Source organism: Nocardia sp. NPDC023733, from assembly GCF_040639775.1.
GTDB classification, from domain to species: domain Bacteria; phylum Actinomycetota; class Actinomycetes; order Mycobacteriales; family Mycobacteriaceae; genus Nocardia; species Nocardia rosealba.
Genome location: NZ_JBFAAN010000001.1, coordinates 1,606,202 through 1,663,872, shown reverse-complemented (window position 1 = coordinate 1,663,872; position 57,671 = coordinate 1,606,202). Strand labels below are relative to the sequence as shown.

At 68.4% G+C, this 57,671-nt stretch carries 28 protein-coding genes (2 of these 28 running past the window's edge); 15 read left to right on the top strand and 13 right to left on the bottom strand.

The window, feature by feature from the left end; all coding sequences use genetic code 11:
* On the bottom strand, positions 1 to 453 hold the 5' end (the start) of the coding sequence (gene dinB, locus AB0F86_RS07570) for a DNA polymerase IV (RefSeq protein WP_356982764.1). The gene continues 783 nt to the left of window position 1, outside the view; the window shows 453 of its 1,236 coding nt (coding positions 1–453); its start codon is at positions 451 to 453; the stop codon falls past the left edge of the window.
* 623 nt (positions 454 to 1,076) lie between these two features.
* Here dinB and AB0F86_RS07565 point away from each other — a divergent pair.
* The 5 genes from AB0F86_RS07565 (at position 1,077) to AB0F86_RS07545 (ending at position 4,769) form a co-directional block, all read left to right on the top strand.
* Positions 1,077 to 2,180 carry a winged helix DNA-binding domain-containing protein gene (locus AB0F86_RS07565; RefSeq protein ID WP_356982762.1) on the top strand — a complete coding sequence of 368 codons (1,104 nt, stop codon included), beginning with the start codon at positions 1,077 to 1,079 and terminating at the stop codon, positions 2,178 to 2,180.
* Between the two features lie 86 nt (positions 2,181 to 2,266).
* Positions 2,267 to 3,346 carry a dihydrodipicolinate reductase gene (locus AB0F86_RS07560; protein WP_356982761.1) on the top strand — a complete coding sequence of 360 codons (1,080 nt, stop codon included), beginning with the start codon at positions 2,267 to 2,269 and terminating at the stop codon, positions 3,344 to 3,346.
* Positions 3,343 to 3,822, top strand: coding sequence for a carboxymuconolactone decarboxylase family protein (locus AB0F86_RS07555; RefSeq protein WP_181700719.1), 480 nt, complete (start codon positions 3,343 to 3,345; stop codon positions 3,820 to 3,822). The genes AB0F86_RS07560 and AB0F86_RS07555 overlap by 4 nt, the downstream gene beginning before the upstream one ends.
* A gap of 48 nt (positions 3,823 to 3,870) precedes the next feature.
* Complete coding sequence (locus AB0F86_RS07550; RefSeq protein WP_356982759.1) at positions 3,871 to 4,281, top strand: NUDIX domain-containing protein; 411 nt, start codon at positions 3,871 to 3,873, stop codon at positions 4,279 to 4,281.
* The gene (locus AB0F86_RS07545) at positions 4,278 to 4,769 is read left to right on the top strand and encodes a hypothetical protein (RefSeq protein WP_356982757.1); all 492 of its coding nucleotides are present in this window, start codon (positions 4,278 to 4,280) and stop codon (positions 4,767 to 4,769) included. The genes AB0F86_RS07550 and AB0F86_RS07545 overlap by 4 nt, the downstream gene beginning before the upstream one ends.
* Positions 4,770 to 4,773: 4 nt before the next feature.
* Here AB0F86_RS07545 and AB0F86_RS07540 read toward each other — a convergent pair whose 3' ends face one another.
* Positions 4,774 to 5,184: a helix-turn-helix domain-containing protein gene (locus AB0F86_RS07540; RefSeq protein ID WP_181700723.1), complete on the bottom strand. Its 411-nt coding sequence runs from the start codon at positions 5,182 to 5,184 to the stop codon at positions 4,774 to 4,776.
* A gap of 76 nt (positions 5,185 to 5,260) precedes the next feature.
* Here AB0F86_RS07540 and AB0F86_RS07535 point away from each other — a divergent pair, with 76 nt between their 5' ends.
* Positions 5,261 to 6,196, top strand: coding sequence for an NADP-dependent oxidoreductase (locus tag AB0F86_RS07535; protein ID WP_356982755.1), 936 nt, complete (start codon positions 5,261 to 5,263; stop codon positions 6,194 to 6,196).
* A 3-nt stretch (positions 6,197 to 6,199) separates the two neighbouring features.
* On the opposite strand, the gene AB0F86_RS07530 is transcribed toward AB0F86_RS07535, so the two are convergent.
* A complete protein-coding gene (locus tag AB0F86_RS07530) occupies positions 6,200 to 22,624 on the bottom strand; it encodes an amino acid adenylation domain-containing protein (RefSeq protein ID WP_356982753.1) in 16,425 nt (5,474 codons plus the stop codon).
* A 237-nt stretch (positions 22,625 to 22,861) separates the two neighbouring features.
* Here AB0F86_RS07530 and AB0F86_RS07525 point away from each other — a divergent pair, with 237 nt between their 5' ends.
* From AB0F86_RS07525 to AB0F86_RS07515, 3 genes are all read left to right on the top strand, one after another.
* Positions 22,862 to 24,094 (top strand): helix-turn-helix domain-containing protein, encoded by a 1,233-nt coding sequence (locus tag AB0F86_RS07525; protein ID WP_356982751.1) that lies wholly within the window; start codon positions 22,862 to 22,864, stop codon positions 24,092 to 24,094.
* 876 nt (positions 24,095 to 24,970) lie between these two features.
* Positions 24,971 to 43,021 (top strand): amino acid adenylation domain-containing protein, encoded by an 18,051-nt coding sequence (locus AB0F86_RS07520; protein WP_356982749.1) that lies wholly within the window; start codon positions 24,971 to 24,973, stop codon positions 43,019 to 43,021.
* Between the two features lie 25 nt (positions 43,022 to 43,046).
* Positions 43,047 to 44,204, top strand: coding sequence for an epoxide hydrolase family protein (locus AB0F86_RS07515; protein WP_356982748.1), 1,158 nt, complete (start codon positions 43,047 to 43,049; stop codon positions 44,202 to 44,204).
* A 44-nt stretch (positions 44,205 to 44,248) separates the two neighbouring features.
* Here AB0F86_RS07515 and AB0F86_RS07510 read toward each other — a convergent pair whose 3' ends face one another.
* On the bottom strand, positions 44,249 to 44,863 hold the full coding sequence (locus tag AB0F86_RS07510; RefSeq protein WP_356982746.1) for a TetR/AcrR family transcriptional regulator: 615 nt from the start codon (positions 44,861 to 44,863) through the stop codon (positions 44,249 to 44,251).
* Between AB0F86_RS07510 and AB0F86_RS07505 the strand changes: the two genes are divergently transcribed.
* From AB0F86_RS07505 to AB0F86_RS07495, 3 genes are read left to right on the top strand one after another with little or no spacing between them, the layout of a single operon-like run.
* The gene (locus AB0F86_RS07505; RefSeq protein WP_356982744.1) at positions 44,857 to 45,177 is read left to right on the top strand and encodes a DUF1272 domain-containing protein; all 321 of its coding nucleotides are present in this window, start codon (positions 44,857 to 44,859) and stop codon (positions 45,175 to 45,177) included. The genes AB0F86_RS07510 and AB0F86_RS07505 overlap by 7 nt on opposite strands.
* Positions 45,174 to 45,977 (top strand): alpha/beta fold hydrolase, encoded by an 804-nt coding sequence (locus tag AB0F86_RS07500; RefSeq protein ID WP_356982742.1) that lies wholly within the window; start codon positions 45,174 to 45,176, stop codon positions 45,975 to 45,977. Before AB0F86_RS07505 ends, AB0F86_RS07500 begins: the two co-directional genes overlap by 4 nt.
* 40 nt (positions 45,978 to 46,017) lie before the next feature.
* Positions 46,018 to 46,362 carry a hypothetical protein gene (locus AB0F86_RS07495; protein ID WP_356982740.1) on the top strand — a complete coding sequence of 115 codons (345 nt, stop codon included), beginning with the start codon at positions 46,018 to 46,020 and terminating at the stop codon, positions 46,360 to 46,362.
* Positions 46,363 to 46,774: 412 nt separating this feature from the next.
* On the opposite strand, the gene AB0F86_RS07490 is transcribed toward AB0F86_RS07495, so the two are convergent.
* The gene (locus AB0F86_RS07490; RefSeq protein ID WP_356982738.1) at positions 46,775 to 48,553 is read right to left on the bottom strand and encodes a long-chain fatty acid--CoA ligase; all 1,779 of its coding nucleotides are present in this window, start codon (positions 48,551 to 48,553) and stop codon (positions 46,775 to 46,777) included.
* Entirely contained in the window at positions 48,553 to 49,866 is a 1,314-nt protein-coding gene (locus AB0F86_RS07485; protein WP_356982736.1) for a DUF3533 domain-containing protein, read from the bottom strand. The genes AB0F86_RS07490 and AB0F86_RS07485 overlap by 1 nt, the downstream gene beginning before the upstream one ends.
* A 79-nt stretch (positions 49,867 to 49,945) precedes the next feature.
* On the opposite strand from AB0F86_RS07485, the gene AB0F86_RS07480 reads away from it, so the two are divergent.
* Both AB0F86_RS07480 and AB0F86_RS07475 read left to right on the top strand, forming a co-directional pair.
* Entirely contained in the window at positions 49,946 to 50,560 is a 615-nt protein-coding gene (locus AB0F86_RS07480; protein WP_225279913.1) for a TetR/AcrR family transcriptional regulator, read from the top strand.
* Between the two features lie 82 nt (positions 50,561 to 50,642).
* Positions 50,643 to 51,023 (top strand): DUF4234 domain-containing protein, encoded by a 381-nt coding sequence (locus AB0F86_RS07475; RefSeq protein WP_356982735.1) that lies wholly within the window; start codon positions 50,643 to 50,645, stop codon positions 51,021 to 51,023.
* Positions 51,024 to 51,076: 53 nt separating this feature from the next.
* Here the strand turns inward: AB0F86_RS07475 and AB0F86_RS07470 are convergent, their stop codons facing one another.
* Genes AB0F86_RS07470 through AB0F86_RS07445 form a run of 6 tightly spaced genes read right to left on the bottom strand, consistent with a single transcriptional unit; the run spans position 51,077 to position 56,148 of the window.
* Entirely contained in the window at positions 51,077 to 53,446 is a 2,370-nt protein-coding gene (locus tag AB0F86_RS07470) for an excinuclease ABC subunit UvrA (protein WP_356982733.1), read from the bottom strand.
* Positions 53,447 to 53,495: 49 nt separating this feature from the next.
* Positions 53,496 to 53,906 carry a VOC family protein gene (locus AB0F86_RS07465; RefSeq protein ID WP_181695952.1) on the bottom strand — a complete coding sequence of 137 codons (411 nt, stop codon included), beginning with the start codon at positions 53,904 to 53,906 and terminating at the stop codon, positions 53,496 to 53,498.
* 10 nt (positions 53,907 to 53,916) lie between these two features.
* Positions 53,917 to 54,351, bottom strand: coding sequence for an AraC family transcriptional regulator (locus AB0F86_RS07460; protein WP_181695953.1), 435 nt, complete (start codon positions 54,349 to 54,351; stop codon positions 53,917 to 53,919).
* A 23-nt stretch (positions 54,352 to 54,374) separates the two neighbouring features.
* Positions 54,375 to 54,764: a MerR family transcriptional regulator gene (locus AB0F86_RS07455; protein ID WP_356982730.1), complete on the bottom strand. Its 390-nt coding sequence runs from the start codon at positions 54,762 to 54,764 to the stop codon at positions 54,375 to 54,377.
* A 9-nt stretch (positions 54,765 to 54,773) separates the two neighbouring features.
* Complete coding sequence (locus tag AB0F86_RS07450) at positions 54,774 to 55,310, bottom strand: class I SAM-dependent methyltransferase (RefSeq protein WP_356982728.1); 537 nt, start codon at positions 55,308 to 55,310, stop codon at positions 54,774 to 54,776.
* A 43-nt stretch (positions 55,311 to 55,353) separates the two neighbouring features.
* Positions 55,354 to 56,148, bottom strand: a complete 795-nt coding sequence (locus AB0F86_RS07445; RefSeq protein WP_356982726.1) for an N-acetylmuramoyl-L-alanine amidase-like domain-containing protein — start codon at positions 56,146 to 56,148, stop codon at positions 55,354 to 55,356.
* Positions 56,149 to 56,350: 202 nt separating this feature from the next.
* On the opposite strand from AB0F86_RS07445, the gene AB0F86_RS07440 reads away from it, so the two are divergent.
* Positions 56,351 to 57,409 (top strand): glucose 1-dehydrogenase, encoded by a 1,059-nt coding sequence (locus AB0F86_RS07440; protein WP_356982725.1) that lies wholly within the window; start codon positions 56,351 to 56,353, stop codon positions 57,407 to 57,409.
* On the opposite strand, the gene AB0F86_RS07435 is transcribed toward AB0F86_RS07440, so the two are convergent.
* Positions 57,406 to 57,671, bottom strand: partial view of a DsbA family oxidoreductase gene (locus AB0F86_RS07435; protein WP_356982724.1) — the 3' end only. Its footprint extends 442 nt past the window's final position; 266 of the gene's 708 nt are visible here — the last part of the coding sequence; its start codon lies off the right edge, out of view; it ends in the stop codon at positions 57,406 to 57,408. The genes AB0F86_RS07440 and AB0F86_RS07435 overlap by 4 nt on opposite strands.

Here is a 57,671-nt window from a genome sequence, read left to right as displayed (position 1 = left end):
GATGGGCAACCCGACCTCGGTGCGAATACGTTCGCGCAACCTTCGGGCGATGTCGACCGGTTCCCCGCTGATCCGCCGCAATCCACCGACGTCGAGGAACGCCTCGTCGATGGAGATGCCCTCCACGATGGGGGTGGTGTCGTGAAAGATCGCGAACACCGCCTTGCTCGCCTCGGCATAGGCCGACATCCGCGGCGGCACCACCACCGCATGCGGGCACACCCGCAATGCCTGCCCCGCGTTCATCGGCGTCCGCACCCCGAACGCCTTGGCCTCATAACTGGCGGCCAGCACCACCCCACCACCGACGAGCACCGGCTTGCCCCGCAACCACGGCTGATCGCGCTGCTCGACCGAGGCATAGAACGAGTCCAGATCGGCATGCAGGATCGACGCCTCGTCGCGGGACTGGATGCGTGGGCGGCGCGGGACGGCGGGATCGGACACGAACATATGTTCGCATCGATGTCCGACAAGAACGAGACCCTCCAGGAGCCGTCCGCAAATGCTCGGCGAACACTAGACCTCGTGAAGTTTCCGGATACTCACGACCACTCCCGAAACTCGAAGCGGGCGCGCGACAGCTTCCATCTCAGCCCGCGTGCCCTCCAGCCCTGACCCGCGCAATTCTTCGGCCATCGCCCGCGCCTGCACCAGCGAGAGAGAACGCACGACACGCAATGTCCGCATCAAACTCGCGATGGGTACGCAGTCCCGGGTTCGGAGAACGACCGGACCGTTCGCGGCAAGGATCGCTTCGCGAAAATCAGCCTGCGGGGGATCGTCGCAGCTCGTCCAGACCGCCCCGCACGCCGAGCAGCATCCGTCCAGGTCCCACCGATGGTGTGTGCCTACCAGCGCCTCGGTCAGGGTGGCGACTGTTGTCGTGCCGCATTCGATGCAACGAGTCGGATAAGGCGCGGACTCGGTGACGATACCTGTTCCCGCATGGCTCATCCGTGTCCCCTATTCGTGTGCTGCACCGTCGCCTTCGACTGTATGTGGTGGGCCGACAGGTTGTCGGACCCCTCTGCTGAGATTGGGATCGGGACCGTAGATGAAAGAGGTTGGTGCGCATGGTGAGTGTCGGGTGGGATCAGGTCTTCGCGTGGCGGTTGGGGCGGCAGTTCGTGGCGCCTCGGGGTGGTGGGGGTGTCGAGGAGATCGTGGGGCGGCTGGTGGGGGTGCAGGCGCAGGTGGGGTCGGCGGCGGAGACTGCTGTCGCGGTGCGGGGCGCAGTGGGCGGCTCTGTGGGGGAAGCGCTTTCGGTGGGTGGGCTGATGAAGACGTGGGCGATGCGGGGGACATTGCACGCGATGGTGCCGGGGCACGCCGCTGCGGCGTTGGCGTTGATGGGGTCGGCTCGGACGTGGGAGAAGGCCTCGTGGGTGAAGACGTTCGGGGCCACTCCGGAGCAGGTGGCGGCGTTGGTGGAGGTGGTGTCGGGGGTGCTGGCGGAGCGGGTGCTCACGCGCGAGGAGTTGGTCGAGGCTGTGCTTGCCGAGCCGGGGTTCGGGCATCTGGGTGAGCAGTTGCGGTCGGGGTGGGGTGCGGTGCTCAAGCCGTTGGCGTGGCAGGGGGCGTTGTGTCACGGGCCGATGCGTGGCACGAAGATCACCTTCACTTCGCCGGGGAATCTGGTGGCGGACTGGTCCGGCCTACCCGAGCCGGACGTGGCGGCGCCCGGGTTGATCCGGGCATATCTGGGCGCGTACGGTCCGGCAACGCCGGAATCCTTCGATGCTTGGCTCAGCCGCAACAGCTTGCGTAAGACGGTGGTGCGCGGATGGTTCGCGGCACTGGGCGACGAGGTGACCGAGATCGAAGTGGAAGGCCGAAAAGGATGGCTGCTCACCGAATTCGTCGACGAACTCATGGCCGCGACCCCGGATGACGCGATCCATCTGCTCGGGCCGTTCGACCAGTACGTTCTCGGCCCCGGCACCGGCGACACCGCGCTCCTGGCGGCCGAGCATCGGGCGAAGGTCAGCAGGACGGCCGGTTGGATCTCACCGCTGGTGCTGGTGGGCGGCCGGATCGCGGGTACCTGGGAGCAGCAGGGTGCGCAGGTGGTGGTCACGCCGTTCGACGGCGTGCGGTTGCCGAAGCGGGCGTTGGGTGCGGCCGTGGAACGGCTCGCCACGGCGATCGGCAGTGACCTCACCGTGCGCGTCGAGTAATCGGCACACCATCACATCGGGGCGCTCGCTCGAATCCGGTTTCGTGATCCACCACGGGCGAACCAAGCGCTTGCTACGGTGAGGTGATGATCCCCACGATCGTCTGGGGCACCGGCAATGTCGGTCGCGCGGCCATCCGTTGCGTCACGGCTCATCCGGCGCTGGAACTCTCCGCGGTGCTCGTCCACGACCCCGCGAAGGTCGGCCGCGATGCCGGTGAACTCGCAGGTCTCGACACCGAACTCGGCGTGCGGGCGACCGACGACATCGACGCTGTGCTCGCGGCCCGGCCCCGTGCGGTGGTGTACGCGGCATCCGGCGATATCCGGCCCGACGACGCGCTCGCGGACATCGTGCGCGCGATCCGCGCCGGGGCCGTCGTCGTGACGCCCGCGCTCTACGCCCTCTACGACCCGCGCAACGCGCCGGCCGAGATCCGTGACCTGGTGCTGGCGGCGATCGAGGACGGCGGTGGTTCGCTGTTCGTGTCCGGCGTCGACCCAGGCTGGGGCAACGACGTACTGCCGGTGCTGATCAGCGGGCTCGCGGGCACCCTGGATGTGGTGCGCTGCCAGGAGATCTTCGACTACTCCACCTACGACCAACCCGACTCGGTGCGTTACCTGGTAGGGATGGGGCAACCGATGGACTATCAGCCACCGATGCTGTTGCCCTCGGTGCCGACGATGGTGTGGGGCGGGCAGATCCGGTTGCTGGCCAGGGCACTGGACGTGGAACTGGACGACATCCGCGAGACCGTCGAGCGGCGTGCACTCGATGCCACTGTGCAGACGGTGCGAATGGGTGAGTTCGCGGCGGGCACGCAGGGAGCGGTGCGCTTCGAGGTGCAGGGCATCGTCGAGGGCGAGGCGCGCATCGTCATCGAACACGTCACCCGTATCCACCCGGACTGCGCACCGGACTGGCCCTCGCCACCCGACGGCGAGGGCGCGCACCGGGTGATCATCGAGGGCAGCCCGTGCATCGAGGTGAATGTGACCGCCACCGACGAGGGCGGTAACCGGGCGGCGGGCGGAAACGCGACGGCGGTGGGCAGATTGGTCAACGCGATCGACTGGCTGGTTGCCGCCGAACCAGGTCTCTACGACGCGCTCGAGGTTCCGCTGCGCGCCGCGGTCGGCAAACTCGGAAGGAAGAACCCATGATCATCGACGTGCCGCAGGGCAAGGATCCCATCGGGTATGTGTGGGGCGAGATGGTGCCCGGTATCGGTGTCGCGGCCGCGGCGTTCTCGCTGTCGGTGTACGAGCACTCCACGCTCGGGCTGCGGGAGTTCGAGGCGGCCCGGTTGCGCATCGCCCAGATCAACGGGTGCCTGTTCTGTCAGGACTGGCGCACCGAACGCGACGGGGTGAAGGTCGAACCGGAGTTCGCCGACGCGGTCACCGAATGGCGCGACACCGACCGGTTCGACGAGCGAACCCGTTTGGCGGCCGAATACGCCGAGCGCTATGCCACCGACCACCACGGTCTCGACGACGACTTCTGGGCCCGCATGTTCGCCCACTACACCCAGCCCGAGGTGGTCGAGTTGAGCATGAGCATCGGTTCGTGGCTGGCTTTCGGCCGCCTCAACCGGGTCCTCGGCTTGGACACCGCCTGCGTACTGCCTGGGCATTGAGCCGCACGGACGCGCCCGGCGGGCCCGGGTGGGGTTAGGCTGCGGGCCGTGGAGTCTCCGATTCGGCAGCTGATCGACACCGTGGCCTGGGTCCTGATCGACAACGGGCGCATCCTGTGTGCCCGGCCGCGCGGCAAGGATGTCTTCTACATCCCCGGCGGCAAACGCGAGGGCGCGGAAACGGATCTCGAGACGCTGGTGCGTGAGGTGGCCGAGGAACTGACCGTGGAGTTGTCGGCCGAGACCGCGGTCCATGTGGGCACCTATGAGGCACATGTCTCCCACGACGAGAACACCGTGGTGCGGATGGCCTGTTACACCGCCGAGTATCGCGGTGTGCTGACGGCGAGCAGCGAGATCGAGGCGCTGGCCTGGTTCGGTTTCGGCGACCGGGATCTGGTTCCGCCGGTCGACCAGTTGCTCTTCGACGACCTCGCCGCCTCGGGGGCTCTGCGGTGATCGCCGCGGCGGCCCGCTCGGCGAGCTTCGAGCTGGTCGCGGTGCCGCTGGCTTTCACCCGGGTCCGTACCCGGGTGCGGGTGGCGCGACGGATGCTGCGGGAACCGGTGGGTGCTCACGGTGTGTCGCTGCCACGCTGCCTGGTGCATTCGGTGCTGTCGGCGGGGGTGGGTGTCGTCGGGTGGTTCCTGGTGCTGCTGAGCGTGCTGGTGCTCGTTCGCGGTCTGGCCTACCCGCTGTTGGTGGGTGACGGATACCGGAACGCCTGGGGTGGGCCGACTCTGGTCGGCGCGTGGGCGGTGCACGCGCTGCTCGCGGTGCTCCTCGCACCACTGTTCCTGGCCGTGGTCGCGGCGCTGGGGCGGTTACAGGTCAGGTTGATCCACACCGTGCTGGGCGGTCACCGGTCGTGGTGGCCGGTCCCGCTCGCCGTGCTGCTCACGGCGGCGGGCACGCTGTTCTTCATCGCCTGGTCACACCAGATCTGAGCGGTCACGCCTCGCCGGGAGTTCGGGCCTCGTAGGTGGAGCGCGCGTGCTCGACTTCGTCCATATGTTGTTCGGCCCAGGTTTTCACCGCCTGCATCACCGGCAGCAAGGAATGACCGAGCTCGGTGAGCTGGTAGTCGACGCGCACCGGGACGCTCGGTCGCACTGTGCGCGTGATCAAGCCGTCGCGTTCCAGGTTTCGCAGGGTCTGGGTGAGCATCTTCTGGCTCACGCTGGCCAATCGGCGTTGCAGGTCGCTGTAGCGCTGGGGGCCGTCGGCCAGCGCATTGACGGTCAGGCTCACCCATTTGTCCGAGATCCGGTCCAGCAGTTTGCGCGCGGGACATTCGGCGAGGTAGGCGTCGTAGGCGGCGCTGCGTTCGGCGCGCAGTTGTGCTGCGGTACGGGTGGGCATGGGGAACCTCCGCGTGCGGTGGGCACTTCGAAGTGCGTACTTCCCGGTGGAGTGTAGCTCTCCAATAGTGGTGTTCATGAACGATGTACAGACGATGCGGGCCGTTGTCGCTCACGGTTACGGTGGCCCCGAGGTGTTGCGGCTGGTCGAGGTGCCGGTTCCCGAACCCGGTGTCGGGCAGGTCCGGATCCGGGTGCGGGCGGCGACGGTGAATCCGGTCGACCTGGTCACGCGGGCGGGCGACCTGGTCGAGGCCGGGCTGATGGCGGTGCGGGAGGTCACCGGAATCGGATGGGACGTCGCGGGCGTGGTCGACCGGCTCGGTCCGGGAGTGCCGGAATTCTCGGAAGGGCAGCGGGTGATCGGTCTGCGTGACCTGCTGGATGTGTCCGTCGGTACCTATGCCGAGTACGTGGTTCTCGATGTGGGCGCGGTGGCGCCGACTCCATCCAGGCTCTCGGACGTCGAGGCGGCGACGCTGCCGCTCAACGGCCTGACCGCCACGCAGTCTCTCGATCTGCTCGGGTTGGCACCGGGCGACACCCTGTTGGTGACCGGCGCGAATGGCGCCGTCGGCGGGTTCGCCGTGGAAATCGCGGCGCAGCAGGGACTTCGGGTGGTCGCCCAGGGTTCCGATGCGGAGTTTCTCCGCTCGATCGGTGCGGAATGGACCGTCGCACGCGATGCCGATCTGATCGCGGAGGTTCGCCGCTCGGTTCCAGGAGGTGTGCACGGCGCCCTCGACACCGCCGGCCTGGGCGGCCGGGCCTTGGCCGCGGTACGCAATCGTGGCCGGTTCGTCACCGTGGTCGGTGGCGGCGATCCGATTCCGTTGCGTGGCATCACGGTTCAGCACGAATGGATCCACGCCGACGGGGCGGGGCTCGCGCGCCTCGCCGACCGCGAACTCACCACCCGTGTCGCCGCGACTCTGCCGCTCGACGCCGCCGCACAGGCCCATTCCCGCCTCGCCGCGGGCGGGCTCACCGGTCGTCTCGTGTTGATCCCGTGACGGCTATTCGTCGAGCCGACGCAGGGTCCGGGCGATTTCGGCGAGGGCGGCGGGTTCGGTCATTCGCCAGTGGGTGGCTGCGATCGGGTGGTTGTGCACCGTTCCGGTGACCGCGTCCGCCCACGACGTCGCGCCGGTGGCGCCGGTCGGGTCGTCGGTGGCTGTGAAGTAGGTGAGGGGGCCGTGGAAGAGGCGGGGGCGGTAGGCGGCGTCGAGTGCGATGGAGGTGGTCGCACCGTCGATGATCCGGTCGACGCGTGCTTCGTCGACGGGCACGTCGGGTGCCGACAGCGCGCACAGTTGGCGGGCCAGGGCCCGTGCGTCGACCTCGTCGCCGGCTGCGGCGAACCCGCCGAGCAGGTCGGCGGCGGTGGCTTCGCCGGCCGTCGCGGGTGAGGCGCTGGTGAGGCGGCTGTCGAGCATGCCGAGCAGCGCGATCTCTTCCCCGTCTTCCTGCAGTTGCACCGCCATGGCGTGGGCGATCACGCCACCCAGCGACCAGCCGAGCAGGTGGTAAGGCCCCTCGGGTTGGACCGCACGCAGGTGCTTGAGGTAGAGCAGTGCCCATTGTTCGATCGAATCCGGCAGCGGTTCCGTGGAACTCAGCGCCGGTGATTGCAGACCGTAGACGGGTCGGTCCAGGTGCGCGGTGAGACCACTGAACGACCAGGCCAGGCCGCTGACGGGGTGCACACAGAACAAGGGTTCGCCGGTGCCGGTGGTACGCAACGGGAGCAGGATGTCGAAGGCGGTGTCGGAGCCGGTTGAGTCCGTACCGGCCGCCCGCAGCGCCGTGAGGATCCCGGCGGGGGTGGGGGCGGTGAAGATCCAGGTGACGGGGACGGTCGCGGCGAGCGCGTCGCCGAGCTGGGCGGCCAGCCGGGTGGCCAGCAGTGAGGTGCCGCCGAGTTCGAAGAAGTGATCGTCCATGCCGACCCGGTCCAGGCGCAGTACGTCGGCGAAGACCGCGCACACCGCCTGCTCCACCGCACCGGCCGGAGCACGGTAGGTGCGGGTGGCGAACGTCGGTGCGGGCAGGGCATCGCGGTCGAGTTTGCCGTGTGCGGTGAGCGGAATCCGGTCCAGGACCACGATCGACGCGGGCATCATGTGGGCGGGCAGCTGGTGGGCGGCCCACTCGGTGAGCCGTTCGACGGTGACCGTCCTGCCTTGTGTGGCAACAACATAGGACACCAGCATGGTTTCGCCGGTCTGATTGGCGCGGCCGAGGGTGACGGCGGACGCCACCTCGGGATGCTCGGTGAGGACCGAGTCGATCTCGGTGAGCTCGATGCGGAAGCCGCGGATCTTGGTCTGGAAGTCGGTGCGGCCTCGGTAGTCGAGTTCGCCGTCGGCGGTCCAGGCCGCGAGGTCGCCGGTGCGGTACATGCGTTCTCCCGGGGTGAAGGGGTCGGCGACGAACCGTTCGGCGGTGAGGTCGGGGCGGGTCAGGTACCCGGTGGCCAATTGTGTTCCACCCAGGTACAACTCGCCGGTGACCCCGGCGGGAACGGGGTTCAGGTGTGCATCGAGAACGTAGACCCGGCTGTTGTGGACGGGTCGGCCGATCGGCACGGTGGTGGTGTCGCGGGGAGTCACGCGGTGACTGGTGATCGACACGGCGGCCTCGGTGGGTCCGTACACGTTGAACAGCGCAGCCTGTGGCGTCGCGGTCTGGATGCGGCGCGCCAGGGACACCGGCAATGCCTCGCCGATGGCGAGGATGCGGCGCAGCGAGGTGGGCAGTTCCCCTGTGAGCAGGGCATCGAGCATCGAGGGCACGGCGTGCAGAGTGGTGACGTTCTCGGTGCGCATCAACTCCGCCAGGTAGGCGGGATCGCGGTGTCCGCCCGCGGACGCGAGCACGATGCGCCCACCGCTCACCGCGGTGGACCAGAATTCCCACACCGACAGATCGAAGGTCGCGGCGGTCTTCAGCAACACGGCATCGTCGGCGCGGAGACCGAATTCGGCGGTCTTCCACCGCAACTGGTTGACGATCGCGGCGTGCGGCACGGCGACACCCTTGGGGCGGCCGGTCGATCCCGATGTGAAGATCACATAGGCGGTGTCGGTCGCCCGGACGGGGGCTACCCGTTCGGTGTCCACGAGCGGTTGCGGTGCGTAGCCGCCCAGATCCAGCTGCTCGACCGGCACGGCATCGTGCGAACCGGTCGCGGCGAGCCAGGTGTCGGCCTGGGTGAGGGTCAGCAGTGGAGCCGCGGTATCGAGGATGTAGCGGGTGCGTGCCTGCGGTTGGTCGGGGTCGACGGGTACGTACGCACCACCGGCGGCCGTGACCGCGTACATCGCGACGACCAGGTCCACCGAGCGGCGCATCGCGAGCGCGACCCGCGTTCCCGGCCCGACACCGGCGGCAACCAGATGGCGGGCCAACCGGTTGACCCGGGCGTCGAGTTCGGCGAAGGTCCACCGCGCACCGTCGGCGACCAGGGCGACCGCGTCCGGGGTGGACCGGACGGTGGCCGCACGCAGCGAGGCCAGGGTGGCGGCCGGATCACCGTGTCGCACAGTGTGATTCCAGGTGTGCAGGACACGGGTGCGTTCGGCGGGGTCGAGCAGGTCGACGGTGTGCAGGGGCCGGTTCGGGTCGGTCAGTACCGCCGAGAGCAGCCGGGTCAGCCGGTCGAGGAATCCCGCGACGGTGGCCGCGTCGAACAGGTCGGTGGCGTAGGTGCAGTACCCGCTGATACCGGCCGGGGCACCGTCGCCGCTGTAGCGGTCGGCGACGATCAGGTGCAGATCGAACTGGGACAGTTCGCGATCCAGCTCCACCGAGCTGACGCCGACACCGGGCAGCTCCATCCGGACCTGTCCGAGGTTCTGGAACGACAACCCGACCTGGAACAACGGATGCCGGGCGGTGGATCGGGCGGGGTTGAGGACCTCGACGAGCCGTTCGAAGGGGATGTCGGCGTGGGCGAAGGCCTGCAGGTCGATGTCGCGCTGGCGGGTGAGCAGGTCGGTGAAGCTGACGCGGTGGTCGACGTGGGTGCGGAAGACGAGGGTGTTGACGAACATGCCGATCAGGTCGTCGAGCACCGCGTCGCCGCGACCGGCGACGGGTGTGCCGATGGCGATGTCGGTGCTGCCCGACAGACGGGACAGCACCACGGCGAAGGCAGTGTGCACGGCCATGAACAGGGTCGCGCCGTGGGTGCGCGACAGTTCGGTCAGGGCGGTGTGGGTGGCGGCGTCGAGGGTGAACGGCACCCGGCCACCGGCATACGTCTGGACCGCGGGGCGCGGACGGTCACGGGGCAGCTCGAGCTGGTCGGGCAGATCCGCCAGCTCGCGCTGCCAGTAGGCGAGTTGGGTGGCGGCGGTGGAGGTGGGGTCGGTTTCGTCGCCGAGCAGGTTTTGCTGCCAGATGGCGTAGTCGGCGTACTGCACGGGCAGTGGCGTCCAGGTGGGGGCGTGACCGTCGACGCGGGCACCGTAGGCCAGGACCAGATCGCGGGTGAGCGGGCCACCGGAGAAACCGTCACCGGCGATGTGATGCACGGCGACGGCGAGAATGTGTTCTTCGCCGGTGTCGAACAGGGCGGCGCGCAACGGCACCTCGGTGGTCACGTCGAAGGGCGCCGAAACCAGTTCCGCGACAGTGCCATTCGGGTCCGTCGTGTCAGGTGCGAGCACCAACCGTGGCACGTCGGGATGGTCGGCGGGCAGCACGACCTGCGCCGGTGCCTGATCGAGCATCGGGTACACGGTGCGCAGGATCTCGTGGCGGGTGACGACATCGGTGAACGCGGCAACCAGTGCGGCGGTGTCGAGCGCGCCGGTCAGGCGCAAGACGACGGGAATGGTGTACGCGGCGGTCCCGGTGTCGAACCGGTTCAAAAACCACATGCGCTGCTGGGCGGGCGAGAGCGGAATGCGCTCCGGCCGTGCCTGGGCGCACAGCGCGGGCCGGTCCTGCGCCTGCGCCGAGGCGCTGATCGCCGCGGCGCATCCGGCGACAGTCGGTGCGGCGAACAGTGACCGCACCGGCACCCGGGTACCGACCGCGGCGCTCAGCCGTGCCGCCAGGCGGGTGGCGAGCAGGGAGTTGCCACCGAGGTCGAAGAAGTTGTCGTCGGCACCGACTCGTTCGATGCCGAGGACCTCGGCGAAGATCGCTGCGATCGTGCGCTCGGGCCCGGTGGACGGCTCCCGGTAGCGGCGGCTGACGAATTCGGGTGCGGGCAGCGCTGTCCGGTCGATCTTGCCGGTGGCCGACACCGGAACACGATCGAGCACGACCACCGCCGCGGGCACCATGTGCGCGGGCAACAGCGTCGCCGCCCATCGGGTCAGGGCACCGGCATCGGGGGCGCGACCGGTCACGTACGACACCAGGACCGTCTTTCCGGCCGGGTTCTCGGTGCCGAGGGTGAGGGCGAAACTCACCTGCGGGTGGCGCACCAGCACGGCATCGACCTCGCCGGGTTCGATGCGGAAGCCACGGATCTTGATCTGGAAGTCGCTGCGGCCCAGGTATTCCAGCTCGTAACGGTCCTTGTGCACCCAGCGCACCAGGTCACCGGTGCGGTACATGCGTGCACCGGTCTCGCTCCACGGGCAGGCCACGAAACGTTCGGCCGTGATCGCGCCGCGACCGCCGTAACCACGCGCCAGGCCGGGCCCGCTCAGGTACAGCTCCCCGGTGACACCGACTGGCACCGGCCGCAGCCGGGCGTCCAGGACGAGTGCCCGCATACCGGCTACGGGGCTGCCGATGGTGATGCGCTCCCCGGCGCGCAGGACGGTGTAGGTAGCACCGATGGTGGCCTCGGTCGGTCCGTATCCGTTGAGGAAGGTGCGTCCGGATGCCCACGCGGACAACAGTTCCGGTGCTACGGCCTCACCACCGGCCGACACGCACCGCAGGTCGGGTAGCCCGGCGGGGTCGAGGGTGCTGAGCAGTGCCGGGGTGATGATCGTGTGGGTGACGTGTTCGGTGCGTAGCAGCTCGTCGAGTTCGGTGCCGCCGAGGGTGTCGGGTGGTGCGATGACCAGGGTGGCGCCCCGGTGGAAGGCGGTGGCGATCTCCTCGATCGACTGATCGAAGCTGGGTGAACACACGTGCAGCATGCGGTCGTCGTGACGCAGGCGCATCAGGTTCGCCGAATGCGACACCAGGGCGGCCAGCCCGGTGTGGGTGACGCACACACCCTTCGGGGTGCCGGTGGAACCGGAGGTGTAGATCAGGTAGGCGGTGTTGTCGCGACGCAGGGGTCGGCGGCGGTGCCGGTCACGCACGGGAGTCGACGCGCACGCCGTCGTCCGGGCGCGCACGGCCGGGTCGTCGATGATCAAGGGTCGGACCGATTCCGGCAGAACACGGGCATGCGCGGTGACGGTGATCCCCACAGCGGCGCCGGAGTCGGCGAGCATGTGCCGGATGCGGTCGTCGGGGTAGTTCGGGTCGACGGGCAGATACACCCCGCCCGCTTTCGCGACCGCCCACAGCGCGAGAATCGCCTCGTAGGAGCGGGGGATCGCGCAGGCGACGACGATCTCGGGACCGACACCTTCGCTGATCAGGACCCGCGCCAAGCGGGAGGAATCGGCATCGAGCGTGCCGTAGGTGTAGTCGTTTCCGTTGTCGCGCACAGCGATTCGGCGTTGCCCGAAGCCGGTGCCGCGGACGAGGAGCTGGGCGAGGGTACGTGCGGCGCGGTGGCGTGGCCCGGTGCCGATGCGCGCGAGCAGGTGGTCCTCGCCCCGCACCCCGACCGACAGATCACCCACCGGGACACCCGGACGGCGGGCGATGTCGGTGAGCAGACCGACCAGGCGGTGCGCCAGCACCGTCGCCGAAGGCACCTCGACACCCGGGCCGTCGACGCCGACAGACATTCCGGTGCTCGATGCGGTCACCACCACCGTGAGATCGCGTGCCTCGGCCGACGGCACCGTCGAAGCACCGTCCGGGCGCACAGAATTGCGCAGTTCGAGGCGGAACTGTCCCAGCGAGCCGTGGTCGGCGCCGAGCAGATGGGTGAGGTCCTCGACCGGGATGCCGGAGTGGGCGAGCGCCCGGGTCTCGGCCCGGTGCACCCGGTCGAGCAGCGTGCCGAATGGTTCGGTGGCGTCGATGTGGGTGCGCAGCAGTAGGTCCGAGGTGTCGAGCACGATGTCGTCGGAGCCGGTGAGCCGTGCGATCAGGATCGACACCGCGGCGCTGATCGCACTGGACCAACCGGCGCCCGCACTGTCGGCCAGCCGCCGCAGATCTCGGTGCGTTGTCGCCGTACCGCGGGTGGTGGCGCGATGCGCTTCGATGCGCCGCACCGGTGTGGCCAGGTCAGCGGTGTGGACATGCTCGGTGGTGTGGAGATCGCCGCCGGTGTCGATCAACGCTTCGGTGGGCAGGGTGAGACGGCCCGGTAGGTCGGCGAGGGTGGTGCGCCAGAAGCGGGAGCGGGTGATCGGGTCGGTCGGGTTCGCGCCGAGCTTCGTCACGATATCGATCGCGCCCACCGACAGACCGGGATCGGCACCTCGATCAGACGCGATCGTCCCCGTGGCGGTCACCTCGGACAGGGCGGTGCGCAGGCGGTCGGTGACGGCGCGCGCCACTTCGTCCGACACGAGGTCGCGCCGGTATTTGACCTGCACCTGGGTGCGGGCGCCGAGGAAGACCAGGACGGTGATCGGGTAGTGGGTGTGGTCGGCGCCTTGCAGGTCGTCGATGCGCAGACCGTCGAGCGCTCCACCGGCCTGCTGCAGACCCTCGACATCGACGGGGTAGGACTCGAACGCCAGCATGGTGTCGAACAATTCGCCCCGGCCGGCGACCCTTTGGATGGCGCCGAGCCCGAGGTGATGGTGGTCGAGCAGGGTGGCCTGCTCGGTCTGCACCGCGCGGATCACCTCGCCGACATCGCCGTCGATGCGCACCCGCACCGGGACGGCGTCGACGAACAGGCCGATCATGTCGCCCACACCGTCGAGCTGCGGTGGGCGGCCGGACACGGTGGCGCCGAACACGATGTCGTCGCGACCGGTACTCGCGGCGACGACCAGCGCCCACGCGGTCTGGAACACCGTATTGGCGGTGACCTCGGTCGACGCGGCGAAGGTGGTGAGCGCGGCGGTCGCGGTGGCGTCGAGGTCGAACTCGCACAGCCCGTAACCGGTTCCGGTGGGCCGCGGCCAGGTCAGTTCCGGAGCGAGCATGGTCGGCTCGACTCCGTGTAGCAGCTCCGACCACGCCTGTTCGGCGACGGTCCGGTCCTGGCGGCTGAGCCAGTGCAGGTAGTCGCGGTAGGGACGCACCTCGGGCAGGACGCTCGCGTCACCACCGGTGGCGTAGAGGACGAGCAGTTCCTTCATCAGCAACGGCATGGACCAGCCGTCGAGCAGGATGTGGTGCCCGGTCAGCACCAGGCGGTTGCGTCCGGAACCGGTGCGGTACACCGTGAATCGCAGCAGCGGCGCGACCGCCGGATCGAATCCGGCCGCCTGGTCGGTGGCGAGCAGAGCGGCGAGCTCGGCGTCGGTCGTGTCGACCACCCGCACCGGTGCCTCGACGTTGTCGGCGATCACCTGCACGGGCGTGCCGTCGGGAGTGGTGACGAATGCCGAGCGCAGGTTCGCGTGCCGGGTGAGGACAGCGGCCGCCGCGCGACGCAACCGGTCGACGTCGAGTTCGCCGGTGAGATCGACCATGAGCTGGATGACGTAGGCGTGCACCGATTCCTCGAGCATGTCGCCCAGCGCGAGCAGCGAATGCTGTAGCGGGGAGAGCGGCAGCACGTCCGACAGCCCGGGGTGCTCGCGCCGCCAGGTGTCGAGTTCGGTTTGCGACACCTGGACCAGCGGGACATCGGACGGGGTCGGTCCACCCGCCTGCGGGTACCGCGTGTGATCGGCGAGTGCGGCTAGCCAGTCCGACCAGATGTCGGCCAGTTCCCGAACCTCGTCTTCGTCGAGAATGCCGGTGGCGTACCGGAAGTCGGCTTGCAGGCGTAGTCCGGTTTCAGTGGCGACCGCGATGGTGTTGATGTCGAGGACAGCGTTCGCGGGCAGGGCGGGGTCGTGGTCGACGTCGATGTCACCGAGGTCGTCGGTGGGCAGCCAGTCGCCGTCGGCGGGGCCGGTGCTCACCGCGCGACCGAGGTAGTTGAATCCGATCTGGGCCACCGATTCGGCCGCGAGGTGCCCGGCGCTGCGCAGCAGCCCGAAACCGATGCCGTTGTCGGGCACGGCGAGCAGTTGTTCCTTGATCGTGCGCATCGTCGCGGCGAGCGCTTCGTCGTCGAAACTCGCCGGTCGCAGCTCCGACAGGTCGAGCACGACCGGGTACACGGTGGTGAACCAGCCGACCGTGCGGGTGAGGTCGGCGCCGGGGACGACGTCTTCCTGTCTGCCGTGGCCCTCGAGCCGCAGCCGCAACGCGGGCGCGTCGACGCCGCGACGGGCGCGCCATACCCGCACCGCGAGCGCGAGTGCGGCGAGCAGCCCGTGGTCGGCGCCGGCCCGGTACAGGGCGGGCAATGTCGTGAGCAGTGGGTCGGTCACCTCGGATGGGATCTGCACGGTGATCGAGCGCGTGGTTGCCTCCGTGTCGACCGTGCGATCGAGGGCACGGGCACCGAGCAGCGGGTCGGCGGTCGCGAGGGCGCGGCGCCAGTAGGGCAGTTCGGCGGTGCGGTCCACGGTGGTCAGTGCGTGTGCCCAGCGCCGGAACGAGGTGCCGACCGGCGGCAGCGCGATCGGCTTTCCGGCACTGTGTTGCGCCCAGGCCAGAATCAGGTCGGGCAGCAGGATGCGCCACGAGACGCCGTCGATGACGTAGTGGTGCGCCGCCACCGCGAGCACATCCCCGCCGCCGTTGCCACGAACCCAGGTGAACGCGATCATGCGGGCCGCCGCCGGATCCAGTGTTGTCAGCGCGGCATTCATCGCCCGGGTACCGATGCCGGTGAGGTCGTCGCCCGCTTCGATCTCGCCGATCAGCGCGTCGACCGGCACCGCGTGGGGTTCCAGCACCTCGAGCTGCCAGCCACCGTCGAGACCGCGCAGCCTGGCACGCAACATGTCGTGGCGCGCCACGACGGCGGCGATGGTGGCGACCAAACCGGCACGGTCGATGCCGTCGGGCAGGGCCAGCACCATCGTCTGGGCGAAGCGGTCACTGGACCCGGTGGTCAGGAATTCGGTGAGTACGGGGGTCAGCGGAACTTCGCCGACACCGCCGCCGGGGAGTTCGGCCAGGGTGATCGTGGCCGGGCCGTCGGTGGTCGCGACCCGGGCCAGGGCGGCCACGGTGCGGTGCTCGAAAACGTCTCGGGTGGAGAAGGTGATGCCTGCGGTGCGGGCCAGCGACACCAGCTGGATCGACAGGATGCTGTCGCCGCCGATCGCGAAGAACGACTCGTCCGCCCCCACCGACGACACCCCGAGCACGCGGGCGAACAGCTCGGCCAGGCGGATCTGCATCGCACCCATCGGCGCGGTGGTCGCCGCGGTGACGGTGATCGGGTCGGGCAGGGCATTGCGGTCGAGTTTGCCGTTGGAGGTCAACGGCCAGGCGTCCAGGACCACGATCGCCGAGGGCACCGCATGGGCGGGCAGATGGCGTGCCGCGTAGTCGGTCAGGTTCGCCGGATCGGGCGTGGTGCCCTGTGCCGCAAGCACATACGACGTGAGGGTGGTCGATCCGGCGGGCGTGCGTCTGCCGACGGTGACGGCGCACTCGACGTCGGTGTGCCCGGTCAGCACGGCATCGATCTCGCCCGGTTCGATGCGGAAACCACGCACCTTCAGCTGGGTGTCGGCGCGGCTCACGTACTCGAGGTCGCCGGTCGTGCGCAGACGAACCAGGTCACCGGTCCGATACATGCGGCTACCGGGGGCACCCCACGGGTCGGCGACGAAACGGGCCGAGGTGGTGACCGGCTGGTTGCGGTAACCGCGAGCAAGGGCCGGGCCAGCCAGATACAGCTCACCCGTGACACCCGGTGCGACCGGATTCAGGCGCGCGTCGAGGATCACCGCATGGGTGCCGCGCACCGGGGCGCCGATCGTGATCGGTTGTCCCGCAGCCAGTTCGGCGTAAGTGGAGATGATCGTGGTCTCGGTGGGGCCGTACCCGTTGAGGTAGCGACGGTGCGGGCCCTGCCATTTCGCCGGCAGTTCCGATGTGGTCACGTCACCGCCGACCGACAGGGACACCAGGGCGTCCAGACCGGCCGGGTCGAGGGTGCCGAGCACGGCCGGGGTGATGATCGCGTGCGTCACTTCCTCGGCCGCGAGCAGGTCGGCCAGTTCGACCCCACCCATGATGTCGGAGCCCACGACCACCAAGGTCGCGCCGGTCGAGAAGGCGCACAGCCACTCGAGCACCGACGGGTCGAACCAGGGTGAACAGATATGCAGGAAGCGGTGATTCGGTTCGAGGCGGTAGCGCTCGACCGCCTCGGCGACCAGCGGGCCCAGGCCGGCATGCGTCACTGTGACGCCCTTGGGCAGGCCTGTGGAACCGGAGGTGTAGATGATGTAGGCCGGGTGGTCGACGCGCAGCGGGGTACGGCGGTCGCGGTCGGTGATCGGGGTACTCGGCCGGGTGGCGCACGACTCGGCGAAAGCGGGGTCGTCGAGGACCAGCCAGGTGATGTCGGTGGGGAGATGATCGAGGTAGGTGCCGACGGTGATGCCGATCGTGGCGCCTGAATCGGTGACGAGGTGCTGCAGGCGCTGGGCGGGGTTGGCCGGGTCCATCGGCACGAACGCACCGCCTGCCGTGCTGATCGCGACAGCGGCGGCGACCATTTCGTAGGAGCGCGGAAGTGCCACGGCGACAGGGGTTTCCGGGCCGACGCCGTGGGCGATGAGTTCGCGGGCCAGGCGTGCGGTGTGTTCGGTCAGCTCGGCATAGGTCGTCGAGTGACCGTTGTGGCGGATCGCGATCCGATCCGGCCCGAGAATTGCGCCCTGGGCGACCAGGTCGGGGAACAGCGAAGTCGGTGCCTCGGTGATGGGGCGGGTGAGCAGTGCCGTGTGTTCGGCGGTGCCGAGAATCGGCAAGTCACCGACAGGGGTTTTCGGGTTCTCGACGGCGGCCGCGAGGAGGCGAACCAAGCGCTCGGCGAAGGAATCGACCGTCCGCGGATCGAATAGAGCTGTGTCGTAATCGAACTGGGCGCCGATGTCGGCGGGTTCGGTGTGGTTGTCCATCTCGTCGGTGTCGACCGACAACGTCAGATCGAAAGAGGTCTCGTCACTGTGACGGGGGGTGGCCGGACGGATCATGGCGCGAAGCAGCGGATGCGGTGCCGCTGCGCGAGGGCTTGCCGTCGACTCGGATTCGCTGAGGTGCGGGGCGCAGTGGTCTGCGTGGGCGGAGTGCAGCGCCACCATCTCATCGGGAGCCATCCCCGGTCGCGCCATGGCTTCGTCGACGACCAAAGATGCGTCAGCCAGAAGGCGCTCGAACTCGACCGCACCGAGGATGCGCAGGCGCAGTACGCGGTGTGCGGCAGAAGAGTACGGGGCTGCGATGACGATGTCGTCGGTGCCCGACAGGCGTGACAGCAGCGTCGCGAACGCCGCATACACAACGCTGAACGCTGTGGTGTCGTAGGCGCGGGCGGTGTCGCGCACCCGTCGGCACACCTCGGCGGGAACGGTGAAGTTCACCTGTCCGGGTCGCTTCGTGAGGCGACCGACACTGCAATCTGCGGATTCGACAAGGGAAGCCAGGCCGGATGGTTGGCCCACCGCGTGTGCGGCAGGCGATGAATCGCTACCTTCCGACGAAACCCGACGAGAATGATCCGTCGGCAGCGGCAGCGGCAACTCCAACGGTAGGTCGGTGAGCACCGCACGCCAGTACGCCACGTCCGAGATCGGATCACGCTGACGCGCAAGGGTTCCCAACAGGTCACCAGCGGTGCGTTCGGGGGAGTGCACGATGGCGTCGAGGACTGTGCGCAATCGGTTGGCCAGTGCCTCGGCGATATCCGCGCCGATCGCCTCGAGCCGGTACTGCAAGCCGACCCGGATCCCCGCACCGACCTCGACGCCGACCGCCACGGGGTAATGGGTGGCGTTAGCGGCCTGCACATCGACGATCTCGAGACCGTCGATCGAACCGTGTGCCTGCCGCATCCCTTCGGTGTCCACCGGGTACGACTCGTAGGCCATGAGTGTGTCGAACAGTTCCCCCGCGCCCGCGACCCGCTGAATATCGGTCAACCCCAGATGGTGACCGCCCAACAGCGCGGTCTGCTCGGACTGCACTCGCGACAACAACTCCCGCAACGACACGGCCTCGCCGATGCGCACCCGGACGGGAATGGTGTTGGCGAACAGGCCGACCATGCCGTCCACACCGTCGAGCTGGGGTGGGCGCCCGGACACCACCGCGCCGAACAGCACATCGTCACGACCCAGCGCCCCGGCCAGCACCAGTCCCCATGCGGCCTGGAACACGGTGTTGACGGTGACCTCGGTGGCGGCGGCGAAACCGGCGAGTTCCTGGGCGGCATCGCGCGACAACTCCACGACCGATATCTCTTGCCCGGGTGCTGCTTCGGTGGGTGGGACGGTGGCGGTGAGCAGGCTCGGCTCGTGCTCGTCCAGGGCCGCGCGCCAACTCTCGAGGGCGGCGGTGCGGTCCTGGTCGGCGAGCCAGGCGAGGTAGTCGCGGTAGGGGCGCACGTGCGGCAGCAGGGTGGGCGCACCGTCGGCGGCGTAGCAGACGAGCAGTTCGCGCATGAGCAACGGCATGGACCAACCGTCGACCAGCAGGTGGTGCGCGGTCACCACCAGGTGCAGGCTCGCCGGCCCGCGATAGACGGTGAACCGGAGCAGGGGCGCGGTGGTCAGGTCGAACCCGATGCGGGATTCGGCGGCGAGCAATGCGTGCGGGTCGGTGCGGCCGGTGTCGACGACGCGCCAGGGCACCGTCACGTCCTCGACCACGAAACCGACCGGCGTACCCGCCGTTGTCGTTCCGAAGGCGGTGCGCAGGATGCCGTGCCGGTCCAGCACCGCCCCCGCCGCCCGGCGCAGCCGGTCGAGATCGACCGCACCGGTCATCTCGACCGCCAATTGCACCAGGTACGGGTCGGTCGGCGAAACCTGCGCCAGGAACAGCAACCCGAGCTGCAAGGGCGCCAACGGCACCACATCGCTGAGGCCGGGGCGGGTGCGCTGCCAGTCGTCGAGCTCGGCCTGGGTGACGTCGACCAGCGGCACATCGGCGGGCGACAGGCCACCGGCCGCCGGATGGTCCAGATGTTCGGCGAGCACCGTCAACGCCGAGGTCCAGCCCTCGGCCAGCTCGCGCACGTCCGCCTCGTCCAGGATCAATGACGCGTAGGAGAACGACGCACGAAGCAGCACACCGTCTTCGGTGCCGACCGCCACCGCGTTGATGTCGACGACGGCGGCCGCTGGCAGCTGTGGGTCCTGGTCGGCGGCCGGTTCACCCCAGTCCGCGGTCGGCAACCAGCTGTGGTCGGCGGCGTCGCCGGTGGAGATGCGACCGAGGTAGTTGAACCCGACCTGGCCAAGCGAACCCGCTAGTTCGGTCGCGGGGTCGAGGTAGCGCAGGATGCCGAAACCGATGCCCCGGTGCGGCACCGCCCGCAATTGCTCCTTGACGGCCTTGACCACCGACGCGGTCTGCGCACCCGGTTGCCATGCGCTGTCGGCGTCGATTTCGCCCAGGTCGAGCGCTACCGGGTACATGCTGGTGAACCAGCCGACCGTCCGCGTCAGGTCGGCGCCGTCGACGGCGGATTCCTCACGTCCGTGACCCTCCAGGCGCACCCGGGTGGTGGACGCGCTCACGCCGCGCCGGGCCCGCCAGCTCCGCACCGCCATGGCCAGGGCGGCGAGCAGGCCGTCTTCGGCGCCTGCCCGGTAGCGGGCGGGCAGGTCGGTGAGGACGGCACGGGTGATGTCGGCGGGGATCTCGACGCTGAACGTGCGCACGGTCGATGCGGTATCGGTGGCCGGGTCCAGCCCACGCTGCCCCAGCAGTGGGTCGGGAACCCCGAGGGTTCGCTGCCAGTGGTCCAGTTCGTCGCGGCGCTGTGGTGCGGACTCGATCAATCCGTGTGCCCAACGGCGGAACGAAGTACCGACCGGCGGAAACGCGATCGACTGACCCGCCGTGAGCTGCGCCCACGCGGTCACCAGGTCCGACAGCAGGATTCGCCACGAGACACCGTCGATGACGAGGTGGTTGGCGGCCACGATCAGCCCGTCGGGGCCGTCGTCGCGGGTCAGCCACGCGAAACCGATCATGCGGTGGTTGCGTGGGTCCAGTGACGCGAGGACCGAATCCATCGCTGCGGCGGCGATGTCCTCGGATCCCTCGAAATGCTGCAGCAGGTCGTCCACCGGGACCCCGCCCGGCGGCAGCACATCGAGCGACCACTGCCCGTCGCTCCCGCGCACCCCGGCGCGCAGCATGTCGTGATGATCCACGACAGCGGTCAGGATGCGAACCAGCGTCGGCCGATCGATGCCCTCGGGGAGGGCGAGCACCATCTGCTGGGTGAATCTGCCGAACACCCGGCCGTCGGCGAGGGTGGCGGCGAGAACCGGTGTCAGCGCGACCTCACCCACTCCGCCACCGGGCAACTCGGGAAGCACCGGAACGGCATCGTCGCCGAGCGCGGCGACGCGCGCCAACCCGGCCACGGTGCGGTGCTCGAACACCTGCTGCGGGGTGAACGAGATACCCGCGTGGCGTGCGCGGGTCACGAGCTGGATCGACAGGATGCTGTCGCCACCGGCGGCGAAGAACGAATCCTCGGCACCGACCCGCTCCACGCCGAGGATCTGGGCGAACAGTTCGGCGATCGCCGTTTCCACCGGCCCCTCGGGTGCGCGGGAAGTCACGGCGGCGAAAACCGGTGCGGGTAGTGCGTTGCGGTCCAGTTTGCCGTTCGGGGTCAGCGGGATCTCGTCGAGCGGCACCACGAGCGTCGGCACCATATGGCCGGGCAGGGAGGACCCGACGAAACGGGTCAATTCCTCGGGATCGATCGCGGCACGCTGCTTGGCGAGCACATACGAGACGAGCGCGGTCGCCCCGGAATCGGCTTTCGCGCCGATGGTGACGGCGTAGTCGACATCCGGGTGCGCGGTGAGGGCCGCGTCGATCTCGCCGAGCTCCACCCGGAAACCACGGATCTTCACCTGGAAATCCGAGCGACCCAAGTACTCGAAGTCGCCGGTTTCCGTGCGGCGCACGAGGTCACCTGTGCGATACATCCGCGCTCCCGGCCCCGTGAACGGTGCCGCGACGAACCGCTCAGCGGTGAGTCCTGGCCTGCCCCGGTAACTCTGTGCCAGCGCCGGACCCGACAGATACAGCTCACCGGCCACCCCGACCGGGACGGGACGCAACCGCGAGTCCAGAACCACCGCACCGATCGCGGGAAAGGCGGACCCGATTGTCACCGGCTCACCGGGTGTCAACGCGGCGCTGCCGGTGGCCAGCACGGTCGCCTCGGTGGGGCCGTACCCGTTGAAGAACGCGCGGCCCGGCGCCCAGCGCTGCACCAGTGTCGGCCCGAAGGCATCACCGGCGACCACCACGACACGCAACTCGTCGAGCCCCTGCGGGTCCACCGACTCCAGTGCCGCCGGGGTGATGAGCATGTGCGTCACCCGTTCCCGGGCGACCAGCTCGGCCAGCTCCGGGCCCGCGTAGACCTGTGGCGGCGCGACAACGAGTGTCGCCCCGGAGTTGAACGCCACCAGCAGTTCCAGCACGGACACATCGAAATTCGGGGAACACACGTGCAGCACTCGTGCCGAGGCATCGACCGCGTACCGTTCGCGGGCCGCCGCGACCAGACCGGCCAGACCGGTATGCGTGACGACCACACCCTTGGGCCTGCCCGTGGAACCGGAGGTGTAGATGACGTAGGCGGGATGCTGGTCGGTCAGCGGACGCACCCGGTCCAGATACGAGATCGGATGCGCCGGCTGGGCGGCGATGCGCTCGGCGTCGGAATCGAGCTCGAGCCAGACGATCGACTCACCGAGGGTCGGCCGATGCGCCGCGCAGGTGAGACCGAGGACCGCGCCGGAGTCGGCCAGCAGGTAGGCGATGCGTTCGGCGGGTAACGACGGATCGACGGGGACGTAGGCGGCACCGGTCTTGGCGACCGCCCACACCGCCGCCACCGATTCGATCGAGCGGGTGAAACCGAGCGCCACCACGTCGCCCGGGCCGACACCACGGGCCAGCAGCTCCCGCGCCAGCCGGGCGGAGTACTCGTCGAGTTCGGTGTAGGTGAGCTCGCGGCGGGCACCGTCGGCGGGGGAGAAGGACAGGGCGATCGCGTCGGCGGCAGTGTCCACCGCGGCCGTCAGCAGCTGTGCGAAGAGGGGAGCGCCCGGCTTCCGATTGCCTCGACCACGCGGCGACCGACGAACTTCACCCATCCGAGTACAGCATCCTCACCTGTCCGGCCCACCACTGCCTGAACGACCCACGAACCCTGCGCGGATTCTGGATCTACCGGGGGTGGACCAGGGTGTTCGGCGACCATGACACCACACGACACGCGGCTATGACACATCTCCGGTCTGTTTGCCAGCCCAAAAAGCTACCTGGAGCCCGAATTTGTGCGGATGGCACAATACGGTCGGCGGAATTTGGGCAGCGAACGGAGCGTGCACGTGGCGGCATACGGAACCCTCACCTGGGTCGGGCACGCGCTGGCGCCGCTGACCGGGGGCATCACCGAGGACCTCATCCGCGTCACCGAGCAGATGATCCCCGTCGACGACATCGCCGCGGACCTGGGCGACATGCGCGCGGCGAGCATCGCCGAGAACATCGCCGCCGTGCAGTACGTGCTCGCCAACAACATCGACCCCGCGACCGTCGGCCCACCCCCGGGTGCGGCCGCCTACGCGCAGCGACTGGCCCGGCGCGGTGTGCCACTGACCGTGTTGTTGCGCGCCTACGGCCTCGGCCAGTACCGGCTGCTCGACGCCGCCATCGGGCTGATCCTGGCCACCCCGGGGATCGACCACAATGCCCGCATCGCCGAACTCCTGCGCTTCGCCAGCATCTACCTCGACCGCCTCAACTCGTCCATGGGCCGGATCTACGAGGCCGAACGCGACCGCTGGCTCAGCAGCAGGCAGGCCGCGCGCCAGCAGTGGATCGCCCGGCTCCTCGACAGCGACGACGTGGATGTGCCCGCGGCCGAGGAAGCACTCGAATATCGCCTCGACCGAAGCCATCTCGCCGTGGAGATCTGGACACCGCCCACCGTCACGGGTGTCGAGGCGACCCGGGCACTGGAACAGGCACGTCAGGTGGTGGTGTCGGCGCTGCGGACCGTCGGCCGTGGCCTGGTGGCCTCCACCGGAGATCGGGCTCTGCGGATCTGGTTCCCGATCGAGGGGGAGCAGGCGATCGACGCCCTGACCGCCCAGGTCGTCGCATCCGGGTTGCCGGTGCGCGTCGCGCTCGGTTCCCTCGGCGAAGGCCTGCCGGGTTTCCGCCGTTCCACCCGCAACGCGGCCCGCGCGAAAGATCTGGCCGTGTCGGCAGGTCACACCGCGCCGCCGGTCGTCGCCTACGACGCCGTCGCCCCCTTCGCCCTGCTCACCGACGATCCCGACGAACTCGCCGCCCTCGTCCGCCGCACCCTCGGCCCGCTCGCGGCTACCGGCGCCAAGAAGGAACTCCTACGCGACACCCTCGACGTCTTCCTCACCGAGGGCGCCAGCTACTCGCGCACCGCCCGCGCCCTCGACGTCCATCGCAACACCATCCAGTACCGCATCCAGCAGATCACCACCCGCTACGGAATCACGTTGGACACCAACAGTTTCGACCTCCGCTTCGCCCTGGGCATCTGCCGCTGGCACCCCCACGTACTGACTCGGACATTCTGAGTCCACCCGGTTTGTGCTGGCCGCACAGCGCACCAGAGACCGAGGCCACAAGCCGGAGGCCGTTGCTCTGGGTCGTGGCGCCGACCAACGGGGCGGCCGGATCGGTAACGGGCAGATCCGACCACTTCTTTTATCGACGCCGGCCGACGCGAATATTCACGAGTCCTGGGCACTGCCTTGCGCTTTCAACTACCGCCACCTCGGCGCGCAACACAGAAGGCGTAAGTACCCATTGCGCCGCGTGTCTAAACTTGCTTATTATGGCTTTCTGGGCAGGTTGCCAGGACGCGAAAAAGTCCCGGCAACCGCCGGTCCGAAAATGCCGCAACCGGCAGATCGGGCGAAACGGTTGAATCCTCCAATTGTCGGGGTTGTGGGGAATCCATAGCGCGTGTTCGGCGACAGAGTGGTCGTCGAATCCTGCTGGAACACGCTGGGACTTGGGCACACCATGTCCCAGCAGGCGATCCGGTGCTGCCGATGACTTCCACCCCCGTTCACTTCCTGCTTGTCAAGGGTCGAGACACTGCTGTGACCTGCGTTCCTGCTGCCCGTTGGGTGAGGATCGCCCGAGCGCGTCTGCCGCGCCGACGGGTCAGCCGCACGTTTCACGCCCGCGACCCGGGACATGGGCATAAGCGACAGCCGCTTACATGAAACGTTAACAATTATTCGAAGGTGTTTATTACAGGTTCGCCACACAATTCGCCACTGCCGAAAGCCGGAGTAATTACGCACCGCATTCTCTGCGGTCGATGTTCCGCGCCATTTTGCTGAATTCGCTTTTCATTTCCGGTGGTGACGCACGTTCACGGGGGCATGGACGGCCCGATTTGTCGGCCTGTTCCTGGAATGACGCAATACTCGGAGGTCCACATGACCCAGTCGAAGCACCATCTGGACAGCAGCTGGGAGCAGCCTGTTTCCGCGCCGGGCAACGGCGCGCACCCACACAACGGCAACGGCAACGGTTCCGGTCCGCGACCCCACGCTGCCCTGCCGCTGTCCGCGGCGCAGCGCGGGATCTGGTTCGCGCAGCATCTGGCGCGCCGATCCCCGATTTCGGTGGCCCAGTATGTGGAGATCGACGGGCCCGTCGACGTCGATGGGCTCGTCGCCGCCTGCAAGACCGCCGGGCGTGAGTTCGGGTGCGCGCATGTGCGCCTGGTCGAGGTCGAGGGTGAGCCGTATCAGGTCGTCGACGAGGACCTGCCCTCACCGGTATCGGTGCTCGATCTGCGCGGGGACGACGACCCGGTGGCCACCGCACACGACCTCATGGTCCGCGACTACTCCGCCCCACTGGATCTGCGCAACGACCGGCTGATGAAATGCGTTGTCTTCCAAACGGGTAACGACCACTACCTGTGGTATCAGCGCGCGCACCATATCGTGCTCGACGGTTTCGCCGCGGTCACGATGATGCAGCGGATCGTCGAGCTGTACAACGCGGGGGTGTCGGGGGAGCAGGCGCCGGCCTCCACCGCGAAGGACCTGAGCGACATCGTGGACCAGGACCTGGCGTACCGGGGTTCGACACGCTTCGACAACGACCGCGACTACTGGACCGAGCACCTCGACGGCGCCCCACCCGTCGTCGGCCTCGCGGGCCACGGTGGCACACCGACCATTCACCCGACGCTGGTCAGCGCGACCCTGCCCGACCACACCGCGCGACAGCTCGACCGGGTCGTCGCCGACCGAGGAACCAGCGTCACCCCGGTGATCGTCGCCGCGTTCGCCGCCTACCTCGCCCGGATGACCGGCAGCGACGAAGTGTTGCTGAGCCTGCCGGTCTCGGGTCGCCATTCCGCGGTGCTGCGACGGTCCGGCGGGATGGTCGCCAATGTGGTCCCGTTGCGGGTGCCCGTGGCCGGGAACGGGACGGGTGCGGTGATCACCGCCGTGCAGAGCGAGCTGACCAGCGCGCTGCGGCGGCAGCGGTACCGGCAGGAGGACATCTTCCGCGATATGGGGATCGCCCGCGACGAAACCGCGTCGTTCGGGCCGGCGATCAATCTGATGATGGTGAGCAACGAGATCGTGCTCGGCGACACCGTCGGCCGCCTGCATGTGCTCACCTCGGGGCCCACCTCGGACCTGTTCGTCAACATCTATCCCGGCGCGGGCCGCGACAGCACCCACATAGATTTCCAGGGCAACCCGAGCGTCTACAACGACGACGAACTCGCCGCTCACCACGCCCGGTTCCTGAGGTTCCTCGACGAATTCCTCACCGGCGGGCCGGAACAACCCGTCAGCACCCTGCCGCTGCTGGAACCGGCGGAACGGGCCGCGCTGCTCCCCGTGCGAGGACCCGAGACCACAGGTGACCGGCTGCTTCCCGATATCCTCACCTCCGGGGCACACCACGACCCGGCCGCTACCGCAGTCACCGCGGCCACCTCGACACTGACCTATCGCGAGTTGCACACCCGCTCCACACGGCTCGCCCGGTACCTGATCGGTCGCGGATGCGGGCCGGGGACAGCGGTGGCGATCGCCCTGCACCGTTCAACCGAGTCGGTCGTCGCGGCGTGGGCGGTCGCGAAATCCGGGGCCGCGATCGTGCAGATCGATCCGGACTATCCGGCGAAGCGCATCGAGCACATCATCGCCGACAGCGGCGCCCGGGTGGTCGTCACGCTCGACGCCGTACGGGACCGGCTGCCGAGTAGCGCGCCCGCGCTGGTCCTCGACGATCCCGCGATCCGCGACGCCTGCGCCGCCGGCGGTGACGAACCGGTCACCGATGCCGACCGCGCCCGCCCGTTGCATGTCGGCGACCTCGCCTACCTCACCTACACCTCCGGTTCCACCGGTGTGCCCAAGGGTGTGCAGGTCACCCACCGTGGCCTGGCGAATCTGGTCGCCGACCGCAGCGACGCCTACGCGCTGAGCCCGCGATCACGGGTGTCCTATGCTCTCTCACCGGCTTTCGACGCCTCCTTCGAACAGTTCCTGACCTGTTTCGCGAACGCGGCCACGCTGGTGGTCGTGCCGCCGGAGGTGATCGGCGGCGACCGGCTCACCCGACTGCTGGCCGATGAGCACGTCACCCATCTGACGTTGACGCCGGCGATGCTGGCGACCGTCGACCCGCATCCGCTGACCGACCTGCGGGTGGTGGTGGTCGGGGGCGACGTATGCCCGCCGCATGTGATCGACCGCTGGTCGCGGCACTGCGCGATGTTCAACGAATACGGGCCGACCGAGGCCACGGTGACCGCCGCGGGCGCACGGATCCGCCCCGGCCACGACCTCACCGTCGGTGGCCCCGTCCGCGGTGTGGCGGCGATGGTGCTGGACCGGGCCCTGCAGCCGGTGCCGGTCGGCACGGCAGGCGAACTGTATCTGGCCGGGCCCGGCCTGGCTCGCGGCTACAACCGGCGCTTCGCCGACACCGCGGCCCGTTTCGTCGCCGACCCGTACGGCGATCCGGGGCAGCGAATGTACCGCACCGGCGATCTGGCCCGCTGGGTCACCGAGGATTCGAGGGTCTCGCTGGAACTGTTGGGCCGCAGCGATTTCCAGGTGAAGATCCGTGGCTACCGGATCGAACCGGCCGAGATCGACGCCGCCCTCACCGCGCATCCGGATGTCGACCTGTCGGTGACCGTCCCGGTGCACAACAATGCCGGCACCACCGTCCTGGCGTCCTATGTCGTCCCCGTCGAGGATCACCGCGTGGACCCCACCCTGCTGCAACGGTTCGCGCGGGAATCGTTGCCGCCGCACATGGTTCCGGCGGTGATCGTGCCGCTGGACCAGCTACCGGTGAACGCGTTCGGCAAACTCGATCGCACCGCACTGCCGGAACCGGAATTCGGGGCGGTACCGGCCGGGCGCGACCCGGAAACGGACCGCGAGATCCTGATGGCCGGCCTGTTCAGCGAAATCCTCGGTGTCCCACAGGTCGGCGCCGACGACAGCTTCTTCGCCCTCGGCGGCGACAGCATCCTCTCGATCCAGCTGGTGGCGCGTGCGAAAGCCGTCGGGCTGGGGTTCTCCACCCAGGACGTGTTCGAGCACAAGACCGTCGCGGGCCTGGCCGCCATGGCCGCCGAGGCCGGTGGCGCACCGCAGCTGCGCGAACTCCCCGGCGGTGGTGTCGGACCGATCCCGCTGTCACCGATCGTGCACGCCATGCTCGGTCGCGGGCATTACGACCGGTTCGCGCAGGCCACCCTCGTCGAACTACCCGACCGGCTCGACCCGGCACATCTGACTCGCGCACTGCAGGCCCTGCTGGACCGTCACGACATGTTGCGCGCCGTTCTGCGCGTCGACGAGCACCGCCTCGAAGTGCCTGCCCCCGGAACCGTCGATGCCGACCCCGTCATCACCCATGTGACGCTGCATCATCGCGACGCCACCGAAATCGACCGGCACTTACAGGACGCTGCCGACCGTCTCGACCCCGCCGCCGGTGTCCTTGTGCAGGCTGTCCGGGTCCAGGACGGCACCGGCGCGGGCCCGGACCTGCTGTGGCTGGTGGTCCATCACCTCGCCGTCGACGCGGTGTCGTGGCGCATCCTGCTCACCGACCTGGCCCGCACCTGGTTGCAGGTGTCCACCGGCGAGGACCCGCAGCCCGGCACGGGGACCACCTCGGTGCGCAGCTGGGTCCACGGCCTGACCGAACAGGCCGCCGCCCGACGCCCGGCGGAACTGGAAAGCTGGAAAACTGTTCTCGCCGAGGGAAACCGGTTGCTCGGGTCACGGCCACTGGACCCCGAACGCGATGTCATGGCCACCGCCGACCGGATCCGATTGCGTCTTCCCGCGGATATCACCGAAGCCGTCCTCACCGGCATCCCGGCCCGGTTCCACGGCAGCGCCAATGATCCGCTGCTGGCGGCCCTGGCCTTGGCCGCGGCGCAGTGGCGGGCCCGCCGCGGTGACACCGCGGGGACGGAGCTGATTTCGCTGGAAGGGCACGGCCGCGAGGAACAGGCGGTGCCCGGTGCGGATCTGAGCGGCACCGTCGGCTGGTTCACCACCCGATTCCCGGTCCGGCTCGACATGTCCGGTGTCGATCTCGACGATGCCTTCACCGGCGGCCCCGCAGCGGGGTCGGCGATCAAACAGGTGAAGGAACAATTACGCGCGGTGCCGGACAACGGGATCGGTTACGGCATGCTGCGTTACCTCGACCCCGTGGGTAGTGCCGAGCTCGGGACCGCGCCGGAGCCCCAGATCAGTTTCAACTATCTGGGGCGGGTGGGTGTCGGCGATCACTCGGGGGCGTGGACACCCACCACCGAATTCACCTCGCTCACCGCGACCACCGATCGTCGAATGGCGTTGCCCGCGATCGTGGATGTGAACGCGATCGCGGTGCCCGGCCCCGACGGACTCGAACTCGAGGCCACCTGGGAGTACGCGACCGGCATCATGGACGCCGACGAGGTGTCCGAATTGGCCGATCTGTGGGTGCGGGCGCTGCACAGTCTGGCCGCGCATCTGCACACCGACGGCGCAGGCGGATTCACCCCGTCCGATTTCCCGCTGGTCACGGTCTCGCAGACCGATATCGATGGTTGGGCGCGGGATTTCCCGGCGATGACCGATGTGTGGCCGCTGACCGCGCTGCAAACCGGGCTGCTGTTCCACACCCTCTACGACCGCGAGGGTGACGACAGCTACATCGTGCAGGCATCACTGACCCTGGCCGGTGAGGTCGACGCCCAGCGCATGCGCCAGGCCGCCCAAACCCTGATCGACCGGCACGACAGCCTGCGCACGGCCTTCGTCGAAACCGCCGACGGTCCCCGCCAGATCGTGCTGCACAATGTCCGCGCCGAGTGGCGCGAAGCCGATCTCAGTGCCCACGACGCCGCCGGACGTGACCGCGAGATCCATCGCCTCACCACCGAGGCGACCGCACCGTTCGATCCCGCCCGGCCACCGCTGCTGCGTTTCCAGCTGTTGCGCACCGGTGCCGGCGAATACCGGTTGCTGATCACCGACCATCATCTCGTGCTGGACGGTTGGTCGATGCCGTTGCTGATCCACCAGCTCCTCGTGTTGTACACCGGCGGCGATGCCGGTGAGCTCGGCGCCCCGCGATCGTTCCGGGACTACCTGCAGTGGCTGCACGCCCAGGACGATGCCGCCGCTACGGCCGCCTGGCAGCGGATGCTGGCCGGGGTGGACAACCCCACCCGGGTCTCGGGCCGCCCGGACCGTACGGGTGGTGCGGCCAGTGGTGAGGTCGGGCTCGACCTCGATACCGCTACCGCCGCCGCGGTCCTCGATCTCGGCCGCTCCCACGGTGTCACCGCGGGCACCACCGTCGAGGTGGCGTGGGCGCTGCTGCTCACGGCTCTGACCGGACGCTCCGATGTGGTGTTCGGCAATACGGTGTCGCACCGTCCGCCGCAGCTTCTCGGCGTGGAACACATGGTGGGCCTGTTCATCAACACCCTGCCGGTGCGGGTGCGGCTCGATCCCCACGAAAGCGTCGGAGATCTGCTGATCCGGGTGCAATCCGAGCAGGCCGCGATGCTCGAGCACCGCCATATCGGTTTGGCGGAACTGCAGCGCGCCACCGGGATCGCGGACATGTTCGACACCGTCACCGTGCTCGAGTCCTATCCGCTGGACCGGGAAGGTCTGGCCCGCGATCTCGATGCCGCCGGGCTGCGGCTGATCGATCTCGACGCCCAGGACGCCACCCCGTTCCCGCTGAGCCTGCAGGTCACCCCACCGCGCCCCACCGGCGACGACGCAGGCACCTACACGCTCACCCTGCGCTACGCCACCGACCGGTTCGACACCGATCAGGCCGCCACCCTGCTCACACGGTTCGAACGGATCCTCACGCAGCTGGTCACCGAGCCCGCCACCCGCACAGCCGCTGTCACCCCGGGACCGGGCGAACCGGTCCCTGCCACCGGTGCTGCCGCCGTGCCCGAACTAACCCTGCACGAGATTCTCGCCGCGACGGCTCACCGGTATCCCGAGGGGGCTGCCGTCCGATCCGGCGACATCACTCTCACCTACCGTGAGCTGCGGCAGCGGGCGGGCGAACTCGCCGCCGAGCTCGTCGCTCGCGGTGCGCGTCCCGAAACGTTCGTCGCCCTGGCGCTGCCTCGGTCGATCGACCTGGTCGTCGCGATCTGGGCGGTCTCCGAAACCGGTGCCGCGTTCATTCCGCTCGATCCGGCCAATCCCGGCGAACGCATCGCCGGGATGCTGGCCGATTCGAGCACGGGCCTGGGGATCACCACCGCTCCGGTCGCCGCGCATCTGCCCAGCACGGTGGACTGGCTGACCCTCGACGACGCCCACACACCGCACCGCGCCCCGGCACTTGCCCGGCCGGTGTCACCCGACAGCACCGCCTACCTCATCTTCACCTCCGGTTCGACCGGCACCCCGAAAGCGGTGCAGGTGACCCACCGCGGTCTGGCCGACCTCGTCGCCGCCCACACCGAGGCCTTCGGCGCGGACTCCACCTCCACGGTCTTGCAGGTCGCCTCACCAGGTTTCGATGCCAGCGTCTCGGAACTGCTGCTGGCCCACGGCAACGGTGCCTGCCTGCTGATCGCACCACCGGACGTGTACGGCGGCGCGGACCTCACCGAACTGCTGCGCACCGCACACGTCACCCACGCCATCATCACCCCATCGGTGCTGAACACCCTCGACCCCGCCCGGGTGCCGGACCTCACCGCGATCGCGGTGGTCGGCGAAGCCACCGGCGCGGACACCGTGAGGCGGTGGGCGCCCGGCCGACGGCTGATGAACCATTACGGACCGACCGAAACCACGATCTGGGCAACTGGTTCGACCGCCCTGCACCCGGGTGAACCGGTGACGATCGGTGGACCCGTCCACGGCGTCTCCGTCGCGGTCCTCGACATGTGGTTGCGACCGGTACCGGTCGGGGTCGCGGGGGAGTTGTATGTCGGTGGGCCGGGGCTGGCGCGCGGCTATTTCGGCAGGCCGGCGACCACCGCCTCTCGTTTCATCGCCGACCCGAACTCCGGAAGCGGTGAACGTCTTTATCGCACAGGCGATTCCGTGCGCTGGATTCATGGACGCACCGGGCTCGGACTGGAATATCTGGGCCGCAACGATCAACAGGTCAAGATCCACGGCCTGCGCATCGAACCGGGGGAGATCGACACCCAGCTCGCCCGCCATCCCGCCGTGGCGAGCGCCGCCACCGTCACCCGCACCGGCCCGACCGGAGAACCGGTCCTGGTGTCCTTTGTCGTCGGCGCACCCGGTCAACCCCTGGACACAACCCGACTGCACGACCACCTCGATCGCACTCTCGCCCACTACATGCATCCCACGACGATCGTGGAACTCGACGATATGCCGGTCACCCCCACCGGCAAGATCGACCGTAAAGCGCTGCGACAGCACGAACTCACCGCACCCGACACCGCCGGACGCGCCCCTGCCACGCCCGCCGAACGCACGATGGCGGACCTGTTCGCGCAGGTCCTGAACCTGGACGAGGTGTCCACCGACAGCAACTTCTTCACCCTCGGCGGCGACAGCATCGTCTCCATGCGCCTGGTCGCGCTCGCCCGGGCCGCCGGACTCGTCCTGACCCCTCGCGAGGTGTTCGAGGGGAAAACAGTGGCAGCGCTCGCCGCCACTGCCCGCCGCGACACCTCCGCAACGGGCACCGACGACACCTCGGGACCACTCGTCACCCTCGACGATGCAGCGATCACCGTACTGCGGCAACAGTATCCGGGCCTGGCCGAAGTCTGGCCGCTGTCACCGATGCAATCGGGTATCCACTTCCACTCCACCTTCACCGCCGACGCCGACACCTACACCGTCCAGACCACCATCGGCTTCACCGGTGAGATCGACGTCGACCGCCTGCGCCGCGCCACCCAGGCTCTGATCGACCGCCACGACATCCTGCGCGCCGGTTTCGCCGAAACCGCCGCCGGACCGCACCAGATCGTGCTCGGCCACGCCGACACCGACTTCCGCGACATCGACCTGACCGGCGGGCAGGACCCACGCACAGCCACCGACATCGCCGCCGCCGACGCCGCAGCCGGTTTCGACCTGTCCGCACCGCCGCTGATCCGGTTCACCCTCATCCGCGTCGAACCCGGTGAGCACCGGCTGCTGGTTACCAATCACCACGTGATCCTCGACGGCTGGTCGATGCCGCTCCTCATGGGCGAACTGCTCGAAAACTACGGTGCACCAGAACAAATCGGCACCACCGGACCCGCCCCGTCCTACCGCGACTACCTCACCTGGCTGCAACACCAAGACCCCGCCGCGTCCAAAGCCGCCTGGGCGCGGGAGTACGCGGACGTGGATTCCCCGACCCGCGTGACCCGGGGGACAGGCAGCTCAGGCAACTCGGCCGAGGTGATCACCGACCTGCCGGCCGACGTGTACCGCGAGCTGCGTGATGTCGCCGCCGACGCGGCCGTCACCGTCAGCACCACGGTCGCGGCGGCCTGGGCGCTGAACCTGCGTGTCCTCACCGGCGACACCGATGTCGTCTTCGGCTCGGCGGTGTCGGGCCGGCCACCGGAGCTGCTGCAGGTGGAACGCACCCTCGGTATGTTCCTCAACACCGTCCCGGTCCGGGTCCGGCTCGAGCCGGCGCAGACACTGCGCGACCTGCTCGTCCGGGTCCAGGACCAGCACGCCCGCATGCTCGACCACCACTACATCGGGCTCCCCGAGATCCATCGCAGCGTCGGCGTCAGCGAATTGTTCGACACCGCGGTCACATTCCAGTCGTTCCCCGTCGACCGTCCCGCCCTGCAACGACTCGTCGATTCCGCGGGCCTGCGTGTCGGCGAGATCTCCGGCGTCGATGCCACCCCGTTCCCGTTGAGTCTGGTCGTCGCACCCACCCCCGAAGGTTCCTCGGGCCTGCGGATCACGCTCCGCTTCCTGACCGACGAATTCGACGGCCCCCGCGCCGACCACATCCTCACCCGGTTCGTGGACGTCCTCACCCACATCGCCCGCGACACGGCCACCCGGCTCGGTGCGCTCGCACTTCCCGGCGCACCGGCACCTGCCCACCCGGACACCGCCCACCACACCCCGGACACCCTGGCGGGCATCCTCACCACCACCGCCGCTCGCACCCCCGGTGCCGTTGCCGCACAGTGCGGTGCGGCAACGCTCACCTACCGCGAACTCGACGAACAATCCAACCGCCTCGCCCGCGCCCTGCTGCGCCGCGGCGCCCGGCCTGGCCGGATCACCGCCCTCGCGCTCCCACGTTCACTCACCGGCGTCGTGGCCCTGTGGGCGGCCGCCAAAGCGGGGACGGCGTTCCTCCCGATCGATCCGAACCTGCCCGCCGGACGGATCGAATTCCTGCTGTCGGACTCCGGTGCACCGCTGGGCATCACCGATACCGCCACCGCACCGAAATTGCCCGACGGCACAGACTGGCTGATCGTCGACGACGACCACACTCACCGCAGGGTGGCGGCCGAATCGGCGGAACCGCTCACCGGGCCCGGTGTGCAACCCGATCACAGTGCCTACGTCATCTACACCTCCGGTTCCACCGGCACCCCCAAAGGTGTTCTGGTCTGCCACCGTGCCCTGACCGATCTGGTCGCGGCACAACACCGGAGGCTGCATGTCGACGACCAGTCCACGGTCCTGCAGGTCGCGTCCCCCAGTTTCGACGCCAACCTGTTCGAACTGCTCATGGCACACGGATCCGGCGGACGGCTCGTCATCGCACCACCGGACGTGTACGGCGGCCGTGAACTCGCCGATCTCCTTCGCCGCGAACACATTTCGCACGCGGTGATCACCCCGTCCGCGCTGGCCACCGTCCCCGCCGACGACCTCACCACGTTGCGGGTCCTGGCGACGGCCGGGGAACCGGTCGGACGGGAACTGGTCCGACGGTGGGCACCGGGTCGCACCATGCTCAACCTCTACGGCCCCAGCGAAACCACCATCTGGGCAACCGCTTCCGAACTGTCCGCCGACGCGCCCATCGGTATCGGCCGCCCCGTCGGTCCGGTGTCCGCCACCGTTCTCGACAGCTGGCTGCGGCCCGTCCCGCAGGGCGTGGCAGGTGAGCTGTACCTGTTCGGTCCGGGGCTGGCCGAAGGCTATATCGACCGGCCCGGCTTGACCGCCGCCCGGTTCATCGCCTGCCCGTTCGGCAACGGCGGCACCCGCATGTACCGCACCGGCGATCTCGTCCGCCGCAATGCCGACGGCGACCTGGAATTCGTGGGGCGCAACGACTTCCAGGTGAAGGTCCGTGGCTCACGCGTCGAACTGGGCGAAATCGACGCCGCACTCTCGGCCCGCGCCGACATCTCCTTCGCGACCACCCTCGCGCACACTGACCACGGGGGACCGGCACGCCTGGTGTCCTATGTGGTGCCGGCACCGGGGGAGGAGGTCTCGGTCGCGACCCTCACCGCCGCCCTCTCCGACGCGCTGCCCACCTACATGGTGCCCGCCGCCATCATGATCCTGGACGACGTACCGCTCACCGCCCACGGCAAACTCGACCGCGGCCGCCTGCCCGAACCGGTATTCGCCGCCCGCGAATACCGTGCTCCCGCCTCCTGGCCGGAAGAACTCGTCGCCGCCGCCTTCGCACAGGTCCTCGGCGTGCACCGGGTCGGCGCCGACGACGACTTCTTCGCCCTCGGCGGCGATTCACTCAGCGCCTCGCTGGTGGTGGCCCGGGTCGGTGCCGCACTCGGCGTCCGGGTACCGGTCCGTGCCCTGTTCGAGGCCCCCACCGTCGCCGCCCTCGCCCGCCACACCACCACTCTGCGCACCGGCGAACGGATCCCGCTCACCGCGCGCCCGCACCCGGAACCCCTGCCGCTGTCACTGGCCCAGCAACGCATGTGGTTCCTCAACCGGTTCGAACCGGAATCCGCCGCGTACAACATTCCCGTCATGCTGCGCCTCACCGGCGAACTCGACACCGACGCCTTGCACCGAGCCCTCACCGACGTCGTCGACCGCCACGAAGTACTGCGCACCGTCTATCCCGAGACCGCGGGTGAACCTCGTCAGCTGGTCCTGGCCGAACCCGCACCCGCCCTGCACACCATTCCCGTCGACACCACAACCCTCGCCGACACCGTGAATGCGTTCGTGCGCAACGGATTCGACGTCACAACAGAGGTCCCTCTCCGCATCGGACTGTTCGACCTGGGCACCGGCGAATACCTACTCGCCCTCGTCGTCCACCACATCGCAGGCGACGGACAATCCATGGGCCCACTGGCCCGCGATGTCGTCACCGCCTACGCGGCCCGGGTCGGTGGGCACGCACCCCACTGGCAGCCCCTGCCCGTCCAATACGCCGATTACGCACTGTGGCAGCGGGAAGTACTCGGCGCCGCCGACGACCCCGAATCGCTGCTGTCCACCCAGCTGCGGTTCTGGCGGGAAACCCTCGCCGAGGCCCCCGACCGGCTCGATCTCCCCACCGACCGCCCCCGCCCGCCCGTCGCTTCACTGGCCGGTGGCCGCATCCCCGTCGATATCGGCGCCGGTCTGCACACCCGGTTGCGCGAACTCGCCCACAGTCGCGGTTCCTCGCTGTTCATGGTGATGCACGCCGCCCTCGCTGCCGTCCTGGGACGCCTCAGCGGCAGCGACGACGTCGTGATCGGCACCCCCGTCGCGGGCCGGGGTGAACCCGGCCTCGAGGACCTCGTCGGCATGTTCGTCAACACCCTCGCCCTGCGCACCTCCATCGACACCGGCGAACCGTTCACCGAACTGCTCACCCGCACCCGCGACACCGACCTGGCAGCCTTCGAACACGGCGATGTGCCGTTCGAACGGGTTGTGGAGGAACTCAATCCGCAACGCGCCGCGGACCGGCACCCGCTGTTCCAGGTGATGCTCGCCTTCCAGAGCCTGTCCGGTACCGACGTCGAACTGCCCGGCGTCACCGTCTCCCGCGCCGACATCGACACCGGCCTGTCCCAATTCGACCTGCAACTGATCCTCGCCGACTCCTACGACGACGGGGGAGCAGCGCGCGGGCTGTCGGGAACACTCACCTTCGCCCGCGACCTGTTCGACGAAACCACCGCACACACCTTCCGCGCACGCCTGCTCCGGGTCCTCGAAACCATCACCACCGACCCCACCGAAGCCGTCGGCGACCTCGGCTGGCTCGACGACACCGAACACCAGGACCTGTCGACCCGGGTCGGCCCGCGCCCGGGCGGCCCCCGGCCCCCGGCCCTGCTGCCGGAGGTTTTCGCTGCCGCCGTCCACGACAATCCCACCGGCACCGCCGTCGTCTCCGGCGACACCGAGCTCACCTACCGCGAACTCGACACCCGTTCCAACCAGCTGGCACGGCGGTTGATCCGCCACGGCGCCGGGCCCGAACATCCCGTGCTCGTCGCCACCGGCCGCACCGCCGCCGAAGTCGTCGCCTGGTGGGCGGTCGTCAAAACCGGTGCCCCCTACGTCCCGGTGGATCCCCGGTACCCCGCCGGGCGCATCGACCAGATGGTCACCGACTCCCGCGCCGCCCTCGGCATCACCCTGACCGCCGCCCGACCCCAACTGCCCGGCACCGTCGACTGGATCCTGCTCGACTCCCCGGCCGAAACTCCGCAACTGACGGGCGAATCCGCCGAACCCGTCACCGACACCGACCGGGTGCGGCCACTACACGCCACCAACGTCGCCTACATCGTGTTCACCTCCGGATCCACCGGCCGCCCCAAGGGCGTCGCGATCACCCACACCGGAATCGCCGACTTCGTCGCCGGACAACGCCTCGGCACCCCGACCCGCAGCAACGATCGCGTACTGCACTTCGCCTCACCGTCCTTCGACGCCTCGGTCCTGGAAATCCTGCTCGCCACCGGCCGCGCAGCCACCCTCGTCATCGCCCCCACCGATATCTACGGCGGCGACGAACTGGCCGGATTCCTGCGTACCCACCGCATCACCCACGCCTTCGTCACCCCCGCCGCCCTCGCCTCCGTCGACCCCACCGGACTCGACGACCTCCAGCACATCGTGTCCGGCGGCGACGAGGTCCCCGCCGACCTCATCAACCGGTGGGCAGGCAGCGACCGCGCGGGCACCCGCGAATTCCGGGTCCTCTACGGACCAACCGAAACAACCATGCTCGCCACCTCCACCCAACCCATCCATCCCGACGAACGACCCACCATCGGCACCCCACTGCCCGGAATCCAGGCATTGGTCCTCGACGACCGGCTCCGGCCCGCACCGGTCGGCGTCAGCGGCGAACTGTATCTGGCCGGACCAGCCCTGGCCCGCGGCTACCTCAACCGCGCCGCCACCAACGCCGACCGATTCACCGCCTGCCCCTACGCCGAACCCGGCAGCCGCATGTACCGCACCGGCGACCTCGTCCGCTGGAACACCCGTGGCGACCTGGAATTCCTGGGCCGCAACGACTTCCAGGTGAAAGTGCGCGGCTACCGTGTCGAACTCGGCGAGATCGACACCGCCCTCGGTGCCCGCCCCGACATCGCCTACGCCGTCACCATCCCGCGCCGCGAAGGCACCGGGCCCGTCACCCTGGTGTCCTACGTGGTCGCGGCACCCGGTGCCGAAATCTCCGTCGACACCCTCACCACCGCGCTCACCGACACCCTGCCCGCCTACATGGTGCCCGCCGCGATCATGGTCCTCGACCGGATCCCGCTCTCACCCAACGGCAAACTCGACCGCAAGGCCCTCCCCGAACCCGTCCTGCAGACCAAGCAATTCCGTGCCCCCTCCTCACCGGTCGAGGAAATCGTGGCGGGCGTCTTCACCGACGTACTCGGCCTCGACCGCGCCGTCGGCGCCGACGACGACTTCTTCGAACTCGGCGGCAACAGTCTCGTCGCCACCCGCGTCGCCGCCCGCATCGGCGCCGCCCTCGACGCCACCGTGCCCGTCGCGATGATCTTCGACGCACCGACGGTCGCCAAACTCGCCGCCCGCGCCGAATCCCACGCCGACACCGGCCGAGTGGCGCTCACCCCGCAACCCCGGCCACCACATATCCCGCTGTCCTACGCGCAGCAGCGCATGTGGTTCCTCAACCGGTTCGAACCCGATTCGGCCGCCTACAGCATCCCCATCGTCATCCGCCTCACCGGCCACCTCGACACCGACGCCCTGCACCGAGCCCTCACCGACGTCGTCGACCGCCACGAAGTGCTGCGCACCCGCTACCCACACATCGACGGCGAGCCCGCACAGGTCGTCCTACCGGCCCACCTCGCCACGCCACCGCTGCACCCCGTCCCGACCGACGACAGCGCACTGCCCGCCGCGCTCACCGCACTCCTGGCCACCGCCTTCGACGTCACGACCGAAGTACCGTTGCGGGCCCGGCTCTACGACACCGGCCCCGACACCTGGGTGCTGGCCGTGGTCCTGCACCACATCTGCGGCGACGGATCCTCCCTCGCCCCACTGGCCCGCGACATGATGACCGCCTACCAGGCCCGCGTCGACGACCACCCACCCGCCTGGACACCGCTACCGGTCCAGTACGCCGACTACGCCATCTGGCAACACACCGTCCTGGGCGCCGCACACGACCCCGACTCGCTGCTGCGCGCGCAAATCGACTACTGGACCGCCCGACTCGCCGATCTGCCACCACTGCTCGAACTTCCCACCGACCGCCCGCGGCCGCCGATCCAGACCTACACCGGTGGCAACGTCGACCTCACCGTCGACGCCGACCTGCACACCGCCTTGGAAAAGGTCGCACGCGCCCACAACAGCACCCTGTTCATGGTGTTCCACGCCGCCCTGGCCGCCACCCTCGGCCGCGTCGCCGCCACCGACGACATCGCCATCGGCACGCCCTACGCCGGTCGCGGCGAACCCGAACTCGACGACCTCGTCGGCATGTTCGTCAACACCCTCGTCCTGCGCACCCACCTCACCGACCACATGACCTTCACCGAACTCCTCGAGCACGTCCGAGGCGACGACCTCGCCGCATTCGGGCACGCCGACGTCCCGTTCGAACGCCTCGTCCAAGAACTCAACCCCGTCCGCTCCCACGCCCACCACCCCCTGTTCCAGGTGATGCTCGCCTTCCAGAACCACACCACCACCGACTTCCGGCTCCCCGGCCTGACCGCCTCCGCCGTCGAAGCCGACACCGCGACCTCCCTGTTCGACCTCCAGATCACCGTCTCCGACACCCACGACAGCACCGGCGCACCCACCGGAATGAACGGCACGATCACCTACGCCACCGACCTGTTCGACCCGGCCACCGCAACCACCATCGCCGACCGCCTGCAACGGATCCTGCGCGCACTCGCCACCGACCCCACCCGACAGATCCACGACGTCGACCTCCTCGACACCGGCGAACGCGACGCGCTCCTGCACCGGTGGAACGCCACCGAACGCCCCCTCGACCCGCACGAAACCCTCGCAAGCCTGTTCACCCACGCCGCACGCACCCACGCCGACCGGCCCGCCGTCGAATCCGGCTCCGAAGCCCTCACCTATGCCGAATTCGCCGCACGCGTCAACCGGCTCGCCCGTTGGCTCATCGCCCGAGGTGTCGGCCCCGACACCCTCGTCGCACTACCCATGCCCCGATCCCTCGACCAAGTCACCGCCGTGTACGCCGTCCATGCCGCCGGCGGGGGATACGTCCCCATCGACCCCGCCCACCCCGCTGACCGCATCGACTACATGCTCACCACCGCAGCCCCCGTCCTCGAACTCACCTCCCTCGACGGAATCGACCTCACCGGCTACGACGACACCCCCGTCGGCGACGACGACCGCCGCACCCCGCTTCGCCCCCACAACATCGCCTACGTCCTGTTCACCTCCGGATCCACCGGGCGCCCCAAAGGTGTTGCGGTGCCGCACAGCGCAGCCCTCAACCAACTCCACTGGATCATCGACGCCTACCGGCTCACCACCGCCGACACCGTCCTGCAGAAAACCCCCGCCACCTTCGACGTCTCGGTCTGGGAACTGTTCGCCACCCTGGCCGTCGGCGCCCGCCTGGTGATCGCCCGACCCGACGGACACACCGACCCCACCTACCTGGCCGACACCATCGCCGACCGGCAGGTCACCGTCACCTCCTTCGTCCCGTCCATGCTCGCGGCCTTCGCCGACGCCGCCCCCGCGCGATCCCTGAACTCGTTGCGCGCCTTGCTCGTCGGCGGCGAAGCATTCGGTGCCGACGTGGTGTCGGCCGCGCGCCGCGCCATGCCCCACACCGAACTGCACAACCTCTACGGCCCCACCGAATTCACCGTGCACGCCACCGCCCACCACGTCACCGAGACCGACGCCGGCAGCATCCCCATGGGCACACCGGTCTGGAACGTCCGCGCCCACGTCCTCGACACCCGCCTGCGCCCGGTCCCACCCGGGGTAGCGGGGGACCTGTACCTCGCCGGCAACCAGATCGCCCGCGGCTACCACGCCCGCCCCGGCCTCACCGCGGAACGATTCGTCCCCGACCCGTTCACCGCAGGTCAGCGCATGTACCGCACCGGCGACCGGGCCCGCCGCCTGCGCACCGGCGAACTGGAATACCTGGGCCGCACCGACTTCCAGGTGAAACTCCGTGGCCTGCGCATCGAACTCGGCGAGATCGAAGCCGTCCTCGCCGAGCACCCCACCGTCGCCCGCGCCATCGCCGCCGTCCACACCTCCGGCACGGGGGACCGGCTCGTCGCCTACCTGATACCCACGGCAGGTCACGACGTCGACACCGACGCCGTCCTCGACCACGCCGCCGCCGAACTCCCCGACTACATGGTGCCCACCACAGTCATGGTGCTCGACACCGTGCCGCTGACCGACTCCGGCAAACTCGACCGCAAACACCTACCGGAACCGGTATTCGACGTGGGGGAGTTCCGGGAACCGGAATCCTGGCTCGAAGGCGAAGTCGCCCGGGTCTACGAGCACGTCCTCGGCACAGCCCGTGTCGGCGCCGACGACGACTTCTACGCCCTCGGCGGCAATTCCCTCAAGTCGGTGCAGGTGGTCAGCGAACTCCGCAAGGAACTCGACTACGAGGTCCCCGTCAGCTGGATCCTGTCCGACCCGCGCCCCACCGACCTCGCCAGGCGCATCGAAACCGGAATGCGCACCGGACACGTCACCACCGAACCGACCACACCCGGATTCGATGTCCTGCTACCGATCCGCACCACCGGAACACAACCCCCGCTGTTCTGCATCCACCCCGCCTCCGGCCTGGCCTGGTGCTACCGCCCCCTCGGCGAATACCTGACCGAGGACCGGCCCGTCTACGGAATCCAGGCACCACAACTCAGCGGCGAACCAGGCTCGGCGACCATCGAAGACACCGCCCGCCGCTACCTCGACGAAATCCGCGCCATCCAGCCGCACGGCCCCTACCACCTGCTCGGCTGGTCACTCGGCGGCCAGATCGCCCATGCCATCGCCGCTGAAATACGCACGGCCGGAGAACAAGTCGCGCTATTGGCCCTACTCGACGCCGAAGCCGACGGATTCGATCCCACCGCCGTCACCACCGTGACAGCCGGCGAACTGGTCGCCAACCTCGGCCCGGTCATGGGCATCGATTTCGTACCCACCGACGCCACCACCGAGGAAGCCGCCGCACTGATCGAACAGAAACTGGGGGAGCGGCTCGGAATCGACGCCGCCCTCATCCAGCACATGACCGACGCCTACAACGAGTCGATCCGGGCCGCCGCCGACTGGCATCCACCGGCAATCGACAGCGACATGCTGTATTTCACCGCCACCGGCGAACGCCGCGACGACGCGACCGGTCATCGGGGATGGGCACCGAGTGTGCGCGGGCACATCACCGATATCGACGTCGACGCCACCCACCTGGCGATGACCGAACCCGCGGTCCTGGCCCGCATCGCCCGAGTGCTCAACGAACAACTCGATCGGGAGGTCGCCGGGCAGAGCGGCTGAGCGGAATTCGGGTAACCCGGTACGCATGGACGTACAAGCATTCGAAGCCCGCGCGACAGACGCCGAACTCGACGACCTGCGTGCACGATTGGCCGCGGCGCGGTTGCCGGAAGCGGAGACGGTCTACCGACCGGGGCCCGACCCGCGTCGGTGGGATCAGGGCGTTCCGCGCGCCGACCTCGTCGAGGTGGTGCGTTACTGGCGCAGCGGATACGACTGGCGCTCGTTCGAAGAGCGCCTCCAACAGATCGGGCAGTTCCGCACGACCATCGACGGTCTCGGCATCCACTTCCTGCACCGCCGGTCCCCGCGCACGGACGCCACACCACTGATCATGACGCACGGCTGGCCCGGCAGCGTCGCCGAATTCACCGACATCGTCGACGAACTGGCAGACCCGAAAGATGCGGCCGCACCGGCATTCCATGTCGTCGTCCCCTCACTACCGGGCTTCGGCTACAGCGACAAACCGACCACCACAGGGTGGGGCACCGAAAAAATCGCCGCCGCATGGGTGGATCTGATGGACAGGCTCGGCTACCGGCAGTTCCTGGCACACGGCGGCGACTGGGGCGGCAACATCACCACCGTGCTCGCCGGCAGGTTCCCGGACCGTGTTCTCGGCATCCACACACTGTTCGCCGAAGCACCGCCCGGGCTCACAACAGACGGACTGACGCCGATCGAACGCCGGTGGACCGAGGAAACCCGCGACTTCTGGCAATACCGCGCCGCCTATGCCAAGCAGCAGGCGACCCGACCGCAGACCATCGGCTATTCCCTCGTCGACTCACCGGTCGGACTCCTGGCCTGGATCCTCGACAAGTTCGCCGAGTGGTCCGACACCGACGACACCCCGTTCGAAACGATCCCCATGGACCGCATCCTCGACGACGTCACCCTCTACTGGCTGACCCGCACCGGCGCCTCGGCAGCCCGCATCTACTACGAAAGCCACGCCTCCCTCGACCCCGACCTTCGCGTGGACGTCCCGTCGGCGATCACGATGTACCCGGCCGACATTGAGAAATGCCCGCGACCGTGGGCACAGCAGCGCTATCGGAGAATCGTCCGGTGGACGGAACCTCCGACCGGCGGCCATTTCCCGTCACTCGAGGTTCCGGAGTACTTCGTCGACGACCTTCGCGAGGGGCTTGCAGCGGTGCTGTCCATCGCGCGATGACCTTGGCACGCCCTCATTCCACCGCATCGGCGAAATCCTGCGAACTAACCGCGCAGCGATTCGTCGTGGGCGGACGCGAACATGCCGTCGAGTACCGCGTCGAGTTCGGTGTGGGCGGCGGTCAGTGCGTTGTTGCGGGAGCGGGAGGCGGCTACGAACATCGCGAGTTCGTTGAGGCCGCCCAACAGCAGGTGTGCCAGCACTTTCGGATTGTGGCGGGGGAGTAGATCGCCCTGATCGTGGGCGGCTACGAGGAGGTCTTTGACGAGGGTGAGGGAGCGGCCGCCGTCGATTTCGCGCCAGCGGGTCCAGCCGAGAGCGGCGGGGGCTTCTACGAACAGGATCTGGCGGACAGTCTTGTCGGCCAGCTGGTCGACGAACGCGTGGGTGACCGCATGCACGCGTTCGATCGGTCGGCCTGTCTGCGCGTGCTTCGACAAGGTGTCGACCACGCCGTGATCGACCTCGGCGAAACAGGCCTCCATCAGCCCGACCATGCTGCCGAAGTGGTGATACAGCGCGCCGCGTGTGACACCGGCGGCCTCGCAGACCTGCGCGGTCGTCACCTCGGCGAAACCGTGCTCGGCGAACAACGCGGTGCCGACCGAGATCAGCGTCGCCCGTGTGCGTGCAGCGTTCTCTTCGCGAACCGATGCCATCTTGCCTTCCCTCCACCAGTGACGTACACATTGTAGGTGACATACAGTTTGTATGTGAGATTGAGGGAGTGGCCGTGATGCTGAAGATGAAGTCCACCTGCGAAACCTGTGCCGCGCCGTTGCGCGACGACGCCGAAGCGTTCATCTGCAGTTATGAGTGCACCTACTGTCCGGCGTGCACGGCGGACCACGGGGTGTGCCCGAATTGCGCGGGGGAGTTGGTGCGGCGACCCCGACGGGCCACCGGCGTCGCCGAGATCGTCCGGCGGGCACCGGCTCGACTACGCCGCAAAATCCAGGGGACCGGTCGATGAGCGCATTCCCCAGTGGTGCTGTCGCGCACTGGTTTCCAGGTCGACCCGGCGCGCCGACGTTGCTGGTCCTGCCTGCCCTCGGGGTGGTCGCACGCCACTATCAGCGCTTCGCCGAAGCGGCACAAGCGCAGGGATTTCACGTGCTGACACTCGACTACCGCGGACAGGGCGACAGCGACCTGGTCATTTCCCGAGGGACGCGGTTCGGCTACGCCGACTTGGTCGCGGGCGACCTGACCGAGGCCATCACCTGGGCACGTGAGCAGGCGACCGGCCCGCTGGTCTTGGTCGGACACAGCCTCGGCGGACAGCTGGCCGTCGCACTGGAGTCGATGTCGCCGGGGGCGTTCGACTGGCTCGCGCTCGTCGCCGCAGGCACACCGCACTGGCGGGCATTCACCGGGCGCACACGCCTGGTGCCCCTGGTATTGCCCACGGTCTTCGCCGGAATGGCCCGTGTGCAAGGCGTGTTCGAGGGCCACAAATTCGGCTTCGGTAGGCAGTCGGCGCAGCTCATCGGGGACTGGGCGCGCATGGCCCGTACAGGTTCGTGGTCCAAGAAGCCGGTTGCGCTTCCGGAGAGGAGTTTTCCGCTCCTCGCGATCTCGTTCGGCGACGACCAGCTCGCGCCCACGTCTGCAGTGGATGCTCTGGTGCGCTTCTTCCCCTGCGCCTCAACGACGCGCGCCCACGTCGACGAACCGTCGGGACACGTGGCGTGGCTGAAGCAGCCCGACGTTGTTGTCGATGCGCTGAATCGGTGGGTAGCAGAGATTCTCGCACCGGAGAAGAGGGGGTAGGCGGCGTAGAGTTGACGGCCCGAGCCCACAGGAGTCGACGATGTTCCGACCAGTGTTGATCCGAACTTCCGCGATCGGCGTGGCAGTGGGTGCGGCCACGATCTTCGGCGCGGTCGGTCAAGCATCCGCCGATGTCGAGCCCGGCGCCTACACGTCCACGACGTTGTCGGCCGGCATCGTGCTCCTGCAACGCGACGCGCGCGTCGAGGGCGGGGAGCTGGTCCTGATCGGGCGGTACCCGATTCACCCCACGCCCGACGGTGGTTACGTCGATCTGTTTCCCGGCCACCGCGTGGTCCTGATCAGCGACGGACGTGGCGGATACTCCGGCCCGGCGTACCTGGGTGGGGTGGAGATCGGCTCCATCACGTTGACGCCGCGCTGAAACGAGGAAATCACCAATTGTCTGGAGCTGCCTACCAAACGGCCTACCTGACATAATGTGCATTATCGGCGTTTTAACCGGGCCGGTTGGTAGGGGTTTCGAGAACATTTGTGGCAGCGTATGCAACTTCGCAACGCATGCCCAGGACCCATTCGACAGCCGGCCCGCTCCGCTCGGATCAGCCTGTCGCCACAAAATCATCCACGCAGACGGTTTGCTCGCGCCGAGTCGTTTCGGCCGATTTCGAGCCTCCGGCCATTCATGACTATTCGGGATGAATGCCGCCGCCTGGGGCTTGATCTGCGGGTGGTACGAAGAAGGCCGACTGGGAGGTGGCTCGCGTGCGCTCCCCCTCCATCCCCCAACCCCCTCATTTCGTCACTGTGACGAAATGAGGGGGTTGGGAAAGGACTCAGCTGTACAGCGCTTCTACTTCGGACGCGTACTTCTTCATGACCTCGGCTCGGCGCAGGGACATTTTCGGGGTCAGTTCGCCGGTAGCTTCGGTCCAGTCGGCGGGCAGGATGCGGACCTTCTTGATGCCCTCGGCCTTGGAGACCAATTTGTTGGTGTCGGCGACAGCTTGGTCGATGTCCGCGCGGAGGATGGGATTGTCGACGAGGTCTTCGACAGGGGTATCGGCAGGGATGTTGTTGCGCTGTTTCCAAGCGGGAAGGGCTTCGGGGTCGAGAGTGACGAGGGCACCGACGAAGGGGCGACCGTCACCGACGACCATCGCCTGACCGACCACTGGATGCGCGCGCAGGGCGTCTTCCATGAGGCCGGGCGAGACGTTCTTGCCACCCGCGGTGACCAGGATTTCCTTCTTGCGGCCGGTGATCGTGAGGTAGCCGTCGGCGTCGATAGCGCCGAGGTCGCCGGTGCGGAACCAGCCGTCGACGAAGGCGTCCGCGGTGGCGTCGGGGTTGCCCCAGTATTCGCCGAAGACGACAGGTCCGCGCAGCAGTAGTTCACCGTCGTCGGCGATCTTGATGCCGTGGCCCTCGATGGGTCGGCCGACGGTGCCGACGCGGGTGTTGCGCGGGGTGTTCACGGTGATGGCAGCCGTGGTCTCGGTGAGGCCGTAGCCTTCGTACACCGGGATGCCCGCGCCACGGAAGAAATGCCCGAGCCGTGCGCCGAGTGGGCCGCCGCCGGAGACCGCGGCACCGCATCGGCCGCCGAGCGCGCGACGCAACTGTGCGTACACGAGCTTGTCGAACAGGGCGTGCTCGAGCTTGCGCAGCAGACCCGGCCCACCGGTGTCGAGTTTCTCGCTCCACACGATGGCGGTCTCGGTGGCTCGGTCGAAGATGCGGCCCTTGCCGCCGGCGTGTGCCTTCTGTTTCGCGGCGTTGAACACCTTCTCGAACACGCGCGGCACGGCGAGGATGAAATCGGGCCGGAACTCGGCGAATTGGTCGACGAGGGTCGCCCAATCGGAGCTGAAGGCGACGATCACCTTCGCGTCGAGCGCGGCGAGCGTGACCGCGCGGGCGAAGACGTGCGCCAACGGCAGGAACATCAGCGTGCGGTTGCCCTCGGTGACGAACTCCCCCAGTGCGAGCCGGTCGGATTTGGATTCGGCGTAGAGGTTGGCGTGGGTGAGCAGCACGCCCTTGGGGCGGCCGGTGGTGCCGGAGGTGTAGATCAGGGTCGCGGGCGATTCCGCGCCGACACCGGCGCGCCGGGTGTGGACGGCCTCGTCGTCGAGGTGAGCGCCACGTGCGGTTAGTTCGGCGACGACGCCCTTGTCGATCTGCAGGATCTCACGCAGGTCAGGCAGTGCGTCGGCGGCGATGTCGTCGATGACGCGGCGGTGCTTGTCGCTGTCGACGATCAGCAACACGGTGCCGGAGTCCTGCAGGATCCATTTGGCCTGTTCGGCGGCGGAGCTGTCGTAGATGGCTACGGTGCAGCCGCCGACCGCCCAGATGGCGTGGTCGAGCACGACCCATTCGTAGCGGGTGGGTGCCATGATGGCGACCCGGTCACCGGGTTCGATTCCGGTGGCGATGAGGCCTTTCGCCACGGCGGTCACGGTTTTCGCGAACTGGGCGGCCGTGATGTCGGCGCCCGCGACACTGAACAGCACCGTGTCGGGCGATTCTCGGCCGTACCGGAACACGCTGTCGGAGTTGTTGGCGTTGTCCGGAATCACGTACGACGCCGGGGTTTCGAACTCTCGCATCAGTGCCCTTCCGCGGTTGCCGGTTCCTGGCGGTGATCGAGGCCGAGGCGATGCAGGCCACGCAGATCATAGGCGTGGGTGGCCACGAAACCGAGGACCAACCCGATAGCCAGGCCGGCGATGGTCATCCAGAGGCCACGGCTCAAGCCTGCCTCGAGGTTTCCGTCGAAGAACATGATGGCGCGCACGGCGAGGTAGATCTGGTGCATCGGTTCGAACGAGGCCATGTCGGCGATCCAGCGCGGTGTCGCTTCGAGCGGGATGGTGCCCGAGGACGACGGGATGCCGAGGACGACGAAGACGATGAGGTTGATCATCAGGCCCGCGGTGCCGAAGGCGGCCATCACCGACAGACCGGTGACCGCGATGGCGATGACGGCAAGGGTGCCGTAGAGGAACAGCATGAGCGGGCGTTCGATGCTCATGTCGAGCAGGGCACCGACGGCGAGGAACGCGGCCGAGGCCAGTGGGGCGCTGATGACGGCGATGGCCCATTTGATGAGCAGGGTGCGCCAGCGGCTGATCCGTGCGGGGGTGGTCGGTTTGTGCCACGGCCCGTATTCGGCGGGGATGAAGCCGAGGGATCCGTCGACGAGGGAGTTGATCATCATGGCGCCGCTGAAGCCGACGATCAGCAGGACCAGGGTGTAGAAGAAGGCGGCGAGGCCCTGGCCGGTGCCTTCGGGCAGTGGGTGGTAGGCGCTGACGACGACGTCGATGGGTTTGGCGAGTTGCAGCTGGGCGGCGCCGCTGAGCGGTGTGCTGCCGATCGCGGCGCGGACCTGGTCGGCGAGCTGGGTGCCGACGGTGGTGTTGACCTCGGTCATCGCCTTGTCGGCGATGGTCTGCATGATCTGGGCGGCGAGGGTGCCCGCGCGGGGGTTGGTGAGCACGGAGATCATGGGCTGTTCGACGTCGCCGGTGACGACGGAGGCGGCGCCGAGGATGGCGACGCGTTTGGTGAAGTCGCCAGGAACGATGATGGCGCCGTACACCTCACCGTTGCGTAGTTGCCGGTGTGCCTCGTTGATGCCGACGGTGCGCAGGTCGATCTTCTCGGCGGGGATCTGCTCCCCCAGCGCGGTGGTGATCTGCGCGCCGAGGTTGGCGGGTTTGCCCGCGAGTGTGTCGCCGACGTCCTGGTTGACGAGGGCGATCGGGAAGTCGTGCAGGTGTTTCTCGGGGTCAGCGGTGTAGCCGAGGTACATGGTTCCCAGGAGCGCGGCCAGCACGGTGACCAGCGTGATCGGCGCTAGCCAGTCACGGATCGGCATGCTGCGCGGTCGGCGCGTCGGCGCGGTGTTGTCAGTCATGGCATGCGCAAATGTAGTCACCGACTACAAAGTAGTCAATGCAAACATTCAGGGGTGTGTCGGATATCCTGCTAACACCATGTCCCTGCATTCGCGCTATCACCACGGCGATCTCCGCGCCGCACTGCTGCAGCACGCCGAGGCGGCGCTGCGTACGGTCGGCGCCGACGGGCTGTCGTTGCGCCAGCTCGCCCGCGACACCGGCGTCAGCCACGCGGCGCCCAGCAGGCATTTCCGTGACAAGCAGGCTTTGCTCGACGCGCTGGCCGTCACCGGCCTGCGACGACTCGGCGCCTGCTTCGAAGAGGCCGCGACCGACGGCCCGATCACGACACGTCTGCGGACCCTGGCCCACACCTACCTGCGCTTCGCCGTCGACAACCCGGAGCTGTTGCCGCTGATGTTCGCGCGCAGGCACAGCTCCACCGAGACCGAGATCCACGACGCCGCCGAGCGGGCCTTCGCCGTACCCATCGCGCTGATCGCCGAGGGGCAGGCCGCGGGCGAGATCATCCCCGGCGATCCGAAACGCATCGGGGTGACCGCCCTCGCGGCGCTGCAGGGGCTGGCGACGTTCGTCGGTTCGGGCTACACCGCCGACTACGACGCCGAGCAACTCCTCGACGACCTGGTCGACCACCTCACCCTCGGTCTACTCCCCCGCCGGTCTTCCTCGGGTGGCGCGAGTAGGTGATGTGCAATACGTTGCGAGGTTGCGGTGGCGCCGAAAAGCCCTGCTGTGACATTCCATTCGCATTCAGATAGGTGTCACCGACATGACTACAGCCCTCGCCCCATCACCGGTGCAGCGTCGCAACCCGGTATTGGTGTGGCTGGTCTTCCCGCTCATCACGTTCGGGATCTACTTCTTCGTCTGGTACTACAAGATCCACAAGGAGATGGCCGAGCAGCGGCGTGATCCCGAGGCTCCGGTCACCGGTCCTTTGCTGGTGATGCTGTTTCTGTCGTGGACCGGGATCGGTTTCATCGTCAGCTACTGGCGGACCGGCAATCGGATCAGGGCCACCCAGGAGAGCGCCGGGCTGGAGCCGTCGTGCAGCCCGGCGATCGGGTTCCTGCTGAATCTTGTCCTCGGGCTGGGGATTCTGTACTACCAGCTCGAACTGAACAAGGTCGCCGAGCCCGAACGCGACTAGGCATACCCTGAAGGCCCTCCCCCATGGCGAAAGCCACAGGGGGAGGGCCTTTTTCATGCTCCGACGTATTCGGCGAGGTGCTCACCGGTGAGAGTGGAACGGGCGGCGACGAGATCGGCCGGTGTTCCCTCGAAGACGATCTGGCCGCCGTCGTGACCCGCACCGGGGCCCAGGTCGATGATCCAGTCCGCATGGGCCATCACAGCTTGGTGGTGTTCGACGACGATGACCGACTTGCCGGAGTCGACGAGGCGATCGAGCAGTCCGAGCAGCTGTTCGACGTCGGCCAGGTGCAGACCGGTCGTCGGTTCGTCGAGGATGTAGACCCCGCCCTTGTCGGACATGTGGGTGGCCAGCTTGAGGCGCTGGCGTTCACCACCGGAGAGGGTGGTCAGCGGCTGACCGATGGTGAGGTAGCCGAGGCCGACCTCGGTGAGGTGGGTGAGGATCTTGTGCGCGGCCGGGGTGCGTGCCTCCCCCTCACCGAAGAACTCGCGTGCCTCGTCGACGGGCATCGACAGCACCTCGCTGATGTTCTTGCCCGCGAAGGTGTATTCGAGAACTTCGGCCATGAACCGCTTGCCCTCACACACCTCGCAGATCGTCGACACTCCGGCCATCATCGCCAGGTCGGTGTAGACGACGCCCGCGCCGTTGCAGTTCGGGCACGCCCCTTCGGAATTGGCGCTGAACAGGGCGGGTTTGGCGCCGGTGGCCTTGGCGAAGGCCTTGCGGATGTGGTCGAGCAGGCCGGTGTAGGTAGCGGGATTGCTGCGTCGCGAACCCTTGATGGGTGCCTGGTCGATCGAGATGACACCTTCGTCGACCGGGATGGAGCCGTGCACGAGCGAGCTCTTACCGGAGCCGGCCACCCCGGTGACGGCGACGAGCACACCGAGCGGGATGTCGACGTCGACCTTGCGCAGGTTGTTGGCGGTGGCGCCGCGGATCTGCAAGGCGCCGTTCGACTTTCGCACCGAATCCTTGACCTTGGCGCGGTCGTCGAAGTGGCGGCCGGTGACGGTGTCGCTGGTGCGTAATCCGTCGACGGTGCCTTCGAAGCAGATCGTTCCGCCCTTGGAGCCGGCGGCGGGACCGAGGTCGACGATGTGGTCGGCGATGACGATGGTTTCGGGCTTGTGTTCGACGACGAGCACCGTGTTGCCCTTGTCGCGCAGGCGAAGCAGCAGGTCGTTCATGCGCTGGATGTCGTGCGGGTGCAGGCCGGCGGTCGGTTCGTCGAAGACGTAGGTGACGTCGGTGAGCGAGGACCCGAGGTGGCGGATCATCTTGACGCGCTGCGCTTCACCACCGGACAGGGTGCCCGACGGGCGCGACAGCGACAGGTAGCCGAGGCCGATCTCGACGAACGAGTCGAGGGTGCCGCGCAGTGATTCCAGCAGCGGCGCCACGGACGGGTCGTCGATGGTCTTGACCCATTCGGCGAGGTCGGTGATCTGCATGGCGCAGGCGTCGGCGATGCTCTTGCCCTTGATCTTCGACGAGCGGGCCTCGGCCGAGAGGCGGGTGCCGTCGCAGTCGGGACAGGTGCCGAATGTGACGGCACGCTCGACGAACGCGCGGACGTGCGGCTGCAGTGATTCGACGTCCTTGGACAGCATCGACTTGCGGATCTTGGGGATCAGACCCTCGTAGGTGAGGTTGATGCCGTCGACCTTGATCTTGGTCGGTTCCTTGTACAGCAGGTCGGCGAGCTGTTTCTTGGTGTACTTCTTGATCGGCTTGGCGGGGTCGAAGAAGCCGCTGCCCTTGTAGATGCGGCCCATCCAGCCGTCCATGCTGTAGCCGGGGATGGTGAACGGGCCTTCGTCGAGGGATTTGTTCTCGTCGTAGAGCTGGGTGAGGTCGATGTCGTTGACCTTGCCCTTGCCCTCGCAGGTGGGGCACATGCCGCCGGTGATGTTGAAGCTGCGGCGCTCCTTGACGGTGACCCCGTTCTTCTCCACCGCGACCGCGCCGGAACCGCTGATCGAGGCCACGTTGAACGAGAACGCCTGCGAGGAACCGATGTGCGGGTCACCGAGGCGGCTGAACAGGATGCGCAGCATGGCGTTGGCGTCGGTGACGGTGCCGACCGTGGAGCGCGGGTCGGCACCGAGGCGCGACTGGTCGACGAGGATGGCGGTGGTGAGCCCGTCGAGGACGTCGACGTCGGGGCGGGCCTGGGTGGGCATGAAGCCCTGGACGAACGCGCTGTAGGTCTCGTTGATGAGACGCTGGGATTCGGCGGCGATGGTGCCGAAGACCAAAGAGCTCTTCCCGGAGCCGGAGACGCCGGTGAACACGGTGAGTCGGCGCTTGGGGATCTCGACGCTGACATCGCGTAGGTTGTTCACCCGCGCGCCGGTGACCCGGATCAGATCGTGGCTGTCGGCCGGCGCAGGCGCTGCGGTCTTGCTCATGGGTCTCCTCGGTCGTTCGGCGTCCACCGAATCTAGCGGTCGGGTCCGACTATTTCGTCTGCTGGATGCGAATCATGTTGCCCGCCGGGTCGCGGAAGGCGCAGTCACGGATGCCGTAGGGGTGGTCGGTGGGCTCCTGCACCACTTCCACGTCGTCTGCCTGCAGTTTCTCGAACAGGGCGTCGAGGTCGTCGGTGGCGAGGTTGACGGCCGCGTAGGTGCCCTTGGCCATCATTTCGGTGATGACGCGCTTCTCCTCGTCGGTGATGCCGGGGTCGGCGGCCGGTGGGTGCAGCACGATCGAGGTGTCGGGCTGGCCCTTCGGTCCGACGGTGATCCAGCGCATGCCGTTGTAGCCGACGTCGTTGCGGATCTCGAAGCCGAGGGCGTCGCGGTAGAAGGCCAGCGCGGCGTCGGGGTCGTCTTGGGGCAGGTAGCTCTGGTGAATGGTGATGTTCATGGGATCGACGCTAACGGTCGCCGGAACCGGTTGCTTCTCGATTCCTGATCGGTCTGGTCACCGCTTTGGCCACGCACGACGGGATGCCCTCGGTCGGTGCGTACTGCTGGCGGTACACGCTCGGTGGGACGCCGACGAGTTCGGTGAATCGTGTACTGAACGTGCCGAGCGAGGAGGAGCCGACGGCGAAGCACACCTCGGTGACGCTCATCCGGCCCAGTCTCAGCAACGCCATGGCACGTTCGATGCGCCGGGTCATCAGGTACGAGTAGGGCGATTCGCCGTAAGCCAGGCGGAATTGGCGGCTCAGGTGCCCGGCGGACATGTGCACGCCTCGGGCCAGTGCTTCCACGTCGAGGGGTTGGGCGTATTCGCGGTCGATGCGGTCGCGCACGCGGCGCAGCCGGGCGAGGTCGCTCAGTTGCTGGGGGCGTGCACCGGTCATGAAGCGATCGTCGCACGTGCGGGCTATGGCTTGTCCAGCACGGTTGCCAGGTGTGCGCGGAAGTGCGGGCAGGTGCGGAAGTCCTCGGCGTCGCAGTCGAGGACGTGGGTGACCGCGTCGAGGGCGCTGCGGGTGCGGGCGAGTTGTTCGGTGAGCCGCGCGCGTTGTGTTTCCAGGACGCGGCGGCGGGTGTCGCGGTCGGGGTCGTGGGTGAACAGGGTGGCCAGGTCCTCGAGGGTCAGTCCGGCCTCCTTGCCGAGGACGACCATGGCGACCGTGTCGATGTCGGGGTCGCGGTAGATCCGTCTGCCTGCCGAGTCGCGTTCGGGGGTGAGCAGGCCTTGGTCTTCCCAGTGCCGCAGTACGTGGGTCGCGAGTCCGAAGCGGGTCGCGACCTCACCGATGGTCGCCATGGTCGCACTCTAGGCGGTGTGCAGGCGGTATCGAGTGACGAGTGCGACGGGATGCCATGGCAGGCGGATGTTCTCACGTTCGATGTCGCCTGCCGTGCGGCGGATCTCGCGGGTACGGGCGAAGCGGAAGTCGTAGAGATCGGCGGTGGCGGCGGGGCGCAGGACGCGACGGATCTCGCGAAATGCGGCGGGCAGGTCGGGCCATTCGTGCATGCTGAGGCTGGAGACGATCAGGTCGACGCTCGCGTCGGGGTAGGGCAGGTCGGTGACGTCGCCGACGGTGAGATCCGCTCGGTGGCCGGCGAGGTTGCGGCGGGCGATGTCGATCATGTGTGGGGACAGGTCGAGGCCGTGCAGTGTGAGGTCGGGGCGGCGGGTCGCGATGTGCGCCAGGAGTTTTCCGGGGCCGGTGCCGAGATCGAGGACGGTGGCGCCGGGGGCGGCCAGGGTGTCGATGTCGGTGCTGATGCGGCGGTAGAGCCCGGTGAGCAGGCGGGTGGCGCGGCGGTCGTAGCCCAGGCTCTGGCGGTGTCCGAAGGTGGTCATGGCACCACTGTCGGTGTTCAGGTCGACCTGAAGTCAAGGGTGGCTAGCGGGGGCGCAGGACCAGGATTCCAGGGACGGTGCGCACGTACTCGAGCAGCGGGGTGTCGACGACCTGGTTGTGCTCGGCGAGGGAGGAGGCGTTGCGGAACACCGGGCCGTCGGTGGTGTGGACGAGGATGCCGACATGGGTGACGTCCAGGCCCGCGGCCGGGGTGTAGGCGCCGATGAAGTCACCGGTGCGCAGTCCGGCGACCACTCCCCCGTCGACGGCGCCGGACGGGATGTGGGTGACGGCCCGGTCGACGACGGGGACGCCGGGCAGGAAGGTGGTGCCGTCGGCTTTGGCGTTCAGGTGCTTGGTCGTGGTGACCGCGGCTGGGCTCAGGTCGGCGGTGATATCGGTGGCCGAGATCCGTGGTGTGCTGGCCCAGTCGGTGAAGAAGTGTTTGCGCTGGGTGAATTCGACCCGGCTGTCGACGTAGCGGGCGGCGATCAGGTTGTCGAAGAACTGCTCGTCGGTGCTCGAGCGTGACGCGGCATCGACGTAGTCGAGGAAGGTGAAGCAGTCGACGCGTCGCAGGTCGACGACGAGTTGCTCAGGTGTATTCGCCGATCCGACCAGCATGTTCGCCCCGTAGGGGGTGCCGAGCAGGCGCGCGGAGATCCGTTCGATCTGCACGGCCCGGTCGGTGGTGCCCGCGCGGGTGCGGGCGTCGAGCAGTTCGTCGACCTTGCCGGCGGTGACATCGTCGAGAACGACCGGCGGTGTGGCCTGGGCCGGTGGGGCGAGGCAGACGAGCGCGACGAGCAGGCACAGAACCTGGACAATGGTGCGCAAGACGCCTCCGGTGGGCATGGTCGGTCGAGGTGAGCGGTTCCCACGGTAACCGACGGGGGCGACGACCCGGATTGCAAACAATTCGCGACCTGGACAGTTCTTCGCCTCAGCTCACGTGTCCCGTACCGTTATCCCAGGTAGTGCGTGTTTCACCAAGGTTCGCGAATGGATAGCCAGGGCAGTTCGTCGGAAGGGAAACGACATGCGCGCTTTGACCGTAGTGCCGAACCGACCCGGATCGTTGCGGATAGACGATGTCCCGGATCCGGTGCCCGGCCCCAACGAGCTTCTCGTGGAAGGGATTTCGCTCGGCATCTGCGGCACCGACCGCGAGATCGCCTCGGGCATCTACGGGTGGGCGCCGCCGGGACGCGAACACCTCGTCCTCGGGCACGAATCGCTGGGCCGGGTGCGCACCGCGCCCGACGGCAGCGGTTTCGCCCCCGGTGACCTCGTCGTCGGGATCGTGCGCAGGCCCGATCCGGTGCCGTGCGGGGCGTGTGCGCACGGTGAGTTCGACATGTGCCGCAACGGTGAGTACGTCGAGCGCGGGATCAAGCAGATCGACGGGTACGGGTCGACGTCGTGGGTGGTGGACGCCGACTACACGGTCAAGCTGGACCCCGCGCTCACCGAGGTGGGTGTGCTGATGGAACCGACGACGGTGCTGGCCAAGGCGTGGGACCAGATCGAGAAGATCAACACCAGGGCCTGGTTCGAACCGAAGTCGGTGCTGGTCACCGGTGCGGGCCCGATCGGTCTGCTCGCCGCGCTGCTCGGTGTGCAGCGCGGCTTGGACGTGCATGTGCTCGACCGTTCCACCGAGGGCCCCAAACCGAAGTTGGTCGAAGACCTCGGCGCCACGTTCCACACCGGTTCGGCGCTCGATGTCGGTGAGAAGATCAACGCCGACATCGTGATCGAGGCGACGGCGGCCACCGCGATCGCCCAGCAGTTGCTCCAGTTGAACAATCCGGGCGTGATCATCTGCTTGACCGGTGTCTCCTCCCCCGGCAAGGACACCGAGGTCGACGTCGGCGCGGTCAACCGCAACATGGTGCTCGACAACGCGGTGGTGTTCGGGTCGGTCAACGCCAACCGGCACCACTACGAGCTGGCGGCCCAGGCGCTGGCCAAGGCGGACCCGGCGTGGCTGGGCCGATTGATCACCCGGCGGTTGCCGTTGGAGCGGGCCCTGGAGGCATTCGATCCGGGCGATCACTCCGATATCAAGGTCGTCATCGACCTCGGCGCGAGTTAGACCGCGCAGCCGTCCGGCCCGCAGGACTCGCCCTCGGCAACGGTGACCAGCGGTGCCGGGCGGTCGTTGTAGGCGGTGGTGAGCGCCTGGGCGAACACCTCGGTGGGCTGGGCGCCCGACACGGCGTACTTGTTGTCGAACACGAAGAACGGCACGCCGGTGACGCCGAGCTGGGCGGCGGTGCGTTCGTCCTGGCGGACGGCGTCGGCGTAGGCGGTGGGGTCGGCGAGGACGGCACGCACCGCGGTTTCGTCGAGGCCGG

Coding starts and splice junctions, on each gene's coding strand:
- AB0F86_RS07565 (WP_356982762.1), top strand. CDS start 1,077: ATGGTGAGTGTCGGGTGGGATCAGGTCTTCGCGTGGCGGTTGGGGCGG.
- AB0F86_RS07560 (WP_356982761.1), top strand. CDS start 2,267: ATGATCCCCACGATCGTCTGGGGCACCGGCAATGTCGGTCGCGCGGCC.
- AB0F86_RS07555 (WP_181700719.1), top strand. CDS start 3,343: ATGATCATCGACGTGCCGCAGGGCAAGGATCCCATCGGGTATGTGTGG.
- AB0F86_RS07540 (WP_181700723.1), bottom strand. CDS start 5,184: ATGCCCACCCGTACCGCAGCACAACTGCGCGCCGAACGCAGCGCCGCC.
- AB0F86_RS07535 (WP_356982755.1), top strand. CDS start 5,261: ATGAACGATGTACAGACGATGCGGGCCGTTGTCGCTCACGGTTACGGT.
- AB0F86_RS07530 (WP_356982753.1), bottom strand. CDS start 22,624: ATGGGTGAAGTTCGTCGGTCGCCGCGTGGTCGAGGCAATCGGAAGCCG.
- AB0F86_RS07520 (WP_356982749.1), top strand. CDS start 24,971: ATGACCCAGTCGAAGCACCATCTGGACAGCAGCTGGGAGCAGCCTGTT.
- AB0F86_RS07515 (WP_356982748.1), top strand. CDS start 43,047: ATGGACGTACAAGCATTCGAAGCCCGCGCGACAGACGCCGAACTCGAC.
- AB0F86_RS07505 (WP_356982744.1), top strand. CDS start 44,857: ATGCCATCTTGCCTTCCCTCCACCAGTGACGTACACATTGTAGGTGAC.
- AB0F86_RS07510 (WP_356982746.1), bottom strand. CDS start 44,863: ATGGCATCGGTTCGCGAAGAGAACGCTGCACGCACACGGGCGACGCTG.
- AB0F86_RS07500 (WP_356982742.1), top strand. CDS start 45,174: ATGAGCGCATTCCCCAGTGGTGCTGTCGCGCACTGGTTTCCAGGTCGA.
- AB0F86_RS07495 (WP_356982740.1), top strand. CDS start 46,018: ATGTTCCGACCAGTGTTGATCCGAACTTCCGCGATCGGCGTGGCAGTG.
- AB0F86_RS07490 (WP_356982738.1), bottom strand. CDS start 48,553: ATGCGAGAGTTCGAAACCCCGGCGTCGTACGTGATTCCGGACAACGCC.
- AB0F86_RS07485 (WP_356982736.1), bottom strand. CDS start 49,866: ATGACTGACAACACCGCGCCGACGCGCCGACCGCGCAGCATGCCGATC.
- AB0F86_RS07480 (WP_225279913.1), top strand. CDS start 49,946: ATGTCCCTGCATTCGCGCTATCACCACGGCGATCTCCGCGCCGCACTG.
- AB0F86_RS07475 (WP_356982735.1), top strand. CDS start 50,643: ATGACTACAGCCCTCGCCCCATCACCGGTGCAGCGTCGCAACCCGGTA.
- AB0F86_RS07470 (WP_356982733.1), bottom strand. CDS start 53,446: ATGAGCAAGACCGCAGCGCCTGCGCCGGCCGACAGCCACGATCTGATC.
- AB0F86_RS07465 (WP_181695952.1), bottom strand. CDS start 53,906: ATGAACATCACCATTCACCAGAGCTACCTGCCCCAAGACGACCCCGAC.
- AB0F86_RS07460 (WP_181695953.1), bottom strand. CDS start 54,351: ATGACCGGTGCACGCCCCCAGCAACTGAGCGACCTCGCCCGGCTGCGC.
- AB0F86_RS07455 (WP_356982730.1), bottom strand. CDS start 54,764: ATGGCGACCATCGGTGAGGTCGCGACCCGCTTCGGACTCGCGACCCAC.
- AB0F86_RS07450 (WP_356982728.1), bottom strand. CDS start 55,310: ATGACCACCTTCGGACACCGCCAGAGCCTGGGCTACGACCGCCGCGCC.
- AB0F86_RS07440 (WP_356982725.1), top strand. CDS start 56,351: ATGCGCGCTTTGACCGTAGTGCCGAACCGACCCGGATCGTTGCGGATA.